General features: G+C 65.5%; 57 protein-coding genes and 6 pseudogenes. 30 read left to right on the top strand and 33 right to left on the bottom strand.

The window, feature by feature from the left end; all coding sequences use genetic code 11:
- Positions 1-108 precede the first annotated feature (108 nt).
- Positions 109-831 carry a TetR/AcrR family transcriptional regulator gene (locus ACFXHE_RS40975; protein WP_379390646.1) on the bottom strand — a complete coding sequence of 241 codons (723 nt, stop codon included), beginning with the start codon at positions 829-831 and terminating at the stop codon, positions 109-111.
- A gap of 93 nt (positions 832-924) precedes the next feature.
- Here ACFXHE_RS40975 and ACFXHE_RS40980 point away from each other — a divergent pair, with 93 nt between their 5' ends.
- On the top strand, positions 925-2451 hold the full coding sequence (locus ACFXHE_RS40980; RefSeq protein ID WP_379390648.1) for an MDR family MFS transporter: 1527 nt from the start codon (positions 925-927) through the stop codon (positions 2449-2451).
- 40 nt (positions 2452-2491) lie between these two features.
- Here the strand turns inward: ACFXHE_RS40980 and ACFXHE_RS40985 are convergent.
- Positions 2492-4758 (bottom strand): annotated as a pseudogene (locus ACFXHE_RS40985) (Tn3 family transposase); the annotation flags it as partial.
- Positions 4759-4785: 27 nt separating this feature from the next.
- Between ACFXHE_RS40985 and ACFXHE_RS40990 the strand changes: the two are divergent.
- From ACFXHE_RS40990 to ACFXHE_RS41000, 3 genes are all read left to right on the top strand, one after another.
- Complete coding sequence (locus ACFXHE_RS40990) at positions 4786-4947, top strand: hypothetical protein (RefSeq protein ID WP_379390746.1); 162 nt, start codon at positions 4786-4788, stop codon at positions 4945-4947.
- Between the two features lie 103 nt (positions 4948-5050).
- A complete protein-coding gene (locus ACFXHE_RS40995) occupies positions 5051-5230 on the top strand; it encodes a hypothetical protein (protein WP_379390650.1) in 180 nt (59 codons plus the stop codon).
- Positions 5227-5403 (top strand): hypothetical protein, encoded by a 177-nt coding sequence (locus tag ACFXHE_RS41000; protein WP_379390652.1) that lies wholly within the window; start codon positions 5227-5229, stop codon positions 5401-5403. The genes ACFXHE_RS40995 and ACFXHE_RS41000 overlap by 4 nt, the downstream gene beginning before the upstream one ends.
- 131 nt (positions 5404-5534) lie before the next feature.
- Here the strand turns inward: ACFXHE_RS41000 and ACFXHE_RS41005 are convergent, their stop codons facing one another.
- Positions 5535-6863 (bottom strand): erythromycin esterase family protein, encoded by a 1329-nt coding sequence (locus ACFXHE_RS41005; protein ID WP_379390654.1) that lies wholly within the window; start codon positions 6861-6863, stop codon positions 5535-5537.
- A 62-nt stretch (positions 6864-6925) separates the two neighbouring features.
- Between ACFXHE_RS41005 and ACFXHE_RS41010 the strand changes: the two genes are divergently transcribed.
- Positions 6926-7492, top strand: a complete 567-nt coding sequence (locus tag ACFXHE_RS41010) for a helix-turn-helix domain-containing protein (protein ID WP_379390656.1) — start codon at positions 6926-6928, stop codon at positions 7490-7492.
- A 354-nt stretch (positions 7493-7846) separates the two neighbouring features.
- Here the strand turns inward: ACFXHE_RS41010 and ACFXHE_RS41015 are convergent, their stop codons facing one another.
- Positions 7847-8281, bottom strand: a complete 435-nt coding sequence (locus tag ACFXHE_RS41015) for a hypothetical protein (protein WP_379390658.1) — start codon at positions 8279-8281, stop codon at positions 7847-7849.
- Positions 8282-8586: 305 nt separating this feature from the next.
- Between ACFXHE_RS41015 and ACFXHE_RS41020 the strand changes: the two are divergent.
- A pseudogene (locus ACFXHE_RS41020) lies at positions 8587-8714 on the top strand (hypothetical protein); the annotation flags it as partial.
- 318 nt (positions 8715-9032) lie between these two features.
- Positions 9033-9440, top strand: coding sequence for a hypothetical protein (locus ACFXHE_RS41025; protein ID WP_379390747.1), 408 nt, complete (start codon positions 9033-9035; stop codon positions 9438-9440).
- Positions 9441-9597: 157 nt separating this feature from the next.
- On the opposite strand, the gene ACFXHE_RS41030 is transcribed toward ACFXHE_RS41025, so the two are convergent.
- Positions 9598-10230, bottom strand: coding sequence for a response regulator (locus ACFXHE_RS41030; protein WP_379390660.1), 633 nt, complete (start codon positions 10228-10230; stop codon positions 9598-9600).
- Positions 10221-11423, bottom strand: a complete 1203-nt coding sequence (locus ACFXHE_RS41035) for a sensor histidine kinase (protein ID WP_379390662.1) — start codon at positions 11421-11423, stop codon at positions 10221-10223. The genes ACFXHE_RS41030 and ACFXHE_RS41035 overlap by 10 nt, the downstream gene beginning before the upstream one ends.
- 138 nt (positions 11424-11561) lie before the next feature.
- On the opposite strand from ACFXHE_RS41035, the gene ACFXHE_RS41040 reads away from it, so the two are divergent.
- Positions 11562-12470, top strand: coding sequence for a CPBP family intramembrane glutamic endopeptidase (locus ACFXHE_RS41040; protein WP_379390664.1), 909 nt, complete (start codon positions 11562-11564; stop codon positions 12468-12470).
- 119 nt (positions 12471-12589) lie between these two features.
- Positions 12590-12814, top strand: coding sequence for a hypothetical protein (locus tag ACFXHE_RS41045; protein ID WP_379390666.1), 225 nt, complete (start codon positions 12590-12592; stop codon positions 12812-12814).
- Between the two features lie 387 nt (positions 12815-13201).
- Here the strand turns inward: ACFXHE_RS41045 and ACFXHE_RS41050 are convergent, their stop codons facing one another.
- Both ACFXHE_RS41050 and ACFXHE_RS41055 read right to left on the bottom strand, forming a co-directional pair.
- Complete coding sequence (locus ACFXHE_RS41050) at positions 13202-13816, bottom strand: dihydrofolate reductase family protein (protein WP_379390668.1); 615 nt, start codon at positions 13814-13816, stop codon at positions 13202-13204.
- 278 nt (positions 13817-14094) lie between these two features.
- Positions 14095-15507: an MFS transporter gene (locus tag ACFXHE_RS41055; protein ID WP_379390670.1), complete on the bottom strand. Its 1413-nt coding sequence runs from the start codon at positions 15505-15507 to the stop codon at positions 14095-14097.
- 209 nt (positions 15508-15716) lie between these two features.
- Between ACFXHE_RS41055 and ACFXHE_RS41060 the strand changes: the two genes are divergently transcribed.
- The 3 genes from ACFXHE_RS41060 to ACFXHE_RS41070 all read left to right on the top strand — a co-directional run bounded on the left by ACFXHE_RS41060 (position 15717) and on the right by ACFXHE_RS41070 (position 17300).
- Positions 15717-16283 (top strand): TetR/AcrR family transcriptional regulator, encoded by a 567-nt coding sequence (locus ACFXHE_RS41060; protein ID WP_379390672.1) that lies wholly within the window; start codon positions 15717-15719, stop codon positions 16281-16283.
- A gap of 367 nt (positions 16284-16650) precedes the next feature.
- On the top strand, positions 16651-16755 hold the full coding sequence (locus ACFXHE_RS41065; RefSeq protein ID WP_379390743.1) for a helix-turn-helix domain-containing protein: 105 nt from the start codon (positions 16651-16653) through the stop codon (positions 16753-16755).
- Positions 16756-17162: 407 nt separating this feature from the next.
- Positions 17163-17300 (top strand): hypothetical protein, encoded by a 138-nt coding sequence (locus tag ACFXHE_RS41070; RefSeq protein ID WP_379390674.1) that lies wholly within the window; start codon positions 17163-17165, stop codon positions 17298-17300.
- Positions 17301-17494: 194 nt separating this feature from the next.
- Here ACFXHE_RS41070 and ACFXHE_RS41075 read toward each other — a convergent pair whose 3' ends face one another.
- From ACFXHE_RS41075 to ACFXHE_RS41090, 4 genes are all read right to left on the bottom strand, one after another.
- On the bottom strand, positions 17495-17791 hold the full coding sequence (locus ACFXHE_RS41075; RefSeq protein WP_379390676.1) for a hypothetical protein: 297 nt from the start codon (positions 17789-17791) through the stop codon (positions 17495-17497).
- Positions 17788-18039, bottom strand: a complete 252-nt coding sequence (locus ACFXHE_RS41080; RefSeq protein ID WP_379390678.1) for a hypothetical protein — start codon at positions 18037-18039, stop codon at positions 17788-17790. The genes ACFXHE_RS41075 and ACFXHE_RS41080 overlap by 4 nt, the downstream gene beginning before the upstream one ends.
- Positions 18040-18402: 363 nt before the next feature.
- On the bottom strand, positions 18403-18750 hold the full coding sequence (locus tag ACFXHE_RS41085; RefSeq protein ID WP_040860441.1) for an Lsr2 family protein: 348 nt from the start codon (positions 18748-18750) through the stop codon (positions 18403-18405).
- A 575-nt stretch (positions 18751-19325) separates the two neighbouring features.
- The gene (locus tag ACFXHE_RS41090) at positions 19326-20285 is read right to left on the bottom strand and encodes a LysR family transcriptional regulator (protein ID WP_379390680.1); all 960 of its coding nucleotides are present in this window, start codon (positions 20283-20285) and stop codon (positions 19326-19328) included.
- A gap of 132 nt (positions 20286-20417) precedes the next feature.
- On the opposite strand from ACFXHE_RS41090, the gene ACFXHE_RS41095 reads away from it, so the two are divergent.
- The 3 genes from ACFXHE_RS41095 (at position 20418) to ACFXHE_RS41105 (ending at position 22392) form a co-directional block, all read left to right on the top strand.
- Positions 20418-21698 (top strand): MFS transporter, encoded by a 1281-nt coding sequence (locus tag ACFXHE_RS41095; protein WP_379390682.1) that lies wholly within the window; start codon positions 20418-20420, stop codon positions 21696-21698.
- 111 nt (positions 21699-21809) lie between these two features.
- On the top strand, positions 21810-22076 hold the full coding sequence (locus tag ACFXHE_RS41100; RefSeq protein WP_379390684.1) for an isochorismatase family protein: 267 nt from the start codon (positions 21810-21812) through the stop codon (positions 22074-22076).
- Positions 22045-22392, top strand: coding sequence for an isochorismatase family protein (locus ACFXHE_RS41105; protein WP_379390686.1), 348 nt, complete (start codon positions 22045-22047; stop codon positions 22390-22392). Before ACFXHE_RS41100 ends, ACFXHE_RS41105 begins: the two co-directional genes overlap by 32 nt.
- Before the next feature lie 304 nt (positions 22393-22696).
- Here ACFXHE_RS41105 and ACFXHE_RS41110 read toward each other — a convergent pair.
- Positions 22697-23176, bottom strand: a pseudogene (locus tag ACFXHE_RS41110) (Tn3 family transposase); the annotation flags it as partial.
- 296 nt (positions 23177-23472) lie between these two features.
- On the opposite strand from ACFXHE_RS41110, the pseudogene ACFXHE_RS41115 reads away from it, so the two are divergent.
- The 3 genes and pseudogenes from ACFXHE_RS41115 to ACFXHE_RS41125 all read left to right on the top strand — a co-directional run.
- A pseudogene (locus ACFXHE_RS41115) lies at positions 23473-23859 on the top strand (DDE-type integrase/transposase/recombinase); the annotation flags it as partial.
- Positions 23860-23890: 31 nt separating this feature from the next.
- Positions 23891-24100 carry an integrase core domain-containing protein gene (locus ACFXHE_RS41120; RefSeq protein WP_379390744.1) on the top strand — a complete coding sequence of 70 codons (210 nt, stop codon included), beginning with the start codon at positions 23891-23893 and terminating at the stop codon, positions 24098-24100.
- Positions 24101-24220: 120 nt separating this feature from the next.
- Positions 24221-24361 carry a hypothetical protein gene (locus ACFXHE_RS41125; RefSeq protein WP_379390688.1) on the top strand — a complete coding sequence of 47 codons (141 nt, stop codon included), beginning with the start codon at positions 24221-24223 and terminating at the stop codon, positions 24359-24361.
- Positions 24362-24437: 76 nt separating this feature from the next.
- On the opposite strand, the pseudogene ACFXHE_RS41130 reads toward ACFXHE_RS41125, so the two are convergent.
- The 4 genes and pseudogenes from ACFXHE_RS41130 to ACFXHE_RS41145 all read right to left on the bottom strand — a co-directional run.
- Positions 24438-25497: pseudogene (locus tag ACFXHE_RS41130) on the bottom strand (phosphoesterase); the annotation flags it as partial.
- 8 nt (positions 25498-25505) lie between these two features.
- Entirely contained in the window at positions 25506-27032 is a 1527-nt protein-coding gene (locus ACFXHE_RS41135) for an aromatic amino acid lyase (RefSeq protein WP_379390690.1), read from the bottom strand.
- A gap of 304 nt (positions 27033-27336) precedes the next feature.
- A complete protein-coding gene (locus tag ACFXHE_RS41140; protein WP_379390692.1) occupies positions 27337-28422 on the bottom strand; it encodes a hypothetical protein in 1086 nt (361 codons plus the stop codon).
- A 171-nt stretch (positions 28423-28593) separates the two neighbouring features.
- Entirely contained in the window at positions 28594-29580 is a 987-nt protein-coding gene (locus tag ACFXHE_RS41145; RefSeq protein WP_379390694.1) for a GlxA family transcriptional regulator, read from the bottom strand.
- Between the two features lie 74 nt (positions 29581-29654).
- Between ACFXHE_RS41145 and ACFXHE_RS41150 the strand changes: the two genes are divergently transcribed.
- Both ACFXHE_RS41150 and ACFXHE_RS41155 read left to right on the top strand, forming a co-directional pair.
- Positions 29655-30551: a dienelactone hydrolase family protein gene (locus tag ACFXHE_RS41150; RefSeq protein WP_379390696.1), complete on the top strand. Its 897-nt coding sequence runs from the start codon at positions 29655-29657 to the stop codon at positions 30549-30551.
- A gap of 452 nt (positions 30552-31003) precedes the next feature.
- Complete coding sequence (locus ACFXHE_RS41155; protein WP_379390698.1) at positions 31004-31156, top strand: hypothetical protein; 153 nt, start codon at positions 31004-31006, stop codon at positions 31154-31156.
- Positions 31157-31178: 22 nt separating this feature from the next.
- On the opposite strand, the gene ACFXHE_RS41160 is transcribed toward ACFXHE_RS41155, so the two are convergent.
- Both ACFXHE_RS41160 and ACFXHE_RS41165 read right to left on the bottom strand, forming a co-directional pair.
- Entirely contained in the window at positions 31179-31640 is a 462-nt protein-coding gene (locus tag ACFXHE_RS41160) for a hypothetical protein (protein WP_379390700.1), read from the bottom strand.
- 301 nt (positions 31641-31941) lie between these two features.
- On the bottom strand, positions 31942-32268 hold the full coding sequence (locus ACFXHE_RS41165; protein WP_379390702.1) for a hypothetical protein: 327 nt from the start codon (positions 32266-32268) through the stop codon (positions 31942-31944).
- 327 nt (positions 32269-32595) lie between these two features.
- On the opposite strand from ACFXHE_RS41165, the gene ACFXHE_RS41170 reads away from it, so the two are divergent.
- Genes ACFXHE_RS41170 through ACFXHE_RS41180 form a run of 3 tightly spaced genes read left to right on the top strand, consistent with a single transcriptional unit; the run spans position 32596 to position 33994 of the window.
- Positions 32596-33201 (top strand): cysteine hydrolase family protein, encoded by a 606-nt coding sequence (locus ACFXHE_RS41170; protein WP_379390704.1) that lies wholly within the window; start codon positions 32596-32598, stop codon positions 33199-33201.
- Positions 33180-33791 (top strand): YitT family protein, encoded by a 612-nt coding sequence (locus tag ACFXHE_RS41175; protein WP_379390706.1) that lies wholly within the window; start codon positions 33180-33182, stop codon positions 33789-33791. The genes ACFXHE_RS41170 and ACFXHE_RS41175 overlap by 22 nt, the downstream gene beginning before the upstream one ends.
- Positions 33791-33994 carry a hypothetical protein gene (locus ACFXHE_RS41180; protein ID WP_379390708.1) on the top strand — a complete coding sequence of 68 codons (204 nt, stop codon included), beginning with the start codon at positions 33791-33793 and terminating at the stop codon, positions 33992-33994. Before ACFXHE_RS41175 ends, ACFXHE_RS41180 begins: the two co-directional genes overlap by 1 nt.
- Before the next feature lie 102 nt (positions 33995-34096).
- Here ACFXHE_RS41180 and ACFXHE_RS41185 read toward each other — a convergent pair whose 3' ends face one another.
- Positions 34097-34477, bottom strand: a complete 381-nt coding sequence (locus tag ACFXHE_RS41185; RefSeq protein WP_379390710.1) for a winged helix-turn-helix transcriptional regulator — start codon at positions 34475-34477, stop codon at positions 34097-34099.
- A gap of 123 nt (positions 34478-34600) precedes the next feature.
- Between ACFXHE_RS41185 and ACFXHE_RS41190 the strand changes: the two genes are divergently transcribed.
- Positions 34601-35335 carry an enoyl-CoA hydratase/isomerase family protein gene (locus tag ACFXHE_RS41190; RefSeq protein WP_379390712.1) on the top strand — a complete coding sequence of 245 codons (735 nt, stop codon included), beginning with the start codon at positions 34601-34603 and terminating at the stop codon, positions 35333-35335.
- Here ACFXHE_RS41190 and ACFXHE_RS41195 read toward each other — a convergent pair.
- Positions 35325-36305 (bottom strand): zinc-dependent alcohol dehydrogenase family protein, encoded by a 981-nt coding sequence (locus ACFXHE_RS41195; protein WP_379390714.1) that lies wholly within the window; start codon positions 36303-36305, stop codon positions 35325-35327. The genes ACFXHE_RS41190 and ACFXHE_RS41195 overlap by 11 nt on opposite strands.
- Before the next feature lie 87 nt (positions 36306-36392).
- On the opposite strand from ACFXHE_RS41195, the gene ACFXHE_RS41200 reads away from it, so the two are divergent.
- A complete protein-coding gene (locus ACFXHE_RS41200) occupies positions 36393-36776 on the top strand; it encodes a winged helix-turn-helix transcriptional regulator (RefSeq protein WP_379390716.1) in 384 nt (127 codons plus the stop codon).
- A 13-nt stretch (positions 36777-36789) separates the two neighbouring features.
- Here ACFXHE_RS41200 and ACFXHE_RS41205 read toward each other — a convergent pair whose 3' ends face one another.
- The 3 genes from ACFXHE_RS41205 to ACFXHE_RS41215 all read right to left on the bottom strand — a co-directional run bounded on the left by ACFXHE_RS41205 (position 36790) and on the right by ACFXHE_RS41215 (position 39904).
- Positions 36790-37248 carry an SRPBCC family protein gene (locus tag ACFXHE_RS41205; RefSeq protein WP_379390718.1) on the bottom strand — a complete coding sequence of 153 codons (459 nt, stop codon included), beginning with the start codon at positions 37246-37248 and terminating at the stop codon, positions 36790-36792.
- A 58-nt stretch (positions 37249-37306) separates the two neighbouring features.
- On the bottom strand, positions 37307-38131 hold the full coding sequence (locus ACFXHE_RS41210) for a helix-turn-helix domain-containing protein (protein WP_379390720.1): 825 nt from the start codon (positions 38129-38131) through the stop codon (positions 37307-37309).
- An 84-nt stretch (positions 38132-38215) separates the two neighbouring features.
- Positions 38216-39904 (bottom strand): metallophosphoesterase, encoded by a 1689-nt coding sequence (locus ACFXHE_RS41215; protein ID WP_379390745.1) that lies wholly within the window; start codon positions 39902-39904, stop codon positions 38216-38218.
- Between the two features lie 494 nt (positions 39905-40398).
- Here ACFXHE_RS41215 and ACFXHE_RS41220 point away from each other — a divergent pair, with 494 nt between their 5' ends.
- Together ACFXHE_RS41220 and ACFXHE_RS41225 are read left to right on the top strand one after the other, a co-directional pair.
- The gene (locus tag ACFXHE_RS41220) at positions 40399-41682 is read left to right on the top strand and encodes a fatty acid desaturase family protein (RefSeq protein WP_379390722.1); all 1284 of its coding nucleotides are present in this window, start codon (positions 40399-40401) and stop codon (positions 41680-41682) included.
- Entirely contained in the window at positions 41679-42668 is a 990-nt protein-coding gene (locus ACFXHE_RS41225; RefSeq protein ID WP_379390724.1) for a patatin-like phospholipase family protein, read from the top strand. The genes ACFXHE_RS41220 and ACFXHE_RS41225 overlap by 4 nt, the downstream gene beginning before the upstream one ends.
- Positions 42669-42761: 93 nt before the next feature.
- On the opposite strand, the gene ACFXHE_RS41230 is transcribed toward ACFXHE_RS41225, so the two are convergent.
- Both ACFXHE_RS41230 and ACFXHE_RS41235 read right to left on the bottom strand, forming a co-directional pair.
- Entirely contained in the window at positions 42762-43595 is an 834-nt protein-coding gene (locus tag ACFXHE_RS41230) for an alpha/beta hydrolase (protein WP_379390726.1), read from the bottom strand.
- Positions 43596-43801: 206 nt separating this feature from the next.
- The gene (locus tag ACFXHE_RS41235) at positions 43802-44353 is read right to left on the bottom strand and encodes a TetR/AcrR family transcriptional regulator (RefSeq protein ID WP_379390728.1); all 552 of its coding nucleotides are present in this window, start codon (positions 44351-44353) and stop codon (positions 43802-43804) included.
- 530 nt (positions 44354-44883) lie between these two features.
- On the opposite strand from ACFXHE_RS41235, the gene ACFXHE_RS41240 reads away from it, so the two are divergent.
- Entirely contained in the window at positions 44884-45417 is a 534-nt protein-coding gene (locus ACFXHE_RS41240) for a hypothetical protein (protein ID WP_379390730.1), read from the top strand.
- 40 nt (positions 45418-45457) lie between these two features.
- On the opposite strand, the gene ACFXHE_RS41245 is transcribed toward ACFXHE_RS41240, so the two are convergent.
- Positions 45458-46651, bottom strand: a complete 1194-nt coding sequence (locus ACFXHE_RS41245) for a hypothetical protein (protein ID WP_379390732.1) — start codon at positions 46649-46651, stop codon at positions 45458-45460.
- A 180-nt stretch (positions 46652-46831) separates the two neighbouring features.
- Between ACFXHE_RS41245 and ACFXHE_RS41250 the strand changes: the two genes are divergently transcribed.
- The gene (locus ACFXHE_RS41250; RefSeq protein WP_379390734.1) at positions 46832-46954 is read left to right on the top strand and encodes a hypothetical protein; all 123 of its coding nucleotides are present in this window, start codon (positions 46832-46834) and stop codon (positions 46952-46954) included.
- 31 nt (positions 46955-46985) lie between these two features.
- On the opposite strand, the gene ACFXHE_RS41255 is transcribed toward ACFXHE_RS41250, so the two are convergent.
- From ACFXHE_RS41255 to ACFXHE_RS41280, 6 genes are all read right to left on the bottom strand, one after another.
- Positions 46986-47525, bottom strand: coding sequence for a hypothetical protein (locus ACFXHE_RS41255; protein WP_379390736.1), 540 nt, complete (start codon positions 47523-47525; stop codon positions 46986-46988).
- A gap of 101 nt (positions 47526-47626) precedes the next feature.
- Complete coding sequence (locus ACFXHE_RS41260; protein ID WP_379390738.1) at positions 47627-47974, bottom strand: hypothetical protein; 348 nt, start codon at positions 47972-47974, stop codon at positions 47627-47629.
- The gene (locus ACFXHE_RS41265; RefSeq protein WP_379390739.1) at positions 47967-48269 is read right to left on the bottom strand and encodes a hypothetical protein; all 303 of its coding nucleotides are present in this window, start codon (positions 48267-48269) and stop codon (positions 47967-47969) included. Before ACFXHE_RS41265 ends, ACFXHE_RS41260 begins: the two co-directional genes overlap by 8 nt.
- A gap of 274 nt (positions 48270-48543) precedes the next feature.
- Positions 48544-48771, bottom strand: coding sequence for a hypothetical protein (locus tag ACFXHE_RS41270; RefSeq protein WP_379390740.1), 228 nt, complete (start codon positions 48769-48771; stop codon positions 48544-48546).
- Positions 48772-49070: 299 nt separating this feature from the next.
- Positions 49071-49388 carry an antibiotic biosynthesis monooxygenase family protein gene (locus ACFXHE_RS41275; RefSeq protein ID WP_379390741.1) on the bottom strand — a complete coding sequence of 106 codons (318 nt, stop codon included), beginning with the start codon at positions 49386-49388 and terminating at the stop codon, positions 49071-49073.
- 611 nt (positions 49389-49999) lie between these two features.
- Complete coding sequence (locus ACFXHE_RS41280) at positions 50000-50131, bottom strand: hypothetical protein (RefSeq protein WP_379390742.1); 132 nt, start codon at positions 50129-50131, stop codon at positions 50000-50002.
- A gap of 271 nt (positions 50132-50402) precedes the next feature.
- Between ACFXHE_RS41280 and ACFXHE_RS41285 the strand changes: the two are divergent.
- Positions 50403-50598: pseudogene (locus ACFXHE_RS41285) on the top strand (IS3 family transposase); the annotation flags it as partial.

Raw genomic sequence — 50598 nt, forward strand, 5'->3', positions numbered from 1 at the left:
GCAAGATCCACGGCTACCGCAGTCCCGCCGAGGTCTACGCTGACCACCTGAACAGCGGTGACGCACTGACCGTTTGAGCCCGCCATCGTTTCCGAGACGCCCTGGAAGTCAGGGAGCCGTGATGTCGGATGTGATCCCTTCCAGAAGCCAGCGCAGCCCTTGTTCGAAGCTGTCGTCGGGGTTGGGGAGTTCGGATGGGTTGTGCTGGAGGAGTTTCATCAGCCGCTGGTGGCCGGCCTTGGCCGCCGCATCGCGAAGATAGGCACCGGTGGGCGAGTCGAGCCCGAACGCCTCTGGCGACGACGCCAGGGTCTCCCGCAAGACGAATCCAGTGGTGTACTGATCGACTGCCTGCACGATCTGCGTCGCCTGTGCCGGTGGGACCCCCAGCCCGTCGAGCGCTTTGAGTGATTGCTCGATGTGTAGCAGTGCGTTCGGCCCGATCGTGGTGCGCTTGCCGACCAGGTCGGTGGCCCAGGGGTGTCGTTTGATCATGGCGCGCTCACGCCGGGCTACACGGGTGATCGACTCGCGCCAGTCCGTGGTCAGCTCGTCCTCGTCGAGGATGATCTCGCCTGCCAGCGCGTCGGCAAGCAGGTCGAACAGGTCGTCCTTGCTGTCGATGTGCGTGTAGAGCGCCATCGGGCCGACGCCCAGCCGTGCGGCGACCCGACGCATGGACACCGCGTCGAGGCCCTCCTCATTCGCGAGTTCCATTGCGGTGGCAACGATGTCGTCTCTGGTCACCGCAGGGCGTCGCCGCGGCGTCTCGCGCGCCCAGATCGGGGTGCCGGACGCGATGTTGTCTTCGCCGGAATCATGCAGCTCCACGGCACACAGCCTACCCGAGACACCGTATCGCTTGACAGAACACCGTATCGTTACCGATACAGTGTATTGATAACGATGATGGGGATTCACGCAATGACACAACCTGCAACGACATCGACCGACTTCGACCCGGCCCTGCGCAAACTCGTGATCGTGGTGGTGCTGGGCGCGATCATGACGATCCTCGACACCACGATCACCAGCGTCGCCGTGAACACCCTTGGCACCCAGTTCCATACGTCACTGTCGGCGATTCAGTGGGTGCTGACCGGATACACCTTGGCGCTGTCGGCCAGCATCCCGCTGTCAGGCTGGGCGGTCGTGCGGTTCGGCCCGAAGACGATGTGGATCGCCTCGCTGCTGCTGTTCATCACCGGATCGGTGCTGTGTGGGATGGCCTGGAACATAACCAGCCTCATCGCATTCCGAGTGCTGCAAGGCTTCGGTGCCGGCATGATCCTGCCGATCGGGCAGACCATGCTGGCCCGCGCCGCCGGACCCGCCCGCATGGGACGCGTCATGAGCGCGGTCGCGGTGCCCGCGATGCTCGCACCGGTACTCGGCCCGACCGTAGGCGGTCTGATCCTCGCTCACCTGTCGTGGCGGTGGATGTTCTACATCAACGTGCCCCTGTGCGCGATGGCCGTCATCGCCGCGATCCGGTTGCTGCCGACCGACGAGGTCCGCGATCGGGACGCCCAGCTCGACATCCTCGGATTGGTGCTGCTGTCACCGGGTTTGGGCGCGCTGGTGTACAGCACCGCGCAAGCGGGCAGCGGAACGAACCTGACCGATACCGGTGTCGTCGCCAGTGCACTGGCCGGTGTCGCGCTGATCTTTGGCTACGTCCTGCACGCGCACCGCAAAGGCGGTGCGGCCCTGGTCGACGTTCGCTTGCTGCGGGATCGCAATTTCGCCGCGGTCAACCTGCTGGTCTTCGCCTATATCGGCACCTTGTCCGGCCTGACGGCGCTGTTGCCGCTGTACTTTCAGACCGTCAACGCCGACAGTCCGCTGCGTTCGGGAGCGATGGTCGCGCCCGTCGGGCTGGGCGCGATGGCCACGACGCTGATCACCGGCAAACTGACCGACAGGCACTCCCCGCGACTGCTGATCCTCATCGGACTGCCTGTCGTGTTGTTGGGAATCCTCGGTCTCACCCAGATCGGTCCCGACACCAGCAATGCCCTGGTCGTGGCCACGCTGTTCGTGATCGGCCTCGGGCACGGCATGATCATGCCCGCCGCGATGAGCGCCAGCTACCAGACGTTGCAGCGCTCCGAAATACCCTCGGCCACAACCGCTACCAATGTCAGCCTCCGTGCGGCGAGTTCATTCGGCGTCGCTGCGCTGCTGGTGCTGGTCCAACGCAACATCGCACACCGGGGCCCCGGTGCGAGCGCGTTGACGACAACAGAGCGAACCGGCGAAGTCACCCGCACGCTGGCGCACGCGTTCACCCAAACCTACTGGTGGGCACTCGCGATCGGTGCTGTTGCGGTGGTACCCGCGCTGATGTTGCCGCGACGGTCTTCACGGGCATCCGCGCCAGTGCCTTCCAGGACCGGCACCGCCGACGACCGGCCCGCGGTCAGCTCAGCAGTAGGGAACGACGAGTAGTCCTCCGGGTTCTTGTTCTGATCGGCGCGCCGGGTGTCGATCAGAACAAGGTGTCACGAACCCGCAGCGGTCGGTAGCCGGTGGGGCCGAGCCGGGCGAGTTCGGCGTCGATGTCGACCTCGATCGCGCCGAAGAAGTTGATGTTCTCGCTGTGCGCGGGCGAGACGTGCGCGAGCACCTCGTCGTCGATGCGCCGCCCTTCACGGCGCATCTGTTCCACCGCCAGGCCGTAATACTCTGCGGTCCAGGCGATCACGGCGTTGGTGGCCAAGGTCAAACACCACGCCTGTTCGGTCTGGGACTCCAGATGCCGGGCGCGGATCATGCCTTCGTGGGCGTAGAGCAGGTCGCGGCGCAGAGCGTGCAGGGATTCGCCCTTGTTGAGCCGACGGGAGATCTTATGCCGATAGTCCGGATCCGACAGGTACTTCGCGGCGTAGATCGTTCTGCGCAGCGCTCCGTATTCTTTCAACGCTGCGGCCAGGGCGTTTTGGCGCCCGGACGCGGACAGCTTGCCAACCAGCAGGGAGGCCGTGGCGTGCCCGAACTTCAGCGATACGGCCAGCCGGAGCAGGTCGTCGTAGTGCTCGGCGATCAGATCCAGATTCAGCTTCCGCGTCAACAGCGGCCCAGCGCACGGGAACCGAGACTCCGCCTCGGAGCGTGGCCCCGGCCGGTACAGGGTGATACGCCCCAGGTCGCGGATGCGCGGGGAGAGCTGCATCCCGAGTAGATCGAACAGCCCGAAGTTGACCAGCGTTACGCCGTGGGTATCGGTGGCGTGTTCGGTGATCGGCAGATCGGTTGCGTTGCCGAGGATTTCGTCGAGCACGCAGTGCGCTTCGCGTTTGGTGGCGACGATGACCTTGGTGCCGTAGGTGGCGTGCTGGTCGGTGACGTGGGTGTAGGTGGAGAGCCCTTCGTTGGCGAAATAGCGGCTCAGGGCTCTGGCGGTGATCGACTTGCCGCGCGTGGGGAACCTTTGCCCGTCGCTGGAGGACAGCGTGCCCGCCCCGAAAATCGCGGTGAGCGGCAGGCTTTGGTGGTAGCCGATGAGCGCCCTACTCGCCGCGCGCAGCGTCTCCTCCCGCATGTACCACTCGGAGGTCCAGGCGAGGATGTCGTAGGAAATCCCGCAGGCTTCGGCCATCCTGGTCAGTCCGAGGTTGGTGGAAAAGGCCAACAGGACCGCGATCAGGTTGCGTTTCAGCTCCGGACTGCGGGCTTGCTTGCCGGAGGCGTGGGTGAAGCAGTCCAGGTAGCCGGTGCGTCTGTCCAGCTCGATCAGCAGCGACACGATCGGCGCGAGCGGCAGCATCTCCGTGAGCTCGGCCTCGAGCACCTTCGCCTCCTCCGGGACGTCTTCGGCGGTCAACGGCGAGATCACCAGATCGCCGTCCTCGTCGAGACGGGCAGGGCCGTCGCCCTCGGTCAGGACTGTCTCCAGCTCGCCGAGAGCCTCCTACAGTTCGTCGGTGGCGCGGGCCAGCGCGCGGGCCGGATCAGCGGATTTGCCGACCAGGCCGCAGAATTCAGAGCGTTGGGGCTCCCACTGCTCGGGTGTGAGCAGGTAGGCGGCCGGGTCGGCGTAGCGGCGTGAGCCAGGCACGTACACATCGCCGCTGCGCAAGCAGTCCCGCAGGCCGAGGAGTACGCACAGCTCCCAGTAGTGACGGTAGGCGGTCGCGCTCCCAGACCTGCGGGCTTCGTCGAGGTAGCCGCGCCATTTGGTGGGCACGAATCCGGTCGGCGCATCGTCGAAGACCTTCCGGCCGCAGGTGGCGTTGAGCTCGCGCAGCATGTTCACCGCGATCAGCAACTCGGTGGCCGCTGTACCGCCGGCGAACCGCACCGACGACAACACCGCCGGAGTGAACTGCCGCAGATAGGAATACGAGGCATCCAGGGCGGCCAGGTGGCCGTGATCGCGGGGCAGCCGTGGCTTGGCCTGCGCTGTTGCCGCGCGCAACCGCTCCCATCCGATCTTCTCGCCGCGGATCAGTCCGCCTCTCTCCTCGTCGGGGATCTGTATGTCGGTGATGATCGAGAGGAGATCGTCCAGCAGCGCTTGCGGCTCTTCACCGGTTTTGCCGCGTTCGGCCAGCTCCTCTTTCATCCGTTTCTCGGCAGTGCTGAACTTCGCCGAGATCGCCTCGTCGAACAGCTGCACCACCTCGTCGAGCACGTCGGTAGCCGACTGCGCCAGCAGCGTGAGCAGGATCGGATACCGCCTCTGCGGATCGCGCCGTTCCAGCGCTTGACCCGACGGCCCATCGTGGCCAGGAACCGTCGCCTCTCCGCAGGCAGCTCGAGGTCGGCGTGGGTGCGGGCGTCGTGGGCTGGCTGATCGAACAGTTCGGTATCGTTGGCGCGGGATTCGGGCTGATGGCACCCGCCGGCGTATTCGCCGTCGGGCCAGCACTGGTCATGCGCGACGGCGTGCAATACCTGTGGGCAAGCCGATCGCGTTGGCGGCCTTGGCGATCGGCGCGCTGATCTTCTACCTCGTGGCCAGCCCCGAAATCGCCACCGCGTCGGTGGTGGCGTTCGCGGTCAGCGAGTTCACCGACTTCGCCCTGTTCACCTGGATCGCACCGCGATGGACCCGCGCGGTGTTATCGGCGGAGTCGCCGGAGCGCTGTTGGACTCGATCCTGTTCCTCTACATCGCCTTCGGCTCCCTGACCCTGCTACCCGGGCAGGTACTCGGCAAGGTCTACGGGCTCGCCGTCGCCAGCCTGGTGATCGGGGCCCGCAGAACCTGGGTGGCGAGACGATGAAGTTCTATCTGGGCACCCACCAACCGAGTTGGCTCACCCGCACCATCATCGACTTGCGGTCGCTGGCACCGGATCTGCCGATCGTCCCCACCATCCAGGGCTTCAGGCACGCCGACTACGTTCTCCGGACTAACTCGGTGTCTAAACGCGCGGTAGCCGAATACACGCGGTAGCCGAATACACGATGGTTGTTCTACCCCATGACTCGCCCACCTTTCGGTGGATGGATAAACCGGTGCCTCGCCGGTCGTTGCTGGATCGTGCACGTGCTCAGGGTGGGTGCGGCGGCCTGCTCAGGTTGGCCCTACTTCTCCTGCCGGCCGAGGATCTGCTGAACATCGCTCGGCGCGGCCGCTAGCGCCGCCGGGTCGAGGGAGGCCGCCGTGACATGCGGGAGGTGGACGATGACGTCGTAGGCCTTCAACGCGTCCACCTCGGAGTACCAGGGACTGAGCCGCTGCTGGGAGGCGGCTCGGACGGCGTCCGCGTCGGCTGGCGACAGCCGCCTGAGGTCGGTCGCGAACGGCCCATCGCCGCTGGCCTCCATCAGTGCGTCGAGGCTGCCGGGATCCGGCGCTCCCAGGTCGGCGAACAGTTTGCCGGTGTAGAAGTCGGTGTCCGCGTTGAGGGTCTGCCCGGTGCCCGTGGTCTGGCCGATGACCACGTAGTCCTCGCCGAGGCGGTCGGCCAGGTGCACGCCGGCCGTTGTCACCGCGACCACGCCAGGCATATCGAGGGGCTCGCGGGAGATGTGGCCGTTGTGGGCGCCCAGCACGACCCGGCCATTGCTGCGCAGGATCAACTCGACCGTGTCGGCCATTGCGGCATCCCGCCTGAGCATCAGCTCGAGCTGGTCACCGTCGATCATCGCGCGGGCGGCCGTGTCGAGGGTGATGGTGAGGCGCATCGCGTGCAGCGCATGTTCGTAGTCCTCGGCCGAGGTCCGCCGGACGTAGTCGACCCTGTGCGCCTTCATCCGCTCGAGCAGATCGGACAGGCCGGCGGTCAGCGCATCCTTGATCTCGGTCGACAGCTTCCCGAGGGCGGCGACGGTCGCGGGGATCGAGAACGATGATGGCGCCGCGAAGGCAAGGATCTGCTTCCGGAGTGCGGGGTCCACCTCGAACGCGGGGTCGGCCTCCGCAAGAAATCCGATGACGGTGTCCAGGCCGGGCAGAAGTGATGCGTTCGAACCCGGCAGGTCGATGCCGTAGAAGCCGATCGGCCGCGCGGCGGTCTGGTTGTAGTTCCGCATCCATTCCAGCTGGTCGCGCATCTGGGTCCACAGCCCCATCAGCGAGGAGATGCCGTTGGCCATCACGGTGCCGATTTCGCCGACGCCTCCCGCGCCGCCCCGGATCCATTCATCGGTCAGCCGTCCCTCGACGAACCCCGACTCCATCGCGTAGGCGCTGAATCCGTGCCGCTCGACCAGGTAGCGCAGCAGCCGGTGTCGCAGGAGGTAGGACTCGGCGTTGTAGTGGGCGCTCTCGCCGATGGCCACGACCCGCGCATCGCCGATCACCTCGTCCAGCCAGTCCAGATCATCCAGCGCCGCTGCCGGGTCCAGCGTGCGCAGCGGTCGTATGGCCGCGCTGCTCAGCCGCGCCTGCGTGGTGGTATTCACGGTCACCGTCTTATCCCTTTCGAACGTTCTCAACATTGGAAACGGTACCAGATATGGGATAGTAGGGTGTGGACACGCTCGATCTCCTGCTTCATCCGGTGCGGCTGCGCATCGTCTACGCGTTGTCCGGCGGGCGCACGCGCACCACTGCAGACCTGTGCGCGAGCCTGCCCGACATCCCGAAAACCACCGTCTACCGGCATGTCGGCCTTCTGGCCGACGGTGGGGTGTTGGACGTGGCCGACGAGCAGCGGGTGCGCGGAGCGGTCGAGCGGTACTACCGGCTGCGTCAGGACCGGCCGACGATCGGCCCTGAGGCCGGTGAGTCGATGTCACCCGACGACCACCGCCAGGCTTTCGCCGCGACCATGGCGGTCCTCCTCTCGGAGTTCAACGCATACCTCGACCGGCTGGGCTCTGACCCGTACGCCGACAAGATCGGCTACCGGCAAAGCATCATCTGGCTCAGCGACGAGGAATTCACCGAGACGGCCGGCCAACTGAAGAAGGCCCTCCGGAAGATCGCGGAAAACGGTCCAGGCCCCGGACGCCGGCCGCGCCTCATGAGCCTGATCCAGTTCCCGACCGCGGGGCCGGCCGACGACTCCCCCGATGGGCTGCCGGGCCAGGAATAGCAAGTCCGACGGGTCGGGCGATGGTGGATAGCAACCCGCGATCCAAGTGAGCCGGTAATCGAAGCCACGCAGCTCGCTCATCTCGGCCGCCGTGGCGGCGTGGGCGTTGGTAGGTCGACCATTCGAGCCTGCGAGCGGAGCTTTCGCATCTGGGTGAGTTTTTGGTTGGCCGCGTCGAGACTGATTCGCAGACCGTCGACTTCGCCGAGCCAGCCGCGTTCGATTGCCTCGCGCAATCGGTCGTTGAGGTTGACGATGATGGCCAGCAGCCGCGGTTCCTGCGCCGGGTCCGGTCCGAGAACTGGGCATCTGATGCAGGCGTGCTCATGTCGGCAAGGACCCCGACCGAGGACGTCACCTGGTCGATGCCGCCGCTCCCGCATTGGAATCGGGGTCTCGACGCCGTGACGTGGATTGGCGTGGCTTCCACTGGGATTCGCGATCGGTATCGGCATCGGCCTGGGTACCGCGATGACGCCACGCTTCGGCGTCAAGGCGGTGGCCGCCACCGGCTTCATCGGCGCGGGGGTGGGTCTGCTGCTTACGAGCGGCATGCCGGGCTCGGATACGAATACCGATACGGCCGCACGGTTCGATCAGGCTCCGCTCAAGGATTTCGTTCGTCGCACCGAGCGCCAGTAGCCGCTTGCGCACGTCCGATAGATTCATCTTCGCCGATTCCATTGGGGCGTAAGCGTTGTCGGCGTACTTCCACGGGTAGAGGATCAGGTTCTTCTCATCCAGGACGGTCAGCGAGTAGCGTGCACCCTTCGGGCGGGGAGTTCGCATCTGGGTAACCGCGGTCAATTCCAGGTGCAGGTGCCCAAAGGAGGTTCCCCGAGATCGCAGCCAGTTCAGGAAATCGACTGCGGCCCTGGCTTGTTGGCGCGCGCTGGTCCAGGCCGAGAGGTCGACCAGAAATCCGGCGCTAAGGATTTATGGCAGATAGCCGCGCACTATCTGCCACAAGATCGGAGCCTCCGAAAACCGGAGAACACCAGCGGCGACAGCGATGGTGCACTCGACGGCGGCAGAGCCACCGCCAATGCCGTGCACCTCATCACCGAGGCCAAGCGCCCGGCCTAGGCCGACCGCTCGATTGGGGCCTGAACCCGCAACAGGCGGTGTCCATGATCGATTTGCTGCCAACTCTCCCACCACCAACGTCGGCGGTGAGCATCCGATCGTCAACGCCGCCGATAACGACGACCACGACCCCATTGGAACCAATGCCCGCCGCCCGTCAGGGTGGTCGCTCGGCGCCATTCCGTGCGGCCCGATCGGAACACGACAGAACGCGGGATCGACCGCCGCACCCACCCGCTGCGGGATCATCCTGTGCTCTGGTGACGTCGGCCGCGCCGACTACGCCGCCGCAAAGTTGATGGGTAGAGCTCACGGATGTCACCGCTGTCCGAAACCCCATGCGCAGGTGCAACTTTCGGTGGTGGGGACGTCTCGACGGTGTCGCAGGCACCACCCTGGATTGGGGGGTCAGCGCTACTGTGGGGGTGTGCTGACGTGCCTACCGTTGGCGATCATGACGCACAGTAATGAACTGCGGACCCGATTCGCAGCGGGTGCGGGCATCACTGCCCTGATCGCCGCCACCGCCGCGATACTCTCCCCCCAGGCCGCCGCCAGAGAAGTCGCCCCTGGACTGACCTGCGGCGACGACTACACATGCCGTAACGACACCGAGGACACCTACCGCGTGACCTGGCGGATGAACTGCACCACCGGCATGGGACAACAGACCACCAGTTGGGTCGGCCCGCACCGGACCGAGGTGTTGCGGCCTTCCTGCCCGACGCTCATGAAGCCTGGTTTCGGACACGATTTCACCGAGTGGATACCGGGCGACCCGCGCAGCATCGAATACCTCGGCGCACAGGTGGACAACGATCCAGCCCCACACGAGCCGCCCCCAGCCGGGTCCGCTGGCTGAAATGACACCGCCTCCGAACCGCTGCTGAGACTCGCCGACGGCTCGATCGCGCTCGAGGTCCACGGCCACCACGGTTCCCGGACCACCGAACCCGCCAAGCTCCAGCACGCCGACATGCTGGAGTGACAGCCTCTCTCGGGCTCTATCCGGGCGGCATCTATCGACTGAGGTAGGCCAGCACGGCGAGGACGCGGCGGTGGCCGGTTTCTTCCGTTGGCAAATCGAGTTTGGTGAAGATATTGCCGATGTGTTTGAGGACGGCGCGTTCGGTGACGGCGAGTTTTCGGGCGATCTCGCCGTTGGCATAGCCCTGGGCCATCAATTCGAGGACTTCTCGTTCTCTGGGCGTCAGGGTGGAAACGGGGTCGTGGCGGGTCATGAGCTGGTCGAGGACTTCGGGGTCCATGATCGTGCCGCCTTCGGCGATATGGTGCAGGGCTCGCAGGAAGTCGTCAACGCGTGCGACACGGTCTTTCAGCAGATACCCGACCCCTCCGCCGTCACGGATCAGGTCACGGGCGTAGCTCTGTTCGACATATTGCGAGAAGACGAGTACAGGCTGGCCGGGAATTTCCGAACGCACGCGTAATGCCGCGCGGATGCCTTCGTGGCGGAAGGAAGGAGGCAGCCTGACGTCGACGATGGTGACGTCGGGGCGGTGTTCACCGGTGGCGGCGACGAACGAGTCGCCGTCTCCGGTAATCGCCACGACTTCATGGCCTTCCTCCTCCAACAACAGCGAGAGTCCCTGAGCGAGAACAACATTGTCCTCAGCGATCACTATGCGCATGGGCACTCCGCTCGCAAGATCGTCGGTCCTCCGGCGGGACTGTCCACGGTGAGAACACCATCGAGTGCTTCCAGTCGCCGCCGCATACCGGCCACACCCGTGCCGCCGGACTCGTCGACGCCGCCACGCCCGTTGTCGCGTATCTCGATCGTGACGGATTCGCCGATCGCGCGGATGTCGACCAGTGCTGCGGTGGCGCCCGAATGACGGGCGATGTTGGTGAGCGCCTCAGTGACCACGAAATAGACCGCCGCTTCCACTGCAGCAGGCGGGTTCTCGATGATCTCGACCCGCACACGAGTGGGAACGGTGCAACGTGCCGCCGCGGCGGACAGGGCGCCGTCGAGTCCGTAGTCGGACAGGATCGGCGGATATGTGGTGCGCAATACTGTCCGCAGATCGGCCATCGCAGCTTCCGTACCGTCGCGCGCTTGCTCCAACAGCGGCGCGACCGAGGCTGGATCGCGTTGCAGCACACGCAGTGCCAGTCCCAATCGCAGTGCGAGGGCAACCAGGTGCGCCTGCGTGCCGTCGTGCAGATCGCGCTCGATGCGCCGCAGGTCCGCAGCGTGTGCGTCGATGGCCCCGGATCGGGTGCGCCGCAGTTCGGCGACCTGTTGCGCCATGCGCCCTCGTCTACTTGCTCGTAGGCCCGCCCACGACAGCCACAGGCCCGCGCGAGCGACCCTCGGCCCACAAACGACGGCCGCCGCCACGGTGATGACCAACTGCACGACTCCCGCCGTGAACGCCGACATCCACCCGGTGATCGGAACATTGGCGATGATCCGGATGGGGTCGTCGGCCGGGAACAACCACCACAGCCACACCGCCGCGAAGCAAAGCAACGGCAACACGAACAGTGCGATACCCAATGCGCCCAGCAAAGTTCCGCCGAACAGCATGATCACGGCCCATCGCAACTCGCGCCATACCGCTGGGTCAACCACGAGCGCGGGCAGCCACCGGAAAGGCCGCCCTGTCTGCGGTTCGCATCTTAATTCCAGTGACAGGCCCAGCCTGCGGCGTTCGGCATCCGCGATCCGTCCGAGAAGCCATAATTGTGGTGGCACGAGTACGAATCCAATGCCCACAACACACGTGACCGCGGTATAGGCCATCGCGGGCACCGCGATGATCGCGTAGAGGCCAATCCCGAGCGTGACCGCACTGGCGCGCACCCCGCCCCACACACGATCCCACCGCAACACACCAGACACCTCGAGAGTCTCTCATCCCAGCTCAGCCACCGATGGTGTCGCAGGCTCCACCATCGGCCGGGGTGCGCACGTCACCGCGCGACCACCGTGACGTGCATAGCGTTGCCGAGTGTGACGAATCAGAGCGAATTGCGTTCCGCCACTGGAGATCATCGAAATGATCCGATCAGGCGGGCTGTCCGGGAGCTGTGGTATTTCGTGCCGGCCGCCTATATCGGCGCATGGTTGGTGGCGTCGCCCTTGTGGCTGTCGGGATTCCGGCGTGCGGCGCCGTCACAACATGCGGGGCCGTTGGTGGCGGCATGCCTGTTCACTATGATGGTGGTCCCAGCCGCGGTGGCGATCGTGCTGACTCGACGGCATCATCCATGGCGCAGCCTGCCGCGGATCCTCGCGCTGGGCCTGCCCCGTTCGCCACGGCGAGTCCTGCTCCAATGCCTGTACGCCAGCATGGCTTTGCCTGCGATCACTGCTGTGGGCTTGATCCCCGCAGCAGTGCTCGGTACGTATCGACCGACATGGTCGGATTCGTGGTGGTCGTTGCTTGCGCTACCGGTATCGGCGCTGGTTTCCCTTCCGCTGTACCTCGGCGAGGAGATCGGTTGGCAGGGATACATGATGCCGCGATTGACGCTTCGCTTCGGCACTGTGGGGGGCATCTGCCTCGGCGGCGTGCTGTGGGGTCTGTGGCATCTGCCGATGACTGCGCTCGGCGGCAGCTATCCTGGCCATCCGCTGTACATCGCGATCCCGGTGGCCGTGGCCGTCGCGGTCGGCGCAGGCGCCTTGATTGCCGTCATCCGGATAAAGACTGGTTCGGTCTGGCCCGCAGTGGCAGCCCACGTCGGATTGAACGAGTTCGCGCTACCACTGCCACGACTCACCGCTTCCCCCGATCACGTGCCCGACCCCCTGCTCGTAGGGCCGCTGGGCTTGCTCACTTTGCCGATCCTCATCATCGCCGCAATCGCCGCCCTGCGCACCGTCCGCGACGTGCGTCGCCCCGACGCCTCACGGTGACCAGAAGTGTCGGCTCGCTGCGGCTAAGAGCTCCTGACAGGTTCGGCGCGGTGACGTCGGGTTCTGTTGCAGTGCAGGATGTTTCGGTGTGGCGCACCTTGGATCGTGGATGACGAGTTGTGGGCGGTAATCGAACCGCTACTGCCGGTGAAACCGGCCGGGACGCCGGGACCGCTGTCGGCCGCAAGACACCGGCACAGGACTTCGATCGACGCCGTGCCCTCGAACTCACCGACCTGCTGGGCATCGAGCTCACCGACTTCCCCGGCGGCCACAACGGCAACATGACCCACCCGGCCGCCTACGCCGAGACGATTCGCCGACTGGCGGCCGGGGATCGGTGATCAGTGGGGAACGCGGAGGATTGCGTCGCAAAACGGCGGCCTGCTGGGCCTCCGCCATCACCGCGATGGCCTGGACGAGTTCACTCTCGGCGGACAGCCGCCGGTGGAACTCGCTGTCGACGCGGATGATGTTGGCCAACGTCATACCGTCAACGTGGTCGGACTTCACCTGGGTCATGGAATGGCGTTCGCGATAGCGGGCGAAGCCACCATCGGATTGATCGCATAGACCGGGCGGCCGGTGACGCAGAACCAGATCGGCCCCGTCTCGCAAGAGGACTGGGTGCCCAGATAAGTAGCAGAGCTCAAGCTGAGCTACCGACCACCCGATTCCGCTGCCGCCGGCTGCGGCTGTGGTGCGATAGTCGGCGATCCGATCTCCTGCGTCTACCTACTGGACTGGGGAATACCGGATTCCCGGTCGTAGGTGAGGAAGGCCGCTCCGCTGTCGAGGACAGTGTGGTCGCTGAGCACCCAGGCGTTGGGCGCGAAGGCCGCGGTCCGTCCGAACAGGGGTATGCCGGTGCCGATGGTGAGCGGGCTGAGTTTCACGATCACGCGGTCGATCTCGCCGTAGAGTGCGTCGGCCAGTTCGCCGCCGCCGACGAGCCAGATGTCCTTGCCACCATTGCGCTTCAGCTTCCGTACCGCCGCTACCGGGTCATCGGCGACGAGTTGTATGGCGGGGTCCGGGCTTTCGGTCAGTGTCCGGGAGAAGACCAGGTGCTCGAGGTGGGGGTAGGCGTCGGTCACGCCGGCCGCGAGGCCGACCTCGTAGCTCTTGCGGCCTTCGACGACAGTGTTGAAGTGGATGCCTTCGGCGGTGACACCGAGTGCGGCTCGGGCCGGCCCCGGCAGGGTCTCGGGGTACTCCGCGATGATGTGTCGCAGGTAGTCCTCGGACGGGGCCCAGAAGCCGCCGGGGCCGGTGGGGTCGGAGCCATCAGGTCCGGCGATGAAACCGTCGAGGGTGGAGGCGATGAAGTACACGAGCTTGCGCAAAGCACATCCTTTGTTGATCGGTCGGTGTGGACGGTGGGGTACGCCGACCGAGGCCGGACACCACCGTGGTGGCACTTGTGGCTGTGGGAAATGGAGTGACGATGCGCTCCACCGCCTGCGCGACCAGGTCGTCACGCGCGGCGTCTGTGAAGACATCGGGAATCTGCTGGCCGGTGCGGGTATAGCTTGCCGTGCGTGATGAGGGATCTGGACCAGGACGAGCTGATCGACCGGTCGAGGCTGGAGAGGAACCCTCTCGGCCGAAGCGGTTGTTGTTGTCAACGGCCGTTCGCGAATGCCACGTTCGAGGTGGTGACCGTATCCGGATCGGTGGAGCGTTGCGGTGCCGGGGAGCCTTCCGCGGGGGTGGACCTCACCAGCCATAGGCCGGTGAACAGGGCGCTGGCCAGTGTGATGGCACCGGCTGCGACGAAGGCGTTGTTGAGGCCGGTCTCGAAGGAGGCGCCGCCGGATTGCCGGGTGCGGACGATGGCTCCGAGCACCGCCACGCCGAGCACCGCGCCGATCTGCCGGGTGGTGCTGCTGATGCCTGATGCGAGGCCGCCTTCCTGCGGGCTGACTGCTTGGATGGCGGCACCGGTCAGTGGGGACATGGTCAGGGCGAAGCCGATGCCGACGATTCCCAGCCGCCACCACACGTTCCCGTAGCCGGTGTCGGCGTGCACCATGCCGAGTGCCAGCAGTCCCAGGCCGGCCAGGGCCAGGCCTGTGGTGACCACGATTCGGAAGCCGTACCTGGCGGCGAGCCGGCCCGCGTACGGGCTGACGATCACCATGGCGAGGGATACCGGCAGGGTCTGCAGGCCGGCGCGCAAGATCGAGCTGCCCTGGACGTACACGAAGAACTGGGAGAAGAAGAACGACGAACCCATGAGCGCGAACCCCACCACGACCATGGCGGTGTTGGACACGGTGAACAGGCGCTGCCGGAACAGCCGCAGCGGCAGCATCGGCGCCGAACTACGTCCTTCGATGGCGACGAAGGCGGCGAGGAGGATCGCCGCGGCGGTGAAGCTGCCCAGGATCACCGGCGACATCCAGCCGCGGGCACCACCCTCGATCAGCCCGTAGGTCAGCACCCCCACCCCCAGAACGGACAACACCGTCCCCGGGATATCGATCGCGGGAGCGCTCGGATTGCGGGTTTCCTCAAGACTGCGTAGACCGACCAGCAGCAGCACCACGCCGATGGGCAGATTCACCAGGAAGATCGCGGGCCAGCCGAAGGCATCCGTCAGCACGCCGCCGGCCATGGGGCCCGCGGCCAGACCGATTCCGCTGAATCCGGCCCACAGCCCGATCGCCTTGATTCGTTCTTGCGGCACGGGATAGGCGGCGGCGAGCAGGGCCAGCGAGGCTGGGCTCAGCGCCGCGGCCCCGATGCCCTGCAGCACCCGGCCGGCGACCAGCCAGCCGAGCGAGGGCGCGAGGCTGCACAGCAGCGATGCGGCGGTGAACACCACCACGCCGGTCAAGTACACCCGCTTGCGGCCGAACCGGTCGGCGAAGATGCCGCCGGACAGCAGCAGCATTGCGACCAGCAGTACGTAGGCGTCGACGATCCATTGCAGACCGGTCAACTGAGTGTGCAGCCGGTGCTGCATATCGGGCAGCGCTGCTCCAACAATCGTGTTGTCGAGCAGGACCATGAATTGGCCGAGGCCAGTCACCGCCAGCAACACGGCCCGGCTTGATCGACTGCCTACGGCCGCATGCGATGGAGCCAAAGGGATTTCCTCTCAATCGTTAGTTGCGCCCGGCCGAGGTTGACACGGATGGCGATACGCCTGGGCAAGCTAAAGCAGTCGGTGACTGCGTTAGAGGACTATAGAGATACTGCCACGCAAACGCAATTCTTAACTGCGTTAAGGTGAAGGGCGTGAACGAGCGACAGCGAGTCCGGCGGCCCGGCGGGCGCACCGCGCGCGTCGGCGCGGTGGTGCACCAGGCCGTCACCGACCTGATCAGTGAGCGCGGCTACGGCAACTTCACCGTCGGCGAGGTCGCAGCCCGCGCGGGAGTAGCCGACAGCAGCATCTACCGCCGGTGGGGCAGCCTGGAAGCCCTGCTCACCGAGGTGGCGCTTGCCCGCCTCAACGCTCAGTCTCCGATGCCCGACACCGGGAGCCTGGCCGGCGACCTGCGCACTTACGCGGCCAACGTGGCCCGCGAGATCACCGGACCCGACGGTCTGGCGGTGGTGCGCCTGGCCGTCGCCTTGTCGAGCAACGGTCAGCAGGGCCTGCAGGCTGCTGACGGCCTCCGCGCCGAACGCATGCGGCAATTACAGTCCATGCTCGATCGCGCCCGCGACCGTGGTGAGCACGCACTCGACGCAATCGACGTGCTGGATCACATCCTGGCCCCGATGTACATCCGCGTCTTGTTCGGCATGGTCCCGCTCACCCCGGACTACATCGACAGGCTGGTCGACCGATTGCTGTGACCTCCCCGGTTCCCACGATCAGCCATCGGACAGGGTGCCCAGGGCTCCATGAGGTTCTCGCCCACACGCGCCTGGCCAGCTCGGGCACCAAGGCGGGCCGTCACCGCGGATCGGGGGTGAAGTCGATGTCCAGGCGCGGGTCGTTGGCGTCGGGTTCGTCGGCGAGCTCGTGGGTGGAGTATTCGCCGAAGCGGCGCATGTACTCGGTCAGGTACGGCGAGACCTGCGCCAGATCCTCCGGGTCGATCTTCTTCTTCGTCCTGCAGCTGGCGGACGATCTCGGCGATGTCGAGCGCGCTGTGGAAAATGGTCGCGTTGGCCAGCAGGGCGTTGAACTTCGCGGTCTTCTACCGCTTGAGGGGTAGTTATCGGCGAGCACGAAGACGCGGGCCTTGCCGACCTCGCCGAAGAATACGGCGTCGGGCGCTCCACCGTCCACCGCATCATCAGCCGCACCGCGCCACGGGCATAGCGCCTGCGACGTACCGGAGTCGCCGTCCTCGGCAGTTCTGAGGATCCGCTACTCGACACCCGGAAGTGGTCCACCACACCGGAATTGACCATCGCGATGGCCGACTACATCGACAACTTCTTACAAATATCGCAGAGCTTCTCGCGCCCACCAGAGGTCACATCAGATTGATTGAGCCGGGACATTTCGGAATCACGGCTCGTCTGCAGGCGCTAAGCGTTACTTTTCGCGTCACTGGCACTCATGGGCCGTTCCCCTGGGCGGGCTCAGTCGGCGCGAACGCTCTTATCCTCGCCCATGAGATCGGCCATATCTTCAATCAGAACCACCTGAACCTGTGCGGCATGTCGGGCGACGACCCCGCCGCGTTCCCGAACCGCGGGATAGTTCCTGTGACGGGATAGGACATGTGGAACGACGAGGTTGTCCGACCCGGCCGAATCGACCTCATGATGAACAACTACTGCCTGCAATCCATGGGTCTGCAGCCCTGGCCGCATCCAGAACGATGGCGGCGCATCTTCCTGCAGGTCGGTGCGTCGTGAACGTCGTACTCGTCACGGGGACCATCGACTCGAGCGGCCGCTTTACCGCCGGTTGGTGGAGCAGCACACCGGATCGGCCCGAGCCGGCTGCCGACCCGGGCTCGCCTGCTCCTGGCCGTCGTCACAGTCGTTGTCCTACTCCTTGTGAAGGGTTGCCGGGCAACGAGTTACAGACCGGACGAAACGTCACTGCGCTACAGGTCCAGCGACGCGCGCAGCGCCTCCTCGACCCTCTCCATGGTTTCTGGGTCGGTGCTGACGATCCGCTCACCCACCCATTGGCGGTACAGCCGATGCGTCGCGGCCGTATTAACCCACCCGTGCTCGGGGATCGGCACGGTCAGCAGGTCGCCGTCACCTTCTTCGAGCAGGTCCAGGCCCATGAACCAGGGCCGCTCGCTGTCGAGCACCGCCTGGTTGGACGCCAGCAGCACGATCTTCGTCAGTGCCGCACCGGGTTGTCCGTAATAGTGGATATCCCCGCGCCTCACGCAGCGCCCTTGTTGCGGCGCGCAGCCTCAGCAGCATCGGCAGCGGCCTGCTCGGCCTCGTACTCGGCGGCGGCGTCCGCCTCGGCGACCGGCTTGCTCACCGGCCGGAAGTCGCGAATCGCCTTGTCACGGCAGGCTTTCGAGATCCATGCCGAGGGCGACATCCCGGCCAGACCAGCCTCACGTTCGGCGATCTCCCAGGCGCTGGACTCCAGCGACAGCGAAACCTTCGTAGTCCGACGAGTCATACCTGCGATCCTACCCGCGACCCGACCCGATTGTCATGCGACCGGATACGGCTGCGGACCACGGCGACGACGTGGTGATCCTGCCTCCCGAAAGACGCTCCGCCTCTGCCCTCCGAGACGTTTGCCGATCGTCCCTCTTCACTTCGTTTGCCCGATTCCAGGAAGTGCCTACATTGACCACCTCGTCGTCGGACCATGCCGCTTCCTCCACCCCGACCCCGCACGGCTCTGCGACAGGCGCGGGCGATCCTCGGATTCCGCTCTACACCGAGTAATTCGCCGCCGACCCGCATCTGGTGTATCGCCGGATCGGTCAGGAGCCGATGTCTGCGGGTTCTCGTTTCCCTTCTGGATCAGCGCTGGTTAGTTCTTGGCGCGCTGGTAAGCGTCGACGATCTCGGCCGGGATACGGCCGCGCGAGGAAACCTGGTGCCCCTGAGCACGCGCCCATTCACGGATCGCGGTGCTCTCCTCGCGGTCCACCGCCGGACGGGTGCGGCCGCCCGCTGCCACCTTGCCGGTCCGCTTGGAACGACCGACCTTGCGGGCCTTATCGGTCCACGGTTCCAGGGCCTCCCGCAGCTTGCCGGCGTTCTTGTTCGACAGGTCGATCTCGAAGTCGTTGCCGTCGATCGAGAAAAAGACGGTCTCGTCGGCCTTCGATTCGCCGTCGTAGTCGTCAACCAGAGTTACGGTGACTTTCTTCGCCATGGACTGCCCTTCCGCGTGTGACGTGTTCGGGGCAGCGGGCGGTACCCGCATTCCACCCCCGATTTCAGCGACATTACAGCGCAGAGACGAGTTGGCACCCTCCGTCCCGGCCGCGACGTCCAGAACCCAGGGGTGTTCGTGGGCGAGCGCGCCGAATTTGCTTGTGGTGGGACGGATTTCGGTTGGGCGAATTCTCCGGTGATCACACGTTCACCAACCACGTGCGACCCCACTCGAATGCCGGGCTGCTAGCTGGCAGACCTGTAACTCGATGCCCAGGGCTTGCTCAGGACATCGCTGCGGTGGCGCCGGATCCCGGCCGGTGCCAGTCTCACGGGCCGGCCACGCCCGCAGGCCAAGCCTTAGTCGGCTCAAGTAGCCCAAACACCCACCGGATTCCGACGGGTTCCACCACACCCTGTCCTGGCCCGCAGTGAACGCGGTGACAACGGGTCGGGGCCGTCGTCGTAGTCGTGAGTCGTCGTAATCGTGATCTGTGGGTTGCCACCCGCAGGCTTGCGGCCAGCATGCATGAAGGACGCGCGCAGCATTGAACAGACTGCGGTTACTGCCGATCAGCTGGATGTCGCCGTAGCGCGCGGGATGCGCTGCGTCCATGTCGGTATCCAGACCTCGGTATCGGGTGCGCCCGCTCGCCTGGAGTGGAGGTGGTCGCGGAGTTTGGTGAGCGCGGGATGCGGATTGTCGTCGCGCCAGATTATTGACATCGGGTAGACCGGTGTCGGGTTACGCAGCGGTATGCGCCGCAGGTCGTAATTGTCCGGCCACAGATATCGCGTGCCTTCGCCGATCAGGGTCGCCAGGTCCGATGAGTCGGCGATCTCGTCCAGCAGGGCCTCTTTTGCGAAGACAGGGCCGAGTACGTCGATGGTGAATCCGAAGGTGGTGGTGAGTTCGGCGTAGTAGTCGGCCACCTCGCCGCGGGCAGGAAGGCCCGGCATCCAGATTCGGTGTCCGGCCAGTTGCGCGGGCGTGACGGCGCGGGCGTTGGCGAGCGGGTGGCGGGGGCCGACGAGCAGCTGGTGCGGCTCGTCGATCACTCGGGCAGTGCTGATCGCCGTGGGCAGATGCTGCTGCGGGGGGACGGCGTGGAAGGTGGCATCGATCGTTCCAGCCTCGACAGCGGCGATCGCTGCATCGAGGTCGGCATCGAGGGTGACGACGTCCAGTTCGATGTCGGGATGCGTGCGGTGGAATTCCTGGAGGCGCACTGCCGTGACGACGCGCCGGGCGACGACATCGACGCGTAGCACGCGTCGGCCAGGGCGCACGGAGGCGTCGGCCCGGTCGACGACCCGGAGCAGTTCGCGCGCGTGGGGCAGGAATGCCTGGCCGTCGATCGTGAGCTGGGCCCCGCGGGCCGTGCGGGCGAACAAGCGCACATCCAGGTATTTCTCCAGAGCCGCGATGCGCTTGGAGACCGCCTGCTGGGTGATCGACAGCGTCGCGGCGGCTTCCTGGAATTGGCCGGCGTCCGCAACGGCGACGAAGGTGCGCACGGCATTGAGATCCACGCGGCAAACCCTACTCACACAACATACGGTTGTGGCTCGCCGCCAGCTCAGTTGTTTGATTCCGCCCCTTCGGCCTTGTTTTGATCACAGCCATCAACAGCGAGTTGTTCGAAGCGGGAGGTACGGAGCTTGGTGACCAGACGATCCCTGGGCCGGCAGTTCGGATGGCTGTGGACGTCCTACGCAGTCAGCGCCTACGGCTCCGGGCTGGGGTTCGGTGCGTTGCCGCTGATCGCCGTGCTGGTGTTGCACGCCGGCCCCCTTCAGGTGTCGGCGCTGTCAGCGGTCGGGCCGGCAGTGGGCGCCTTGATCGCGTTGCCGCTCGGGCCGTGGGTGGAGTTTCGCCGCAAGCGACCGGTGATGATCACGATGGACCTGGCCCGGTTCGCGGTCATGATGACGATCCCGGTCGCCTACGCCTTCGGCCGGCTCGGTTTCGTCCAGTTGATGGTCGTCTCGGCCGTGGTCGCCGCGGCCAAGATCGCCTTCAATGCGGCGAGCGGCGCCTACCTCAAAGCCCTCGTCCGGCCCGACGACCTGCTCGTGGCCAACGCGCGGTTCGAGTCCACGAACTGGAGTTCCATCGCCGTCGGGCCGCCACTGGGTGGGGCGGCGATCGGCATGTTCGGGCCGGTCACCACCGTGGTGGCCGACGCGCTGAGCTACCTGCTCTCCGCGCTGGGGGTCGCAGCGATTCGCGGCCGAGAACAACATCCGCAGCGAACCGACAAACGCCAGCTCCGGGCCAGCGAGTTGCTCGATGGGTGGCGGCACCTGCTGGCCCATCCCGGCCTACGGGCGCTCTACCTCAACCAGCTGGTCGTCAGCGGTCTGATCATGGCCACCGAGCCGCTGTTGGCCGTGCTTCTGCTGCGCCAGCTCGGATTCCCACCCTGGCAGTACGGGCTCGCCTTCGCCGCCCCCTGCCTCGGCGGACTCATCGGCTCACGCCTCGCCAGCCGTGTCGTGGCACGATACGGCCAACACCGGATCCTCCGTACCGTCGGCACGCTGCGCGCGATCTGGCTGATCGGCCTCGCGTTCGTCCAACCCGGTGTCATCGGCCTCGCGACGGTGATCGCTGTCGAGCTCGCGATCATCATCAGCATGAGCCTGTACAACCCGGTACTGGCCACCTATCGACTCGAACACACACCCAAAGACCGCGTGGCCCGGACCCTGTCGGCCTGGTCGATCAGCAGTAGCGCCTCCATCGCCATTCTCAGCGCGCTCGGCGGACTACTCGCCGACGCCACCAGCCCACGCACGGCGATCACGATCGCAGGACTGCTGATCCTCGCCAGCCCGCTGCTGCTACCCCGCCGCCAGGATTCCCCACTCACACCCGACCCTGCGGTGGCAACAACCCATGCCCAACCACAGGCAGCAGGCGTTTCGCATGAAGCCAAGTGAAATGGCCGCCAACAGCTTTCAAATGCGGCCACGCGACAACAGCAAGAAACTGGCTCCCAGCCACACATGAGACCCCGAGGCTCAGCCGCCCATGCAGAAAAGGCACAATTCATGACTGTCACCGCACTCGACTCCTCCAGCGCTCTGGTCATCATCGACTTACAGAACGCCATCATCAACGCTCCCACAGTCCCCTATACCGGCTCCGAGGTCGTGGCCCGGGCCGTCGAGCTGGCCCGCGCCTTCCACGAACACAGCGCCCCGGTCGTCCGTACGGGTCACGGCCCGGGCGGATGGATCGGATGCCGCACCAGGCCGCAACGAAACCCCGAGCCAGCCCGGTCCCTTGCCCCAAGGCTGGGATGTCATCGTCGGTGACCTCGCCGGCCACCCTGACGACATCACCGTGACCAAGCGCGCCTGGGGTGCCTTCTACGGAACCGACCTCGACCTGCAACTGCGCCGCCGCAGCGTCACACAGATCGTCCTATCCGGGCTCACCACCAGCATCGGTGTGGAGTCGACCGCCCGCGCCGCCTACGAACACGGCTACCACGTCACGCTCGCCACGGACGCCATGGCCGATCTGGATATCGAGGCGCACCGCAACAGCATCGAACGGATCTTCCCTCTCCTCGGCGAGACCGGTTCCACCACCGAGATCGTTGACCTGCTTGCCAAGACCCGCAACTGACACCCGCGCCCCAGGATCAGTCGTCCTTCCTCGTCAGGGCCGGTGTGGTCGGGGTCACGTAGCGGGTTCCAAGCGCCACCGAGGTCAGGCAGCCGGAACGAGTGAGGGGCCGTGGACTGATGTGCCTGAGCACATACGCCGACAGCGGGCGATGTCTTCGTCCACCACTAGCTGGCCCTGCGCGCGCAACTCGGCAGCTGGCACGACATAGTCGCCCCGCTCGTCTGAAAGGCCGCGCTCCTCGGACCCACGCGTCGGCAAGATCGCCGCAGCGCGCGTAGAACAGCGACCGCACATGCAGTGATCAGAAGAGGGCGTCGCGCACGCGTAGCGGCTGGTATCCGGTCGGGCCGAGCTGGGCCAGTTCGGCGTCGATGTCGACCTCGATCGCGCCGAAGAAATTGATGTTCTCGCTATGCGCGGGCGAGATGCGGGCCAAGACCTCGTCGTCCACTCGCCGCCCAGCCCGGCGCATCTGCTCGACCGCGAGCCCGTAATACTCTGTGGTCCAAGCGATCACCGCGTTGGTGGCCAGGGTCAGACACCATGCCTGCTCGGTCTGCGCTTCCAAGTGGCGGGCGCGAAAGGCCCCTTCGTGGGCGTAGATGAGGCCGCGCTCGAGCGCGCGGATGGATTCGCCCTTGTTGAGCTGACGGGTGATCTGGCGCCGGTAGTCGGGGTCGGTCAGGTACCGGCAGGCGTCGATAGTGCGGCGCATGACACCGTATTCCTTCAGCGCCGCGGTCGGCGCGTTCTGCCGCCCCGACGCCGACAGCTTGCCGAGATCATGCCGCGCAACCGAATACGACACGCGGCAAACGAATCACGGCGACATGGGACACGGTCTTGGTGTGTGACGCACCGACACCATTCGCGCCAGCTCGAAAAACGGCAGGCGGCATGCCGATTCGGTGGCCGGGTTTCCGATGAGACTCCCACGCAGGCCTTTCGCTCAGAAATCGATCGAACTTGTCACGCCGAGCAACCTGGGCCGACTGCTTGCAATCCCAGCCCTACTGAGAGAGGCAGACATGGCACGGATTCGTCTCTGCGACAACGTAATTCCGATCATTACCGTGTATGGGACCGAACACCCGCGGCGGCTGGGGTGAGGAAGGGTTGAAACGTCCGGCCCGGGTTCGGAAGAAACGCCGGATCGGTCCGGGCCGGAATCAACGGCTGCGAGCGTCAAGACCGGATCAGATGTGGGCACTGGATTTCCAGGTCGATGTCACCGTCGACGGCCGGCAGATCCGCTTCCTCAACGTCGTCGACGAGTTCACCCGAGAAGCGCTCGCGGTCAGGGCCTTCCGTTCCTGCACCGCCGATGCGTTGATCGCGGTGCTCGACGAAATCATCGCGGCCACCGGCCGCAAGCCGACCCACATTCGCATGGACAACGGCACCGAAATGACCGCCCACGCCATGACCGACTGGTTGCTGGTTCACCGGGGTCGATGCAGCGTTCATCGACCCGGGGTCGCCGTGGCAGAACGGGATCTGCGAATCGTTCAACGGGCGATTCCGCGACGAATTCCTCGACTGCGAGGTCTTTCACTCGCTGACCGAGGTTCAGGTCCTTGCCGAAGACTGGCGCATCGAGTACAACAACTATCGGCCACACGGATCGCTGAACTTGCTCAGCCCCAGCATATTCCGTCAGCAATGGTCACCGACAGAGTTCAACCAACCACTGCAACTCACATGATCGGTGGACCTGCAATCGGGGCCCAGTCACCTGACGAGAAAGAAGTGCTGGTTATCGACGCGCGCGAGCTGTATATCGTTGGCGTTGGCGCATCAAGGCAATCGTGATGGGAGGCGAGCAATGACTGCGCTGGAGCAGAAACTGCACCTTGTCCGCAAGAAGCTGACCCCCGCACAGGTAGAAGAACGCCGCCGCGAAGCCGAGAAGCTCCTGGGCCGCACGTTGCCGCCGCGTCGTACCCCGGCCGCGGCTGACAAGTAGAAACCAGCCAACAACTCTCTCTCTGCCACAAGGGCCGTCGGCGTCCAGGACCTGACCTGGGCTGCCGCTGCCGATGTCAACCCACGATTATGCGGCCCTCGCCGCGGCCGGCCGGGCGTCGATAGGTGACCTTGTCGAACTCACGGCCGAACTCATCGACCGCGGTCACGTCAATCTCGCTGGCAAAGATGCCTGGCCGCACATCGACCCGAATGAAGGAATACCGGCTGTACCGCACCCGGGACCAGGCGATGTCGGACTCACCGTGATCCTTGCCATCGGCACCCCACAACGTGCTTCTCGGGATGGTCTTCTCGGGCAATTCGTGGCCGCGATAGCTCTCTTCGGCAGGGAAGCCGGCATGGATGGCACCGCCACCTCCGACGACGTAGTACACGGTGCCATCGGTGTCGGGGTACACGATCGAGTTGTCCAGCGCGGCTTTGGTTGCCCGGCCTGCGCGTATCGGATCAGTGCGCTCGAAGTTGTGGTTGTGTCCCTGCATTACGAGATCGACCCGGTGCCGATCGAACATCGCGCTCCAAGCGCCGCGGACCCCGCCGTCGCTGGCCGCGCCGACTCCGGTCTTGTACGCGCATTCGTGGAAGAAGCAGACTATGAAGTCGATGTCGGGGTCCCCACGGTATGCGGCCAGCGTGCGGTCTGCCCAACTCGTTTGCGCGCCATCGGAATAGCCGAGATTGGCACGCACCTGATAGCTGACCTCGTTGGCATCCAGCGACAGCACCGCCACATTGCCGTACCGGAAGGAGTACACCGAAGGACAGCCGACCGGACCGCCGCCGGGCATGTCGAGTCGCGCAGACAGTCCGCCATAGCCGTGCGCGCCGTAAACGACCTCCATGTCGTGATTGCCGGTGGTGAACATCCAGGGCACCCGCGCGGCGCTGGATTCGATGGACTGCAGGTAGTTGTCCCACACGAAAGGGTTGTAGGCGTCGAACGTCGGGCTTCCGGCGAGATCCGCGCCGTCAGCGACCGCCTGGGCAATGAATCGATGCTCAGTCGGCGTCGGCGCTGCTGAGTATGTGATCCAACAGTGCGAACCCCGACCGGATTGCCGGGCGAACAGTTCTAATTGGTTGCGGTGATGCATGTTTCGAGTGCGGAACGGCTTTGTGAGTCATGAGTGTTCACTGCTGGGCAGCGTATCGGCGATGATGTCGAGTTGTGCCGCGGCGGTGCGGACCTGTTGGTCCATCGGCCCGCCGGAACCGAAGGAGGGCGCGGCCTCGATCAACGCGTCGAGGATGGCGGCGCACGCGGGGGCCGTGGGACGCCTGCCACCGACACGGACCATCTGCCCCAAGGCGATGGCCAGTGCGCCGTGCAGCCACCGCAGGCGGGCGGCCCTGTCGAGGGCGTTGAGCGCGGTCCTCATGCCCGCGAGGTTCGCATCCGGGTTGTGACCGTCGGAGCGGGCGTTGTCGGTCGGCGGGAGAACGACGCCGCCGCGCATGGTCGCCAGGGTGGCACTCGCCGCACATCGCATGTCCTGGAGTCTGTTTCGCGTGTCTGGATCAGTGTCCACCATGTCCGGCAGGTCCCCGCTGTGGTGGGGGTCGAAGATCAGGCCCAGTTGTCTTTCGGCGAGGTTGCCCAGCTGCTCGGTGCCCATTGCGAGCAGGTGCCCGACGAGCGCGATCGGATGATCGAAGTAGTTGTCGCTGTGTACGACGGTGCCGTGCTCCGGGAAGAACAGCGGGCTGTCTCCGATGCCGTTGAGCTCGCTGTCGACGACGGTGCCGACCCGCCACAGGCTGCTTCCCAGCGAATCGAGCAACTCCGCTGCGCCGCGCAGGCTCGAGTCCTCCCGCGCCGAGCGCGCGCTGCGGGGTGTCGTGCCACGGAGCAGGTCTCGTATCCGGGTGCTGGCTGCCGCCGCGTCGGGCGGTCCGGGAGCATCGAGGAGATGGTTCAGCAGGAAGCCGGGATCATGTCCGAGGAGATCGATCAGCACCGCCGTGACCGCGATGGCGGCCGAGTGTGATCGGCGGATAGCGGCCAGTGCCAGCCCTGCGGCCGCTACGGTAACGGTCGCGTTGTTCGCCAGCGCCAGTCGGTCACGCCCGTCGAACGACACCGGTGTGAGTCCGGCGGCGGCAAGGGCCTCGGCCGCGGGCAGCCTGAGCCCGGACGTATACGCGTGTCCGTATCCGCGAAGCGCGTCCGCCAGGTACCTCGACGTGAGATCGCCATTGGCCCACAGGGGTTCGGGACCGGGAACAGCGGGTGCGAAGTCGGTCCGCAGCATCGCCGCCAGCGCCCTCGGTACCGACACCGACACACCGGAGCGGCCTTGCGTCAGCGCCCATAACCGGACGAGGACCGCCGCGCGTACGACCCGAGGCGAGAGGCCGTCGCGTGGGTCCGCCGCACTGTGGTCGATGATGCCGTGTCCATCGAGAGCTGGTGTGTCATCGGTGAAGTCGACCAGCGGCCCGAGCCCGGTGATGCTGTCGTAGACAGGGGTGCCGTCTTCGAGTCGTCGGGTGACGAATTCCCAGCAGGCCGCGACGTTCTCGAGCGCGCTCGGAGAGATTTCCACGGCCAGAGGCTGCTCTGCGAGCTCCAGGACGGCCGGAGTCAGCCTGCCGGGGATTCGGATGGTCGCAGCCGACTGGGGCGCCGTGGCGATTTGGATGGTCATTTCAGACGCCTCCCATACAATGCCGCAGGCCCGATGCCGGCTACTCGGCTGCGGATTTCGTTATCGCCTATCTCGTGGAACGATCGGCAAGCCGTACCGAGCGCGCGGGCCTGAAATCCTCCGCAGGTCAGATCGGAAGATTCGCACAGATCTGGAATTCGCGCCGATCGACGCCTTCCCACCGGCGAGAATATGAAAAGACATACGCGCGAGTAACGTTCGGATATTCCGATGCCCGTATTCGCTCAGCGATGCAGAGGACAGCGTCCATTCGGCGGCGGAAGCGATCGATGCCGGGTGCTGATCAGCATGAAGCCGACAGCGTGCCCGGGCTTCGCTCCACGTCGAGCGTGCCCTTCGCGTGCAGGTAGACATCTGTGACGATGATATCGACGGGTGTTGCCGCGGCGATGTGCAGTCGAACCGAGGCCGCGGGGGCGTCGGCGGGGACCAGGGTTTCTGCCGCGATGTGTGCTCGTGGTGAATCGGCGTGCTCGACCGTCGCCGCGGCTATGGGGTCGCCGTCGCGTAGCAGTTCGACCCGGACAGATCCTGGAGCGGTTCCGGGGGCGAAATCTATTCTGCCGGAGAAGGAATAGATGATCCCTGGCGCTCGGCTGCCACCGTCGAGATGGATTGTTGTCTGTGCGCTGTCGAGGGTGATGAGCGGAACGAGTTCGCCGGTGAGCGGGAAGCGGGCCTGATCGCCGCCCGATCGGTTGAAGTTGCGCAGGCGAATCGGCGAACCTCCGGGTACTACCGCTCGGCCGTCCGCATGCCAGACGCCGTCGGTGACGATGTCGTCGAATACCGCGGATGGTGGGCTGCCGTAGTCGTTTCGCCAGTCCCGCAGGCGACTCCAGCGGGCCACCCGCGGATGATCGCCGATCAGAGTCGCGGCTTCGGGGAAGCTACCATCGACCAGGGCGATCAGGAATTCCGTTATTCCGCCGTCGAATCGGCGCCAGCGCCGGCTGGGGTCCAGATGATGCACGTGCTGCAGCATGTAGGTGGGCCAGCGATCGGGATCGTCGCCGTCGCGCAACCAGAACAGCAGGTCGCCACTGCTGGTCTTGCCCCACATCAGGAAGTCGGCAGGTCCCCGGCGGTCATCGGCTTCGAACAGGTCGAACAGACCGAAGGATCGCAACCGACGGCTCCGGTCCAGCAGAGAGGTCAGCGACCACTGGCCTTCGGCGCGCTCTGCGGGGAAGAACACCGACAGTTCCTGATTGACCTGCCCCTCGCCGTAACAGTCGATGAAGTCACGGTAGTCCGAGGGCAACCCGAATCCGATGGCACGCTCGATCTCACCCCACGGAGGCGCTACAAGCGGCGGAAGGGGCGGCGGAGGCATGAGCGAATTCAACTGCGCTACAGCAGGATGCACGGCAAGACCTCCTCGACGGTCGAGCCGAACCGTAACAGCCGCGACGGTCTTCCCCGCGAATGGGAAGTCGTGGACCCCGGATTGTCGAATTCTTCTGCGCAAAAGTCGAATTCGACTTCCCACGCCTGGCAGCAGCGCCCTCGATCGTATGATGAACTTCGGCTTCTCCTATCAGGTCGGTTCGGCTGCGCGGGTGCGGGTGGCGGTCGGTGTCTCGCCGGTGTGCCTGCGGTAGATGCGCCGGAAGGCCGCCGGATCGGCGTAACCAACCGCGCCCGCGATCACGTCGACGGGTTCGCGCGTGGTCGCGAGCAGGGTGGCCGCCTGCCCGACCCGGAGGCGATGAACGTACTGGATGGGTGAGACGCCGACGCGGTCGCGGATGCGGCGGGTCAGCGTGCGCGGAGAAACCGTTGCGACACTGGCCAATTCGTCCAGCGATAGTTGCCGGTGCAGATTGGCGTGCACGTGCTGTTGCACGGCGCGCAGCACCGGGTCGGTGGCCCGTAGATGCTCGAGCACCATGTAGCGCGACTGCGACATGCGGGCGTCGAGCACCAGGTAGTGAGCCACCTGCTCGGCCAGCGCACTGCCGCCGAGGCGGGCGACCAGCGCCAGCAGCAGATCCGTGTGGGCGAAAGCCGCACCGGCGGTGAGTATTTCGCCGTTGTCGACCACCATGCGATCGGAGTGCACGGTGACATCGGGGAAGCGGCGGGCCAACAGCGGCGCCAGCCACCAAGTAGTGGTGGCGGCCCGGCCCGACAGCAGCCCCGAGGCCGCGAGCACGAAGACAGCCGAGCAGGAGGCAGCTACCGTAGCGCCGGAATCAGCAGCACGCCGGATGATTTCGACGGCCCGCACGGTCTGGGGCCGGGTCAGCAGTTCCTCGACACGCGCTTCGCTGGACGCGGACGGCCCGGGCAGCACCAGAATATCGCCGGGTTCGAACTCCGCCGCGCCGAGCGGGGTTTCGGTATCGACGCTGATCAGCCGCCCACCGCTGGATCGGACCGGCAGCCCATCGAGTGATGCGACGCGCTGCCGCAGCCGCCCGCCTGTCGTGTCACCGGCGATCCCGGCTGCCGTGTCGACGATGTCGATACCGAGACCGAGTGCACCTTCGAGCACACCGTCCAGCGCGAGGTGGGTAATCATGTGGCGAGATTAGACCGAAGGGTGGCGATCTTGCCAATGGCGGTGTGCTGACCTGCTGCGACAGGGTATGGGGTGTGCAGCAATCTCTCCCGCAGGATCCTCTCGACGACGACCTTGCCGATTTCGCACCCCGGTCGATCACACTCGACGGAGTAGCCCGCACGGTGTACGTCAGCGGCAGCGGACCGGCCGTCATCGTCATGGCGGAAATGCCCGGCATCAGTCCCGATGTGGCTCGCTTCGCCCGCTGGGTGCGCGACGCCGGGCTCACCGTCTACCTGCCGTCACTGTTCGGCCGCGACGGTGCCTATCCGGAGGCGGAGGCCGGCGTGGAAGTCTTCGAACGAGCCTGTGTCAGCGCGGAATTCCGGACCTTCGGCGCGGGCAAGTCCAGCCCGGTCGCGGTGTGGCTGCGTGCGCTGGCAGCCCTGGCCCATCGCGAATGCGGCGGTCTCGGCGTCGGCGCGCTGGGTATGTGCTTCACCGGGAATTTCGCGCTCACCATGATGCTCGAGCCCGCGATGCTGGCGCCGGTGCTGTGCCAGCCGTCGCTGCCACTGGATGAGCCTGGCGGACTGGAGATTTCGCCCGGTGAGCTCGCGGCCGTGCGGGAGCGACTCGATCGCGATGATCTCGTGGTGCGCGCCTATCGCTTCGAGGGCGACCGCTTCTGCACCGCGCAGCGCTTCGCCGCCTACTCCGCGGCGCTGGGTCCGCGTTTCGAGCCGCGAGTGCTGCCCGCCGATGCGGCGAATCCCTCTCCGCCGCCGTTCTTCTCGCAGATCGTCGGCTGCCCGCACAGTGTGGTCACCGCGCATCTGATCGATTCGGCGGGGGAACCGACCGCCGCGGCCCGCGACGAGATCCTCGCCTTTCTCGTGGAACGGCTGACTGCGGACATCCCGTTGCAAAGCGGTGCCAGGGCAAGGAAGACGGCCTCGAGATCGACTGGCCAGGGCGAAGTGGTGTGAGTGATGAAAACCTTCAATCGCCGCTGGTTCTGGGATTCTGCAACATCGACCTTGTGGCACCCGCCGGATACATCGGACGCGGTAATCCGACTGCAGGTCACAAGATCCGCGACCGATGACTTTGCGATCAACCCTGCGTACCTTTATTTAACCCGATGAAGATCGCCACGACATGCGCTGACTCACGTGGGCTTGGCAACGGTGGCGTATTCACCCACTCGGTGAATCCCGAACGCAACTCGTAGGAACCCACACTGGATCTGCGAGCTTGGATGTCAGCAACGCAATCGGACACTGCACCCTATGCGGCCCGCGAGAAGCGAGGCTTCGGCGGACACAGTCGCTCCGAAAGCGTGGTAGGCAGTGGCACTGCCTACCACGCCAGCCAGTGCTGGATGCGGCCACAGTTCAACGACTTTCTCCGCCCTGGCGCACCTTTTTACGGCCTGTTCTTGCGCTGGCGGTCCGGCGGTGAGATCACCGCCGTCCACAACAACCTACGTGACGCGTCGGGTGTCACGGGCGGTCGCGACCTCGACCCGACCATGGCGATCATCGACTCCCGAACCGTGCGGGCCGCCGAAACCGTCGCCTCCGCTCGGTGAGACAGTCATTGTGGAGGTGAGGTCAGTCCGCGGAAATCTGCTCGTAGTACCAGAACGAGTGGCCTTTGGACCGACACGAGATGCTCGCATGAAACCCGGACTCACATGTGGCGCCCATGTAATTGATGACAGGGCCCCACTGCCCGTGATCGGTGGCGACCTCAGCGATGTCCGGATTGCCTCCCGGCAGCGTGTGCGGAGTGCCGCCGTCGAAGGCCGGATGGCCCGGCGCCCAAGAAACATCGATGACAACCTCACGGACCGCGAACGGCATCGGCACAGTGAGACCCGCGACCTTCATCGACATCACCTTCGGCGAAGTGTCACAGCCCACCGTTCCATCCGATGCTATCGAGCACTGGAATGTGCCCGAGTTGAAGGAGAAATAGACAGGTGCAGCTGCCGCCTGCGCCTGCCCGGAGTGAACGATCGGCACTGCGGCAACGGATGCGAGAATCCCAGCGACTGCGTACGAACGATGCATGACTTCTCCTTTGTGGGGGAATACATTTGAGCAACTCTTTGTCGAACAGGAAACCTGTGATAGGCATCTCTACTGCAAAATCTGCAACCTCGCTCGGACCGAACAGCGCACTAGGGGTTCGGTTCTCCTGTGAGGTTCCCCGCTGATCCGCAGAGCGGATTATCTGGTTCCGGCTGGAACCTGTTGATGGTAACCGGCTTCGAACTCGGCCGGCGGGTACGGCTGGCCGGTTGGGTGCTGGGGAATAGCCCTGCACCGCAACCGGGTTCAGACGTTCAAGAAGCTCACGCGGACCTAGGCGTCAGTGCCGATTCATCGGGCTGTTGGGGTTCATAGGGTTGATCGGGTTGTTGGGATTGAGCGGGTTGTTCGGGTTGAGCAGGCTGTTCGGATTGGCCGGATTCGAGGGATTCTTGGCCCAAAGGACTCTCGCGCACCAGTCCTGGAAATCCTTGTCGTCCTTGAACTCTGGCTGATCGCAGTTCGCGAGGTCGTACGTCTGCGGATCGGCATGCGCCGCCGCCGAGGGCTCGGCGGTAGCGGTTACAACTGACACCGTGAGCGGGGCGGTGACGAGGGCGCCCGCGACGGCAAGGCCCGCCAGCAGTCCGCGCCGATCGATACTCATGAAAAACACTCTGTTCCTTTCGCCTCTGTAGCGAGGCTTCAACCGAATCCCAGATCCCCGAATCTGGGCTGTCTTCTCGCCCTCAAGGAAATCGGCGGAATCTAGAATTCCATCTGCTCCGCGTCAGCGACTTCCCAACGTTGGGAATACCTGGCTGCAGCGATCGCGATCTGCTGGTACTGAGAGAAGGCGACGATGCGTTGTGCACTAGTGCCGGTGGCGACATCGATGTCGCTTCCTCGGCTTGACGGACTTCAGGCCGAAACTGAAAGGTTGTACCTCCCCGGAGGACTCGTTCGCCCGAGCCTGCAACCACATCCAGTGTCCGTGGCCCTCGGCGAATCAAACGAGTTGAATCATTCCCCTATCAGTCAGGACAACAGTGTGCCCCGAACCGCATTGATCATCGGCGACCTCCAGCGGGGTATCACGACCAACTTCGCCTTCGCCCGAAAGCCTCTCGCGCCCCTCATCGAGCTACTCCCCCGCGCCCGCGAATCCGGAGCCCTGATCGTGTTCGTGCGCTTCGCCTTCCGTGACAACGGCACCGACATCCCCCCGCGCAACCCCCTGCTCAGAACGTTCTATGAAGACGGCGAGAACTTCCACGAGGGAGCAGCCGCAACGGAGATCGATCTGCCGGTCGCACGCACCGACGTGACGGTGCTGAAAAAGCGTGCCAGTGCGTTCGAGGGCACCGACCTCGACCTTGTACTGCGCGCGCAGGGCGTCAGCGCTCTCGCCATCGCCGGTGTCGCGACCTCCGCAATGGTGGCCGCGACCTGCTACGGGGCCGCGGACCGCGACTACGACGTCACCGTGCTCCGCGACGGATGCGCCGACGCAGATCCGGCGATACACGACTTCTTCATGGACTCGGTCTTTCCCAGCCGGGGATTCAACGTCGCCGCATGCGCCGATTGGCATGCCTGAGCACACCTTCCACGCCGCAGCCGAGCGGAACGGACGGGCAGGCAGGCAAACACGAACAGCAGCCGACTGAAGTGGAGCAGACGATCGCGAAGGTCAATGGGCAAGGACTCGGCGAGGACGAACGCGACGGGAGTCCGTCAGCGTCCCCTACACGACCGTCCCTGCCGCCGCTCACCTACGTTCGTCTCGGGGAGCGTCCGCTCAGACGGTTTCCCCAATTGTTCGTCGGTCTCGCCCTGTACGGATTCAGCCTCTCGGTCATGGTCCGCACCTGTCTGGGCGTCAATCCCTGGAGCGTCCTGTACGAGGGGCTGGAACGTCACACTCCCCTGAGTTTCGGCATGATCAGTGCCCTGCTGGGTGTTTTCGTGCTCTTGCTGTGGATCCCCCTCGCGCAGAAGCCGACGTTGGGCACCTTCGCCAACATCATCGTTGTGGGGTTCTCCTCCGACCTGGGTCTCTCGCTGATTCCTCAACACCTCGGGCTCCCGGCCCGGGTTGTCCCGGCCGTCGGGTGTGTCGTGCTCAACGGCCTGTCCATCGCCGTCTATGTCGGCGCGCGCTTCGGCCCGGCCCCCGCGACGGGCTGATGACCGGCACCTCCGCCACGACCGGGCGTTCCATCCGGTTCGTCCGCACCTTGATCGAGCTGGCCGTGCTCGCGGTGGGCTGGGTTCTCGGCGGGACCGTGGGTATCGGCACGGTGATGTACGCCTTGCTGGTGGGCCCGATCGCCCAATTCTTCCTACCCTGGTTCGCCTACCGCAGGACCAGCGAAAGCACCGTGGAATAATGACCGTTTCGAGGGAAAGCACCTCGTGCACAACCGCTTTCAGTCGATCATGGCCAACAACGGCATTCACGCGAGCACACCGGCCGCGCGCACCGCGCCGCATCATCGGGTCTGCGCAGTCTCGTCGTATTCGCGTTGCGCGGTGACGATCTGCTCGCTGTGCTGGACGGTCCATTCGTACAGATGCAGGAACGGGTCGCACAGGGACTCTCCGAGCGGCGTGAGGGAGTACTCCACGCCCACCGGTGACGTCGGCAGCACTGTGCGGCGGATCATGCCGTTGCGTTCGAGCCTGCGCAGTGTCTGTGTCAGCACCCGTTGGGTGATGCCTTCGCATCGCCGCTTGAGTTCATTGAAGCGAGTGGGGTTTTCGAGGATCGCCATGATCATCATCGACCACTTGTCGGCGATCTGATCGAGGATGGGACGGCTCGGGCAGTCCGGGGCGAAGGTCCAGTCCGTCTGCTGGGTCGAATCAGCCATCGTGGTGTCCTCCATGATCCCTGGTGTCCCGAAGGTGCGTAATTGATGCCCGCGGAGGCTCGGACGAGCCTAGGTATGTCTTGCATACCAGCGCACTCGCCGAGACGAAATGGAGCAACCCCCATGGCTTTTGACGGCTACAGCACCTTGCGGGCGACCGGCGGGAACGGCGTTCTCCGGGTCGTCCTGGACAACCCGCCGGTCAACGTACTCGGTGCGGTCATGATGCGTGAGCTACAAGACCTGCTCGCCGCGGTTCGCGCGGACTCCGAGGTGCGGGTCATCGTGTTCGAGAGCGCGAATCCCGAGTTCTTTCTCGCTCACGTGGACATCCAGGTTGCCGACCGGATGGACATCCTGAGGGACCTCGCCGCGTCCGCGCCGGAGGAAACGGCGGGACTCGGACAGGTCGAAGCGTTGATGGGCATCACGCCGGGCGGCGGCGGGACCCAGTATCTGCGTGAGCGAGTGGGCAGGAACCGGGCATTGGAGATCGTCCTCACCGGCGATCTCGTCGACGCCCGCACTGCCGCCTCGATCGGCTGGATCAACCGTGCCATTCCGGCGGCACACCTCGATACGTATGTCTCCGATGTCGCATCGAAGATCGCAGCGCTCCCCGACGGGGTGATCGCCGCGGCGAAAAAGGCTCTCCCGCCAACCGAATTCGGCCCTGGGCTGATCGTGGAGAACGATGCCTGGGCCGGTCTGGTGGATCAGCCCGCGGCCCAGCGGATCATGGGCACGGCCCTGACGAGCGGAGCGCAGACCCCCGACGGCGAAAGAGATCTCGAGCAATTGCTCCGAGGAATCGCCGACGCCGAGCGGTCTGCGTTCTCCTCCGCTCCTAGACCGTGACGACGATCTTCCCTGTGCGGAGTCCCTTTTCGAGGTGGCGGTGTGCCTCGACAATGTCGTCGAAGGCGAACACCGTGTCGATGGCGGGCCGCGGTGTTCCGAGGCGCACACCGGCGTTGAGGAAGGCCGCCATGCGCGCCACCACGACGGCGTCGAGGGTGTGCTCGAAGCTGCGGTAGCTGAAGATCGTGAGCGGTGTGCCGGTCGGGAAGGCTGTGGGCCGAGGGTCCAGGAAGCCGGCGACAACCAATGTTCCGCCGGGGCGGGCCGCCTGCACGAGATCCTGCTGGCCGGGGCCCATGACCAAATCGAGGACGATGTCCGCGCCGTTCCCGCCGGTGTGGTGGCGGACGGCTGCGGCGAGGTCGGCGCCCTCGGTGGCGATGACCGCGGCGGCGCCGGCGGCGAGCAGGTCGTCCTTCTTCGCGGCGTGCCGGGTGAGGGCGATGGGCACGGCCCCGATCTGGTTGGCGATCTGGATCGCCGCCCGCCCGACGCCGCCGGACGCGGCGGTGATGAGGACATGGTCGCCGGGCCGCATCCTCGCCTTCTCGACGAGCGCGCCGTAGGCGGTGGAGTAGGCGACCCAGATCGCCGCCGCCTCAGTGACTTTCAGCCCGGTCGGCCGGGCGACGACCCGGCTCGCGGGGACCGTGGTGTATTCGCCGTAGCTGCCCCGCACGTTCGCGTCCGGAACGGCCGCGAGGATGACCGGATCACCGATCTCGAGCCCGGTGACCCCGGTACCCACTGCGTCGACGACGCCGGTTCCTTCCACGCCCAGCCGAGCGTGCGGCAAGGGCACGGGGGCGGGCGAGAGGCCCGAACGCATCATCTGATCGAGCGGGTTGACAGCGAACGCTTCGATCCTGACCCGCACCTCGCCGACCCCCGGCTCCACGACCGGCTCCTCCACGACCCGCAGGACCTCCGGCCCGCCGAACTCGTCGAACACGACTACTCGTGGCATGGTGGCTCCTCCATATCCGATGTTGAATTCGTTTGCCGCGGACGACGTTACGGAGCCCTGAGTTACCTCCTGGTACCTTCGAATTCCATGCAGAACATGGCTGGACAGGTCTTTCTGGCCGACTGCCCCACACGGCTGGCGGTCGAGATCATCTCCGACAAATGGGCCGTGCTCGTGCTCTTCGGGCTCAGCCATCAGCCCTGCCGACACGGTGAGCTCGTCGAGCTCATCGGCGGCATCTCGCGCAAGGTCCTCACCCAGACGCTGCGCCGGCTCCAGCAGTACGGTCTGGTCGAACGCCGCGCCGAGGCACCGCGGCGGGTCGAATACGCCCTCACCGATCTCGGCCGGACCCTGGTCGAGCCCATCGAGGTCCTGACGACCTGGGCACGAGACCACGGCGGGGCCATCGCGGACTTCCAGGAGGCGGCGCAGGCCGCGGACGCCGCCGCGGCTCGCGCGGCGGGTTGATCCCGGCGATGGCTCAGGGCCGGTTGTGCAGGTCGGTCCGTTCGGCGGCGTGTTCGGCGAGTCCGGTTGCCATGGTCTGCATGAAGCGGCGCAGGTACCACTGCTGGAACCAGCCTGTCCCCCAGCGCGTCGTGAACGTGCCGTGCCAGCGGATGCGGGTACCGCCGCCGGGCTTCTCCTGGAGTTCGATCGCGGCCCGGTAGTCGCGTAGATACGGGTTCTCCGCGCCCTCGTAGGCGAACTCGCGGTCCGGGTCCAGGCCGGTGATCCGCTCCTTGGTGACCACTTTCCCGGTGCGGAACGCGCGAACCGCGCCGACGCCGTCCCGGCCGTCGGTGGACAGGCCGCTCGAATGCCCGGCCTCCAGGGCGTCGATCGGCGTCCAGGACGGCCAGCTGCGCGCGTCGAGCAGCAGGGCCCACACGGCCGAAGGCGCGGCGGTGGATTCGGCGGTGACGTCATAGGACTGCATCGAGAAACGCTAACGCGACAGCGCTCCCCACCCCATACGCGGAATTGCGGTGTGCCGGTCAGGAATTGCGGTAAACCGAGGTGCGGACCCCGGTGTAGCGCAGAAATGCGGCGGACAGCGCGCCGGGTGTGGCGAAACCGCACCGCTGGGCGATCCTGTCCAGCGACAGATCGGTGCCGCGCAGCAGACGTTGCGCCTCCTCGACCCGCAGCCTGGTGAGGAATCGGTGCGGCGTCTCGCCGGTCGCGGCCCGGAACACCCGGACCAGGTGGTAGACCGACAGGTGCACCTCGGCGGCGAGGTCGGCCAGGGTGACCGGCTCGGCGAGCCGGTCGCGCATGATCGCCACGATCGCGCACACCCGGATGTCCTCCCGGCCCGGGGCCCGATCGGCGGGTAACCGCGCGTGCCGGGTGAGCAGGTGCGTGGTCAGGAAGGCCGCGGCGGACTCGGCGTACAGTTCGCCCGCCCCGCCCGGGGCGCCGAGCGCTCGAATCGCTTCCGCGAGTAGCGGATCGAGCTCGGCGAGGGAGGCGGCCATGGCCTCGTAGTCCACCTCGCCGCCCAGCCGCGCGGCGACCGAGTCGACCGTGTCGCGCGGAATGTGCACCTGCACACTGCGCATCGACGCGTCGCCGCGGTAGCGCCGGACCACGGGCCGGTGCGGAATCCCCAACTGGATCCGCCCCGGCACCCAGGGCCGGCGCACGATCCGGCCCCCGTCATCGGTCTCCATCTCCGCCCGCCCGGACACCGGCAGCACCAGATGCAGGTCCGCGGCGCCGGGCAGCGCCATATCCTCGACGACCGGGACGTGCTCGAACCTTTGAACCAGCACCGACTGCCAGCCCACGTCCTCCCAGCTGTAGAACGTGCGCCGCACATACCTCGACGGTGCAGACGGGCAGAAGACACCTGCGAAGCCGCGACCGCCATTGTCGGTTCCCCGCCAGGCTTTTCCGGATCTTCATGGGAGTTTCTTCTCCGCGACCGGACGCCGATAGGTGATCCTGTCGAATTCGCGGCCGAACTCGTCCACCGCGGTCACGTCCATCTCGCTGGCGAAAAGGCCCGGGCGCACATCTACCCGAATGAACGAGTACCGGCGGAACCGAACGCGCGACCAGGCAATATCGGTCTCGCCCTGATCGGTACCGTCGCTGGTCCACAACGTGGCCTTGGCGACGGTGGTGTCGGGCAACTCGTTGCCGCGGTAGCTCTCATCAGCCGGGAACGTCGCGTGGATCGCACCGCCGCCACCTACGACGTAGTAGACCGTGCCATCTGTTTCGGGGTAGACGATCGAGTTGTCCGGCGCGGCCTTGGTGGGTCGGCCACCACGCATCGGATCGGTCCGTTCGAAGTTGTGGTTGTGGCCCTGCAGCACCACATCGACCCGATACCGGTCGAACAGATCCGACCAGGCCGAGCGCACCCCGCCGTCACTGGCCGCGCCCACGCCGGTCGCGTACGCGCATTCGTGGAAGAAACAGACGATGAAATCGACAGCGGGGTCCGCTCGATACGCGGCCAAGGTGTGCTCCACCCAGCTCGTCTGTGCCCCACCGGAATAGCCGAGGTTGGCGCGTACCTGCCAGCTCACCTCGTTCGCATCCAGCGACAGCACCGCCACATTGCCGTAGCGGAACGAATACACCGAGGGGCAGCCGTCCGGCCCGTTGCCGGGCAGGTCCAGTCTCCTCGTCAGCCCGCCGTAGCCATGGGTGCCATAGATTGCTTCCATGTCGTGGTTGCCGGTGGTGAACATCCACGGCACGCGCGCGGCACTGGATTCGATGGCTTGGAAGTAGCTGTCCCATACGAACGGGTTGTAGGCGTCGACTCCCGGATTGTCGGTTCTGCCGCTCGGCGCGAACCAGTCCGGGCCGCCACCGTGTGAATTGTCCGCGTAGCAGATGTCTCCGGCCAGGATGTGGAAGTCGGGGTTGGAGGCGACGATCTGGCGCTGGATGTTCTCGGCGTTGCGGGCATCGGGTGCATCACCGTCGCTGTGGCTGTTGCGATAGGCGCCGGGACGTATGCCGCTCGGCTCAGCGGGAGTGTCGTCGATGCCCTGATCTCCCATCATGGTGAATCGGAAGGGCAGGAGCGCGAGGCGTGCGCTCGGCATCGCGGTGCGGGCCGCCACGACGTCGGTGGTGAATCCGTCGGAGGTGCGCCAGCGGTAGAAGTGCGGCAACCGTCCGGGCAGCCCGTCGACTCGGCCGTGGACGTAGAACTGCTCGGCGGCGAGCATTCCCCCATCGGTGCGGGGGATCTGCGTCACCAGGTTGCGCACCTCGGCCTCGGTGGTCGCGCCCAGGGCCGGAGTGGGGCCATGGTCGAGAAACACCTTGGCACCGAGAGGATTACGCGACAACTGCGCCGAGAACCTCAACTGGCTGGCCGCATCCGGGCCGAATCCGACATGTCGCCCGCCGACCGCCAGCGGCGCGTCCGCAGCGTAGGCGACCCGACCGAAGGAACCGAGTCCGGCGACCATCGCCGCGGCCGCACCACCCTGCAGGAACGACCGGCGGCTTACCCGGTGCCGCTTACGGAACGCACGGTGCCAGTCGTACTGCTCGGCCATCGTCAGGTTCGCGGCAAGCTGCGAGGGAATGCCGGTGCGCGGCACCGCGCCGGGAGGATTCAGCACCCAAAACCTCAGTCGTCGTTGGTGATCCACGTGAGCTAGCCGAGAAGCTAGGTCCCGCCCGACATCTGGGCAAGCACGCGTTCCCGCCCGAGGGAAATGATCTACGGCCTTTGACGCAGCACGGCAGCTTATCCCCCGACTTTCTCGATCACTGAGCCGGCGACACCGACACCGAACTGCGCGACGCCCGTCCCTGCGGATCGGCCTTCCCTGCACACGAAAAGCACTGCGGCGCACATGATCCTTCTCGCTGCTGGCGAATCGCGCCGCCCGGGCTAGGTTCGTCCGGTTCCACTCATTGACACCCGTACCGACCCACAGTGGTTCGTGGGCCGGTGGTCGACAGGAGACGAATCGGTGAACTCGACAACCGCCACATCAACTGTGACGGAGCCGATCCGCACTGCCACCACAACAACAGAACTGAAGCCCGCACGGTTACGGCTGAAAGATGTCACACGCGCGGATCGACGAGACGGGTAGGAACGCCGATGGCCATCACTGATATCCGGGCATTCGCCCACCTGAGCGAGAACGACATCGAGGCGCTAGGACGCGAACTCGACCAGATCCGCACCGACATCGAGGATTCCCTCGGGCAGCCGGACGCCGACTATATCCGGCGAATCATCCGGATCCAGCGTGGTCTCGAGGCAAGCGGCCGACTGTTGCTGTTCGGCGGGCGCTACCGGATGGCACGGATTGCGGGGACCGTGATCCTGGCAGCCGCGAAGGTCATCGAGATGATGGAGCTCGGCCATAACATCAGCCACGGTCAATGGGATTGGATGAACGACCCGGAAATCCATTCCACCCAGTGGGAGTGGGATTTCATCGGACCGTCGGCGCATTGGAAGCACGCACACAACTACATTCACCATACGTACACCAATGTCTACGGCAAAGACGAGGACCTGGGCTTCGTCGTCTCGCGGATGACTCGCGACGAGCCCTGGCGACCGATCCACCTGTTGCAGCCGGTGACCAATCTGCTGTTGGCCGCATCGTTCGAATTGGCCATCGCAGTGCACGACCTGGCTCTCGAGCGACAGCTTCTGGGCATTCCCCGCGGCCGGCTGCGGTCGAAACCGGACACCGAGTTCGCCCGGAAGCTCGGCCGGCAAATCGGCAAGGACTTCCTGCTGTTCCCCGCGCTCAGCGGACGCAGGTTCAGACACACGCTCACCGCCAACGCGCTGGCGCTACTGCTGCGAAACCTCTGGTCCTACCTGGTGATCATGTGCGGGCACTTCCCTGACGGCGCAGAGAAATTCACCATCGAGCAACTCGAGGAGGAAACCCGCAGTCACTGGTACCTGCGGCAGTTGCTGGGCTCGGCGAACTTCCACGCCGGTCCGACGCTGGCACTATTGAGCGGCAACCTCTGCTACCAGATCGAGCACCACCTTTTCCCCGACCTGCCCAGTAACCGCTACCCCGAGATCGCCGAGCGTGTTCGCGCATTGTGCGACAAATACGACCTGCCCTACACCACGGGCCGGCTGCCTGCACAGTTCTGGCTGACCTACCGCACCGCTTGGAAACTCGCGCTTCCAGACTGGTTGCTGCGCCACACCTCCGACGACGCCACCGAAACCAGATCCGAGCGAAAGTTTCTCGGGACCTCGCTGACCCACGACGGCCGGACCATCCAGAAGCCGACCGACCCGATCACCGGTGCACGACAAGGGCTTCGCGCCGCCCTAGCCGTCACCGAACGCTCGAGGCAGCCAGCCCATGGGCGGGGCCGGTGGTTCGGGTGGAAGCGTTCATGACGGCAGCGCGAACAGACCCGGTAACGGCAGAGCGGCCGGTGGTCCGGATTCTCGCTGGAGTGGCCGGCCGCAGCCTCACCTTGATGGTCGGGATGGCGATCGGCGCGACGGACGCACTCGCGGCCATACACGCCCGCAACCACCCACAACCGGCCCTTGCACCGCAACCGGTGGCCGTAGGTGTCAGCGGTGGCGCTATCGCTGCCGCGGCGATCGCACTCGGCACGACTCGGGCCCAGGCCCGGCGAATCGCGATCGATCACCCTGAACAAAACGTCATGGGCGCGAAGAACTTCCGCTCCATGCTGACCCGGCACGCCTTGTATCCGCAGGCGCGCATCCGCGATCTGGCCCACACCATCGTCGGTGACCGCACGTTCGCCGACTTCGCCCTCGACCCGATCCCGGGCCAACAAGCCCACCAGGCCGCGTCGTCGCTGCTCATACCCGTGTTCTCCGCCGTTCACGGCACGCTGCTGCTACCACGGGACCTACCGAGGCTCGGCTTGTCCGACCTGCCCGTCGCCGACGCACTCGTCGCCGCTACCCGCATACCAGGAGCACTGCCCGCCGCCCCGGGACTGGAGGACATCTTCGACGGTGGCTGCCAATTCCGCGTCCCTCACGACATCTTCACCCCACACCCTGCCCTGATTCTGGACCTGTACGGGCCGCAGCCATACGACAGCCGAGGCGGATTGCTCTTCCCGCTACTGCATCCGGCACTACCGGCCATCCGCAGCAGGCCGCGTCCGTTCCACAACCAAACCCTGCGGGAGTCGACGATCTTCGCCCACCAACCCTACGGCGCCGCACTCACATCACCCACACATGCGCCCGAGGAATTGTTCGACACCGGCTACGCCATTTCCACCAGATGGATCCACTCCCGCACCGATCAACAACTGCTCAACATCGTCGACCCACACATCATCGGGCTTCCCGACGAAACCATGACAACCGACCGAATCCAAACAACCGCCTGACGAGTCAACAAGCGGCGGGCAACCACTGGAGCAACCACAAAGGGTGCAATCTGTGGAACAGCATCGGCGTTGTCTGCACCGGTGCGGCTTCCCTCAGTGAGCGGTAGCGTTCTGGGCCGGTCGGCGATCGAGCAGATGCCGGTGGAGGAAGGACAGCTCCGCCTCGACGGCCTCTTCGTGCGCGTTCGAGTACGGTGCGTAGTGACCACCGGGCAGGCGGATCAATTCCGCGTGGGGAGCTCGCGTGGCTACGCGGACCGCGGGCTGAGTCATTGCCGACCGGTCGTCGTCGCAGGCGATGACCAGCAGCGGGCATCGCACCCGTGGGGCGTGACGGCCTGGTGAGTAGAACCCGGTCCGCAACGCCGAACGGGCGGCGACGGTCTGCGGCCAGTCCCGGTATTCACCGTCGGGATCCAGCGCCGTTGGCATGTCGGTGGCGTCGGGTGTCGTAAGCGCCGCTACGGACCCCGGTTCGCCGACCAACGGAACAAGCAGCGGCGGTTTGCCGACCAGGCCGGCGAGGAGATCGAGCAGTGCCCGGCCGGTGAAATGCAGCAGTGCGACTGGCTTCTGATATCGAGATGCGTTGCGGGAGATCGCAAATCCGTCTGCATGCGGTGATTGAGCTATCGCAGCCGCCACGCCGGGCAGACGCGCGGCTACATGCAGGACGTGGCCACCCGAGAGTGAATGCCCCCACAGGGCGATCTTGCCCGGGTCGACTTCCGGCAGGGCGGAGGCGAATTCGACTGCCGCCGCCCAGTCCTCGAGCTGTTCGCTGATGCGTACCACCTGACGCGGAATGCCACTGCTTTCCCCGAGGTGGCGATAGTCGAAGGCGATCACGCTGAATCCGGCTGCGTGGAACCGCTTCGCGAACAGGTCAGTGCCGGGTTCCTTGGTCACGGCGATCGGGCCGGCCATGACGACGCAACCGCCGTTGGCTCCTGGATAGTGCCACGCCGCGCATGTCCCGCCGCCGCTGGCGAACTGTAGTTTTCTCCGCACGATCGACATCGACGCTCCGGCCTTTCGGTGAATCCGTGGGCATCCCCACCTCGAAGTGAACCATGTGGTTCACATCGTGTCAACGATCGTGTGGGTGTCCCGGAAACTCTTGCAGCACAGGACTATTGGTCGGCCAATTCTTCGCGCTCGAGGGCGCGCACGAGCGCCTCGAGCCCGGCCTCGGCGCCGGCGATGTCTCCGCTGGTGAGCCAGTCGATCAGGAAACCACGCAGCGCCGCGAGGATCATCTGGGCCACCTCGCGCTTGCGTTGCTCCGGCCACACTGCCGGGCACAGCGAAAGTAGCAGTGGCAGGTACTGTTTCGATGCCTCCCTGCCCAGTGCAGCATGCCGCTGCGGATCGTATATCGCCAGTCCGATCGCCTGATCGAGCACCCGCAGCCCGGTCATCGGATCAAGAAGTATCTGCCACAGCGCTTGCACACGCGCCGACAACCTCTGCTGCTGTGGTGCAGCGAAGGCGGCACCGATGCGCTTGTCGCGCAATCGCGCGATCGCCTCAACGAGCAGGTCGTCGGCTGCGGAGAAGTGGTAGAGCAGCACCTTGTGTGTGGTGCCGGCTGCTCGCGCCGCCCGTCTCAGTGAAAAGTCAACCAGGCCATGCGCGACCAGATCGTCGGTGACGCGATCGAGCAGCTCCTCGCGCCGAGCCACACCACGAGCAGACCCCGTCGAACGCCGGTACCTAGAGCCCGGCGAAGCCATTGCCTCCTCTTGCGTGGACGGTGTCGAACAATCCATGACACGAACCTACCTCCGGAACTCGCCGGTGTTCTGGGCCGCCGAAGCGCTGCTTCTCACTCCCGGTCCTGGTACTCGGCCACAAGTCGGGGTCGACCTGCCCCACGGGCGGATGCTCGATTTCCCTGGCCACCAAAGGCGAAGACCGAGACGTGCTCGTTCTGGCGATCCAGCCACCTGATTCATCGGGCGTGCCGTCGGCGGCGGCGATGGCGAAGGTCCGATCGCAGAAGGGGCCCGCGTTGGAGTCCTCGCAGCTGGTCGTATCGTCGATTGAATCGTCATGTGACCGATTCGCGCTCACCCCGTACATCGGTCCCTGCAGACGAGCTGCTGCGGCTGCGCGTGTCCGGTCTGCATCGACTCCGACCGCGGTTGCGCCTGCCACAGAACGCCGCTACGTTCGCAAGTTCGCCTATTCGAGCAGGACAGTTCGGCACCGGGTGAGCAAGAACTGGCGGAACGAGCGGGATTCACTGTCACAGCAGAGAGATGAGGGATCGGTGCGGGAAGCTTTGCGGATCGCTGTTGCGCAACCTCGGTGCGTATCGCATGACGTAGCCGCCAATGTCGAGGCGCATGTCGAGCTGATCCGGGCCGCGCGTGCGCGGGTGGTGGTGTTCCCGGACTTGGGGCTGGCCATCTGCCGAGACACCGGGATCGCCGAGCACGCGCGGCGGACTGCCGCGCTCGATATCCACGGATATGTAGCCGGCGTGGTGCACAGCGCGGAAGAGGCGGCAGTCCACGGCGAACGTGCCCGCAACGTGGCGACCGAGCATGGCGTGTGGGCAGCCACCGCAGCGTTTGCGGGCCCGACCGGTGGCGGATTCCCTCAGACCTCGGGCCGCTCGGGCATCTGGTCGGCCACAGGTGAATTGCTGGCCGAGGCGGGAAAAGACCCTGGCGAGCTCGCCTGCCACACCTTCGAACCCGGCAGTTGGCAAGGCCGAGATCCGATCCCGACGGTGGCGTGACAGCTTCGCCTGTGAGCCAACAGGTTCCAGGTCTGGGGGGTCAGCTCGGGTTCAGTTCCATGAACCAGTGCAGGGCTCGTGAGGTTCCGGCGATGCCGGAGCCGTTGTGATCCACCGGGCCCAGATCGGTGATCGGGGCGGCGACGCGGTGTTGGCGCAGCGCGGCTCGGCAGTTGGCGCTGTTGGTCGCGGCGACGTCGCGGTCCTGGCTGCCGGTGTAGAGCCGCACGGGTAGGTGCGGCGTCCAGTCGCTACACGCGCTGTCGGCAATCGTCATTGCCGCGGCGAGCGGGCCGGTGGGGTTGCGCAGCAGGTCGATGCCCTGCGGGGTCAACAAGTGCTCGACATCGGGTGCCAGGGCTGTGGCGATGTCTTCGAAGGAGTGCGTGCCATCGAAGAGTTGCTCCACGACGCCGTCGTAGGGTGCCTGGAAGACCTCGCTCGGTGAGGTGTACAGCCCGTGCAGGCGATTCCACGACACCAGCAGGTAGGCGCTGTAGAAGGAGCCTGCGCCGGGGTCCAGTGTGCCGTCGAACACCGCGGGCAGTTCCGCGTTTCTCAAGTCGAACGGTCCGCTGATCGCGGCGACCGCGGCCGCCCGAAAGTCGGTGTCCGCGCCACTCTGTAATGCGCGCGCCAGTGCCATCGCTGCCGGTCCGCCCTGGGAGAACCCGACGATGTCGACGTCAGCACGGAGTCGGCGATCGAGGGTCGCGGCCTGGGTGCGTGCGGCGCGCAGCATGTCCACCGACGCGGTGGTCTCCGAGGGCAGATCCATGTACGGGTGCGGGTTGGGCCCCAGGCCCAGTCCCAGATAGTCAGGTGCGACGCCGGCGAAACCCGCGGTCGCGTAGGTGAGTGTCGCGACCAGGTCTCCGCTTTCCTCGGTGACCGACGCGGCCGCGGCCTTGGTGGGCTGCGTGCCGTGCTCATATGCCACCGTGGCCAGATCACGCCGGCCGTTGCGGGGTAGCGCGAGTACTCCGCTGGCAGTGGTCGGCCGACCGCCCGGATCGACGGTCTCGTATGTCAGGCGATAAGTCTCGACATCGAATCGCACTGCACCGGTATCGAATTCATCGGCTGCCAGTGCGGCTCTGATCTCGTCGGACGAGTAGTTCCGCAGGTGCTCGGCCTTCACGAGTCGCCCGCGAGTCCCGTCCGACGGTGTGGAATGCGCCGCCTCCGGCGAATGGCCGCACCCTGCCGTCAGCGCCGCAGTTCCGAAAAGCATTGCGGCACCGAACATTCCCGCAGTTGCCCGAATCCTGCGCGCCGGCGGGATGCGATGAGTCTGGGTAGTCACACCCCAAGCTCATCGTCGAGATCCACTTCGGCTCAATCACTCCCGAGGTTGACAAGGTCAGCGGATCTCACCTGTGGGTATGGCCTGTTTGCGCGGGAGCGCGGGTCGGTGGTGAAACTGGCACACCATCCCAACTACATCGGCGTAGCCACCGAAAGCACGCTCCGACAGGTGGTCGGCGTACTGGTCGGACTGGTCGCACCCGATACCGTCATCTCCCCCGACCGCTAGCGCGACTCGGCCCGCGGCGATCCCACAGCATTCAACGACACAAGGAGTCGATGAACGCCGAGAAGCCGGGAAACTCCTCGCGGGCCTCGGCCACGATCTGCGCCGTAGGGCGGCTCTTGCCCGGTGCGTAGCGCTCGGCGATGGCGCGGAATTCATCGTTCGGCTCGGTGTCGGCTGTCGGGCGGGTGAAGGCTTCCGCCGGGCCCGCACCGTTGGCGAAGATCCAGAGCAGATCATCGAGATCTCTTGCGATAACACCGGTCTCGCCCTCGGAACCTACGTAGACGATGGGTTGGGCGGTGAGCGGCGCAGCCGGGCGGACCAGCCAACAGCCGACGTAGTCTCCGGCGCCGGTCGACCCGAAGAAGCGGAATTCACCACCATCGACCACATCGTTGCCGGTCCAGAGGCGGAACCACCAGGCCGTGCGATCGGGCGCTTCGAATTGTGCGTACGGTTCGAAGTCGCAACCGGTGGATTCGTCGGTGTCCTCGTCCCAGTTCCACTCGAAACCGATGGCGAACACTTCCGCGAGGGCGGCCGGCAGGGTCAGATCTACGGTATCGGGCACGGGGACAGCTTATTTCGGTCGGCACGGCGGACCCGCGAAGCGGCGGTTCACCGCGGGACCACCGCCGAAGTATTGCGAACAGCGTCCCCCACGATCGGGGGTCAGGACGCCTTGCGGTGCTGTTCGTCGTGCTCGTGGCGGGCGATGACGCCGAGCACCTCGATCACCCACTCCGGCCGCTGCTCACCGGTCCCGGCGGTCGCGATATCGCGCTCGATGAGCGACCTGATGTAGGCCGACTGCGACATGCCGAGAAGTTCGGCGCGCGACTTGCACGCCATGTCCAGCTCGTAGGGCATCTTGATGGATCGGGGGACGAATACCGGCGCCGCGCCGGGCCCGACATCGATTCCGAGGTCGGCTTCGGTGACGGTGTCGTCGACGAATTCGAGGCGGTCGATCATCGCGGCCACCTGGTCGGGGCTCATGTTGTCCATCGGGTCAGTCATTGCGGGTCGCCTCCCATTTCTCGAACTCGGCGATCTGTTCCTCGGTAAGGTAGCGAGCCGCATACACCTCGGTATCGCGGCCTTTACGGCGGGCGTAGACGGCGACCGGAACTCCGCTGTCGGGACGACCCCACAGCACGAACGTCGTCAACCCCGTGGCGGGATCGATCGCGGTCCGGAACCAGACGCCCCGCCTCGCAGTCACCCAAGCACCGACCAGATCGAACACGTCATCCGGATCGACCTCGTAACGCTCCAACATCCGCGCCAACGCCCAGAACCACACGATCGCCACCTACCAAGACTACCCCAGAGACTACCGCAAGAATCTCCCATCTCGGCCGGTGCGATGACCGCCTGAACCCGCACATGCCACGCGGGGGTCAGTATTCACGTTCTGCCGACATCCATGCCTTGACAGGATCCCGAATTCTGCCAAGGCATGTCATCGACGGTCCGATGTTCGCTCCTGACCATGGTCGACATCGACACTCCTTTCCGAACTCATTCGTGTTCAGGTTAGGAGCTCCCCATTCCTGGGGTGGTTCGAGTCGACCGGGCGGGCTCGATCAAGGGCACTGGCGCCAGATGGTGCCGCAGGCCATGCGATTCAGACCGGTCAAGCCGGTGAGGAAGTCGGCTGAGCCAGTGACGATATCGGATGAGCCGCTGGCGATTTCGGTGTTGCTGACCTGCTGGGGGTCAGCCGGAGCTTCAGCATGGGCGGGAGCGGCCGTCGCCAACAACGCGCCGGCCAGCAAGGATCCGGCGACGATCTGGCGGTTGACTCGAATCATTGGGAACCCGATCTTCCTGTGTTTGTTTCGGCTACAAAAGTGACCCCACGAGTGGATCGAACGCCGTGTCCACACTGTTACGAACAATATTATTCGCAAACCGACTCGGCGACGAAACCCCCACTTGGAGCAGCCTTTTCGCCGCGTCCACCGCGTCAGAGTTCACAGCCACCGCTGTGCCGCCTAACCGACCTTGTGCCCGCGATCGAACAGAACCGTTCGCGTTGGATCCGAGTTCCCGTCCTCGCGCCGGCGGTTGGGCGAAGTTCCTGCCTACCCGTGACCCGACCCGGCCGCGTCTATTCGGAGACGACCCGTCCTCCGATTTCGCGCGAGAAGGAATAGCCTCTTTCGACTCGTGCTACTTCGACTGTGTAGTTCTGGTACCAGCGCTGTTTGCCGAGCCGTTGTGCTTCGAGATGTTCGACATCGGCCTTCCAGGCGCGGATAGATTCCTCGTCACGGTAATAGAGGACCGACAGGTCTCGGCCTTGGCCGTCGGTCATGCTTTCGCGGCCGAGGTAACCGGGCCACCCGGTACCGAGTTCGGTCATGGGGGTGGCCATCGCCTGGTGATCCGAAGCCTCCTCGCCCCGGAGCTGGGTCGTGATGATCACGGCGTAGTAGGGCGGTTGGGGACGCTCGACCGAGGACGAAGATGCCACGGAGGCGGATAGTAGTGGATCGCTGAGTCCCTACCTTGAAAGGACAGTTACGCGATGGCGGGCCATACTTCATCGCGATCGTACGAGAGTCCGGCAGCACGTGCGATCGGCAACATCTGCTTGCCGCACAACTCGGCGGTCCCGCGCGGCAGCCGCGCCCGCGGTCGCTGACCGCCCCCGCTAAGCAGCCGACCGTTCGGTTCCGATCCTCACCGTTCAGAACAACTTTCATCGTCTTCGAGCAAACATCGGGTCAGCCGCGTCGATTGCGAGCATGTGGTTGATCGACTTGCCCTCAGCCTTCCGGCTTGCCGGCTTCGTCGGGCAGCTCGGAGAGGGCAATCATAATCGCGATTTCGTTGAGAACGGCCGGCAACGGCACAGCGTCAGCAACACACCGTCAGATGACGGCGTAGAGCGGCGGGTGGAAGTTGTCGGGCCGGTGCCAGGCGAGTAGTTCACGCAAAGCCTGGGTTGCGGCCGGGTCGATTGCGGATACCAACTCGGCGACACGGCGGATGGTGATGTCGTGCCAATTGGCCGAGGCACAACATGTTTGGTGATCAGTCGGCGTGGCCGTTCGCCTTGTCGGCGACGCTCTGGGCCATATCGCGCAGCCAATCCTCGGGGTGGGTCATCAGCTCCCGCAGAGCCTCGTCCAACTCGCGGGTGACAGCGAGTGCCTCGCGTGGCATACCGAGGAGGGTACTGAGCACGGCGTACAACCGTTCCGAGACGTCCGGTCCTTCGTCTTCTGATGGGTGTGGTCGCAGGTGCGCGATGAGCGCCTCGACGGTTTCCGGGAGGCCGATGCTGGTGAGGGCCCTCTTCGCGGCATGCTGGGTGCCCTGGTAGCACTCAGCGTCTTGCAGAAGTGCGACGGGTGACCTCGAGATCTGCCAGCAGCGCGGCGACGGACTTGGACGTCATCGATGTGCCCCGATCGGCGTGCACGACCTGCGGACGCGGTTGAAGAAGATGGTCGCCGAGCAGGCCCTCGACATCGACATGCTCAACGAACTGAACCGGGGAAACTACTGAACCCGGACCGGCGCCGCAGAGCCGTTGTGGTTCTGCAGCAACGATTCCGGGTATCGCAACGGCGTGCCTGCCGGGTGGCCGGGCAGTCGCGGTCGGTGCAACGGCGACCGCCGGCGGTCGC

It is taken from the genome of Nocardia sp. NPDC059229 (assembly GCF_042754165.1).
Classification (GTDB): Bacteria; Actinomycetota; Actinomycetes; order Mycobacteriales; family Mycobacteriaceae; genus Nocardia.

Bases quoted from the DNA above. Each gene is read 5' to 3' on its own strand.
- ACFXHE_RS41165 (WP_379390702.1), bottom strand. From the start codon at position 32,268: ATGAGTATCGATCGGCGCGGACTGCTGGCGGGCCTTGCCGTCGCGGGC.
- ACFXHE_RS40995 (WP_379390650.1), top strand. From the start codon at position 5,051: ATGGACCCGCGCGGTGTTATCGGCGGAGTCGCCGGAGCGCTGTTGGAC.
- ACFXHE_RS41220 (WP_379390722.1), top strand. From the start codon at position 40,399: ATGGCCATCACTGATATCCGGGCATTCGCCCACCTGAGCGAGAACGAC.
- ACFXHE_RS41025 (WP_379390747.1), top strand. From the start codon at position 9,033: ATGACGCACAGTAATGAACTGCGGACCCGATTCGCAGCGGGTGCGGGC.
- ACFXHE_RS41015 (WP_379390658.1), bottom strand. From the start codon at position 8,281: ATGCGAACTCCCCGCCCGAAGGGTGCACGCTACTCGCTGACCGTCCTG.
- ACFXHE_RS41080 (WP_379390678.1), bottom strand. From the start codon at position 18,039: ATGACTCGTCGGACTACGAAGGTTTCGCTGTCGCTGGAGTCCAGCGCC.
- ACFXHE_RS41085 (WP_040860441.1), bottom strand. From the start codon at position 18,750: ATGGCGAAGAAAGTCACCGTAACTCTGGTTGACGACTACGACGGCGAA.
- ACFXHE_RS41135 (WP_379390690.1), bottom strand. From the start codon at position 27,032: ATGACCATCCAAATCGCCACGGCGCCCCAGTCGGCTGCGACCATCCGA.
- ACFXHE_RS41280 (WP_379390742.1), bottom strand. From the start codon at position 50,131: ATGCCACGCGAGGCACTCGCTGTCACCCGCGAGTTGGACGAGGCTCTG.
- ACFXHE_RS41190 (WP_379390712.1), top strand. From the start codon at position 34,601: ATGGCTTTTGACGGCTACAGCACCTTGCGGGCGACCGGCGGGAACGGC.
- ACFXHE_RS41185 (WP_379390710.1), bottom strand. From the start codon at position 34,477: ATGGCTGATTCGACCCAGCAGACGGACTGGACCTTCGCCCCGGACTGC.
- ACFXHE_RS41030 (WP_379390660.1), bottom strand. From the start codon at position 10,230: ATGCGCATAGTGATCGCTGAGGACAATGTTGTTCTCGCTCAGGGACTC.
- ACFXHE_RS41260 (WP_379390738.1), bottom strand. From the start codon at position 47,974: ATGACTGACCCGATGGACAACATGAGCCCCGACCAGGTGGCCGCGATG.
- ACFXHE_RS41000 (WP_379390652.1), top strand. From the start codon at position 5,227: ATGAAGTTCTATCTGGGCACCCACCAACCGAGTTGGCTCACCCGCACC.
- ACFXHE_RS41160 (WP_379390700.1), bottom strand. From the start codon at position 31,640: ATGCATCGTTCGTACGCAGTCGCTGGGATTCTCGCATCCGTTGCCGCA.
- ACFXHE_RS41145 (WP_379390694.1), bottom strand. From the start codon at position 29,580: ATGATTACCCACCTCGCGCTGGACGGTGTGCTCGAAGGTGCACTCGGT.
- ACFXHE_RS41245 (WP_379390732.1), bottom strand. From the start codon at position 46,651: ATGCTTTTCGGAACTGCGGCGCTGACGGCAGGGTGCGGCCATTCGCCG.
- ACFXHE_RS40980 (WP_379390648.1), top strand. From the start codon at position 925: ATGACACAACCTGCAACGACATCGACCGACTTCGACCCGGCCCTGCGC.
- ACFXHE_RS41070 (WP_379390674.1), top strand. From the start codon at position 17,163: ATGTGGAACGACGAGGTTGTCCGACCCGGCCGAATCGACCTCATGATG.
- ACFXHE_RS41205 (WP_379390718.1), bottom strand. From the start codon at position 37,248: ATGCAGTCCTATGACGTCACCGCCGAATCCACCGCCGCGCCTTCGGCC.
- ACFXHE_RS41125 (WP_379390688.1), top strand. From the start codon at position 24,221: ATGACTGCGCTGGAGCAGAAACTGCACCTTGTCCGCAAGAAGCTGACC.
- ACFXHE_RS41180 (WP_379390708.1), top strand. From the start codon at position 33,791: ATGACCGGCACCTCCGCCACGACCGGGCGTTCCATCCGGTTCGTCCGC.
- ACFXHE_RS41175 (WP_379390706.1), top strand. From the start codon at position 33,180: ATGCGCCGATTGGCATGCCTGAGCACACCTTCCACGCCGCAGCCGAGC.
- ACFXHE_RS41230 (WP_379390726.1), bottom strand. From the start codon at position 43,595: ATGGCCGGCCCGATCGCCGTGACCAAGGAACCCGGCACTGACCTGTTC.
- ACFXHE_RS41270 (WP_379390740.1), bottom strand. From the start codon at position 48,771: ATGATTCGAGTCAACCGCCAGATCGTCGCCGGATCCTTGCTGGCCGGC.
- ACFXHE_RS41100 (WP_379390684.1), top strand. From the start codon at position 21,810: ATGACTGTCACCGCACTCGACTCCTCCAGCGCTCTGGTCATCATCGAC.
- ACFXHE_RS41225 (WP_379390724.1), top strand. From the start codon at position 41,679: ATGACGGCAGCGCGAACAGACCCGGTAACGGCAGAGCGGCCGGTGGTC.
- ACFXHE_RS41200 (WP_379390716.1), top strand. From the start codon at position 36,393: ATGCAGAACATGGCTGGACAGGTCTTTCTGGCCGACTGCCCCACACGG.
- ACFXHE_RS41195 (WP_379390714.1), bottom strand. From the start codon at position 36,305: ATGCCACGAGTAGTCGTGTTCGACGAGTTCGGCGGGCCGGAGGTCCTG.